We start from the raw sequence: 57,671 nt of genomic DNA, 5'->3' as shown, positions 1-57,671 counted from the left end.
GCATTGCACGGCGCGCTGGCCGAGCTTGCTCGCGCACGCGGTGTGACGCTGTTCATGGTCGTGCACGCCGCGCTCGCCGCCTGGGCGGGGCGGCTGTCCAACAGCACCGACATCGCGATCGGCACGCCGATCGCCGGCCGTGGCGAACGCGCGCTCGACGACGTCGTCGGTATGTTCGTCAACACGCTGGTGCTGCGCAGCGAGGTCGACCCCGCCGCCCCCTTCGGCGCGCTGCTGGAACAGGTGCGTCGCACCGACCTCGCCGCTTTCGCCAACGCCGACGTGCCGTTCGAGCGGCTGGTGGACGTGATCAGCCCGACACGCTCGCAGGCACATCATCCGCTGTTCCAGGTCGCGCTGACCTTCGAGGCCACCTCGGCGTCCGACATCGGCACCGTCGCGATGCCTGGCCTGGACCTCGAAGTCGTCGAATTCGATTCGGGCACAGCCAAGTTCGACGTCCAGCTGACTGTCGGCGAGACCACCGACGGTGGGCTGTCGCTGTCGTGGAACTACGCCACCGAACTGTTCGACGCGGAAACGGTGGGCTGCTTCGCCGACCGTTTCGTGCGGATCCTGCGCGGCGTCGCCGACGATCCGGAGATCGCTATCGGCGACATCGATCTGCTCGGCGAAACCGAGCGCCTGGACGTCTCGCAGCGCTGGGTGTCCTCCGGCGCCGTCGAGGTCGACACGGGTATGTTCGCCGATCGGGACACCACGCTGGTGGCACTGTTCGACGCGGCGGCCGTCTCGTACCCGGACCGTATCGCGGCCCGGTTCGGTGTGGAGGAACTGACCTACGCCGAGTTGGACCAACGCGCGAATGTCCTGGCGCGCAGGCTGATCAAGGACGGTGCCGGACCGGAGTCGCTGGTCGCGGTGATTCTGCCGCGCTCGCTGGACCTGGTGGTCGCGCTGCTGGCCGTGGTGAAGACCGGCGCCGGATACGTGCCGGTCGATCCGACCTACCCGGCCGACCGCATCGCCTATGTGCTCGGGGATTCGCAACCGACCAGCGTGATCCTCGATTCCACGGTCCAGGTGACCGTGACCGTTCCGGCGCACCTGCCTACCGTCGTGCTGGATGGCTTCGCGGTGGAAACCGGCAACGTCGAGGATGCCGAGGACGCGCCGATCACGGACGCCGACCGGCGCGCCGCACTCATGCCGGACCATGTCGCGTACGTGATCTACACCTCCGGCTCGACCGGCCGCCCGAAGGGCGTCGCGGTCGCGCACCGGAACGTGGTGCGGCTGTTCGCGAACACCGACCGCGACTTCGGATTCGGACCCGACGATGTGTGGACGCTGTTCCACAGCTATGCCTTCGACTTCTCGGTGTGGGAGCTGTGGGGTCCACTGCTGTTCGGCGGCACCCTGGTGGTGGTCGACTACTACACTTCGCGCTCGCCTGAGCACTTTTTGGAACTGCTGCGCGTCGAACAGGTCACGGTGCTCAACCAGACCCCATCCGCGTTCTACCAGTTGGCGGAGGCGGACCGGAATGCCGCGCCCGACGCCGCGCCGCTGGCGCTGCGCTACGTGGTGTTCGGCGGCGAGGCCCTGGAGCTGCGCAGGCTGTCGGATTGGGTCGCGCGCCACGGTGCCGGATCCGTCGGCCGCTCCGCAGGCTCCGCGGCTGAGGCGCCGGTGCTGGTCAATATGTACGGCATCACGGAGACCACGGTGCACGTGTCCTATCGTGCGCTGGACGCCGCGACCATCGCGGCCGCCTCGGGCAGCGTGGTCGGCCGCGCCATCGCCGGTCTGCGGGTGTACGTGCTGGACAGCAGGCTGCGGCCGGTCCCGGTCGGCGTCGCGGGCGAAATATACGTGGCTGGACCACAATTGGCCCGCGGCTACCTGGGCCGCCCCGATCTGTCGGCCACCCGCTTCGTGGCTGACCCGTTGACGGCCGTGGCGGGCTCGCGGCTCTACCGCTCCGGCGACCTCGCGCGCTGGAACCGTTTCGGCGAGCTGGAGTACCTGGGTCGGGCCGACGACCAGGTCAAGGTGCGTGGTTTCCGCATCGAGCTCGGCGAGATCGAGTCGGCGATCCTCGCTCAGCCCGGTGTCGCCCAGGCCGCGGTCATCGTGCGTGAGGACCAACCCGGTGTTCAGCGGATCGTGGCCTACGTGGTCGCCGAACCCGGCGTAGAGCCGGTGCTCGACGAAGTCCGCGACGGCGCCGCCGAGGAGCTGCCGTCCTACATGGTGCCCTCGGCCATGGTGCGGCTGGAATGGATCCCGCTGACGGTCAATGGAAAGCTGGACCGCCGTGCGCTGCCCGCGCCCGCGGCACAGACTCGTTCGTTCCGCGCACCGGTCAACCCGGTGCAGGAGACCGTAGCGGAGGTGTTCGCCGAAGTGCTCGGCCTGGAGCGGGTCGGCCTCGATGACTCGTTCTTCGCGCTCGGCGGCGACAGCATCGTCTCCATCCAGCTGGTCTCGCGTGCCAAGGCGCGCGGCGTAGTGTTCACGCCGCGGGATGTCTTCGAGCAGCGCACGGTCGCGGGCCTGGCCGCGGTCGCCGCAACCGCCGAGGCGGCCGAGACTTCGGCCGCGACGCTCGCCGAACTGCCCGGTGGCGGGGTCGGCACGATGCCGTTGACGCCGGTGGTGCGGTTCATGGCGGAGCGGCGCGGTGCGTTCCGTCGGTACAACCAGACCTTCGCGCTGGAATTACCGGCCGGCATCGACCGCGCGGGCATCGCCGCGACGGTCGGCGCGGTCATCGACCGGCACGACATGTTGCGGGCGAGCCTGTACCGCGACGGCGGTGACTGGGTCGTAGAAACCGCCGCACCAGGCACGGTCGAGGTGGACACGCTGATCGACCGTACCGAGTTCGACGCGGGCATCGCGGACACCGAGCTGGTCGAGATCGCCTCGGCCGCACTGGATGCGTCGCTGGACCGGCTCGACCCGGCTGCGGGTGTGGTGATCCGGTTCGTCTGGCTCGACCCCTCCTCCGCCGACCGCGCCGGACGACTGATCGTCGTCGCGCACCATCTCGTGGTGGACGGCGTCTCGTGGCGCATTCTGGTGCCGGACTTCGTCACGGCCTGGGGCCAGCGCACCGCGGGCCAGGCGCCCGAGCTGGTCGCACCGGCCACGTCGATGCGCGCCTGGGCGCACGCGCTGGAACGCGCGGCGCACAGCACCGAGCGGGTGGCCGAACTCGACTACTGGCGTTCGGTGGTCGCCGCGGCAGATCCGCTGCTGACCGAGCGTCCGATGGACCCGGCGGTCGACACCTCCGGCGTCATCGAGAAGCTTCGGGTCGAGGTGTCCGCCGAGGTCACGAAGGCCCTGCTCACCACGGTTCCCGCGCTGTTCCATGGCGGCGTGAACGACGGTCTGCTCACCGCGCTCGCGCTCGCGACCGCGAAGTGGCGGGTGCGCCGGGCGGGTACTCGCGGCGACGATTCGCTGCTGATCCGCCTCGAGGGCCACGGCCGCGAAGAGGACGTCGTGCCCGGTGCAGACCTGTCGCGCACCGTCGGCTGGTTCACCGCGATCTTCCCGGTCCGCTTCGACCTGTCCGGCATCGACATCGATGCCGCTTTGGCGGGCGGCCCCGCGCTCGGCAAGGTGGTCAAGGCGGTCAAGGAGCAGCTGCTCGCGGTGCCGGACAAGGGTCTCGGCTATGGTCTGCTGCGCTACTTGAACGCCGAGACCGCGCCCGAGCTGCCGCGCGAGCTGCCCGGCCAGGTGAGCTTCAACTACCTCGGCCGCGTCTCGGAGGGCGACGTGCCGAAGTCGCTGCGCGGATTCGGCTGGATTCCCGCGCTGGAACTCGGCGAGCTGGGCAACGGCTACGACGCAGACATGCCCGCGATCGCGCCGCTGGACGTGAACGCGATCGTGGTCGGCGACAAGCTGACCGCGCACATCGGCTACCCCTCGACTCTGCTGACCGCCACGGACGTGCGCGAATTCGGTGAGCTGTGGACCACCGCGTTGGAAGCGGTTGCCACACATGCCAATTCGCCTGGTGCAGGTGGGCACACTCCGTCGGACTTCGCGCTCGTACGCAGCGGATCGGGGCGGGGGATAACGCAGCGCGACATCGACGGCTGGGAAGAGCGTTTCCCCGCGCTGGTCGACGTGTGGCCGCTCTCGGCGCTGCAGGCGGGTCTGCTCTTCCATGCCCGTCTCGCCGCGAGCTCGGTGGATGTGTACACCGCCCAGACGGTGCTGACGCTCACCGGAAGAGTAGACGCGGCCCGGTTGCGTTCGGCCGCACAGGCTTTGGTGGACCGCTACGAGAACTTGCGCACCGCGTTCGTCACCGACCAGGACGGCAACCCGGTGCAGATCGTGCTCGACAGCGTCCGCGTCGAGTGGGCCGAGCACGACCGGATCGCCCACGGCGACGGGGACGACCTGATCGCCGCCGACCGCATGCGGCGTTTCGACCTGACCGCGCCACCGCTGATCCGCTTCACGTTGATCCAGGTGGCAGACTCTTCGGCAAAAGAAGGGGCCCGCTGGCAGTTCGTGGTGTCCAACCACCACATCCTGCTCGACGGCTGGTCCATGCCGCTGCTCATGCGGGACCTGCTGGTGCTCTACGCGGTGCACGCGGACACCTCGGGTGGGTTCGGGGGAGTGAACGCGGCTGGGTTCGGGGGAGTGAACGCGGCTGGGTTCGGGGGAGGCAGCTCGCCGCTGCCCGCGGTCCGTTCCTACCGGCACTTCCTGGAATGGACCCGGCAGCAAGATCATTCGGCATCGCTCGCGGCGTGGGCGAACGCGCTGCGCGGTGTCGGTGAGCCGACGCTGCTGGCCCGTCCGGATGCCGTTCGCGAGATCACCTCCTTGTCCGGCGAGTACTTCTTCGACTTGGACGAGAGCGTGACCGCGCGGCTGACCGCGCTGGCCGGGTCGCTCGGCGTCACGCCGAACACCGTGCTGCAGACGGCATGGGGCATTCTGCTCGGCCGGATGACCAGCCGTGACGACGTGCTGTTCGGCGCCACCGTCTCCGGGCGTCCCGCGCAGCTGCCCGGCGTGGAAGCGATGGTCGGTCTGTTCATCAACACCGTGCCGGTGCGGGTGCGTTTCGATCCGTCGGAATCCGTGCGGGAGCTGCTGACCAGGACCCAGGGCGAGCAGGCCGACCTGCTGGACCACCACTACGTCGGCCTCGCGGACATCCAGGCGGGCGCAGGCATCGGCGGCCTGTTCGACACGCTCGTGGTGTTCGAGTCCTACCCGGTCGATGCCGAGGGCCTGCAGGCGCAGGCCGCGGACATCGACGGCATGGCGGTGGTCGGACTGGACGCGGCCGACGCCACGCATTACCCGCTGACGCTGATCGCGCAGCTGGATTCACGCCTGCGGGTACGCGCGGGCTACCTGCGCGATCTGTTCGACGAGCAGACGGTGCGCCGCATCGCCGACCGCCTGATCCGGGTGCTCACCGCGATCACCACCGAACCCGACGTTGCCGTCGGTGACATCGAGCTGCTCGACTCCGCCGAGCGTGAGCTCGTGGTGTCCGGCTGGAACGACACGGGATATGAGGTCGATCCGGCTGAATTGCTGGGCCGTTCCTCGAGCTCCACGGCCCTGACCCTGGCCTCGATGTTCTACGCCCAGGTCGCGCGCACACCCGAAGCGCCCGCGGTCACGTTCGAGGGGACAAGTCTGGCCTATGGCGAATTCGCCGGCCGGGTGAACCAGCTGGCACGCTGGCTGATCGCGCGCGGAGTCGGCGCGGAATCGTATGTGGCGCTGGGTATGCGGCGGTCGATCGATCTGGTCGTCGGCATGTACGCCGTCGCTGTAGCGGGCGGCGCGTACGTACCGCTCGATCCGGATCATCCGGCCGAGCGCACGGAATACATTCTCGGCACGGCCGATCCGGTGTGCGTGCTGACCTCCGGCAGTGATCTGGAGAGCGACACCGCGCAGGTGCGGATCGACCTGCTCGATCTGAGCGGGCTGTCCGAGGCGACGGTCACCGACGCGGAGCGCCGGGCGCCACTGCGTCCGTCGAACACCGCGTACGTGATCTTCACGTCGGGCTCGACCGGTCGACCGAAGGGCGTCGCGGTCTCGCACGCGGCCATCGTCAACCGTCTGGTCTGGATGCAGACCGCCTACCAGCTGTCCGCGGACGACGTGGTGTTGCAGAAGACGCCCGCGACGTTCGACGTGTCGGTGTGGGAGTTCTTCTGGCCCTTGCAGATCGGTGCACGGCTGGTGGTCGCGAAGCCGGACGGGCATCGCGACCCGGCCTACCTCGCCGAGATCATCAGCGCGGAGCGGGTGAGCGTCACGCACTTCGTGCCATCCATGCTCGCCGTGTTCGTGAGTTCGTTGGCGGCGTCCGCCGAACCCTCCGTGGTTACGGAGGCCGCCGCATCCGGGTCCGTCGCTCCCACCGCGTCCGACGCGGCCGCGGCGCGGTATGACGCGCTGCGGCTGGTGTTCGCCTCCGGTGAGGCGTTGGCGCCGAAGCCTGCACATCGTCTGCGCGAGCTGACCGGTGCGGCGTTGCACAACCTGTACGGCCCGACCGAGGCGGCGGTCGACGTCACGTTCCACGAGGTGGTGGACGCGGACGTCGAGACGGTCCCCATCGGAGCTCCGGTGTTCAACACGCAGGTGTACGTGCTGGATTCACGGTTGCGACCGGTGCCGGTGGGTGTCGCGGGTGAGCTGTATCTGGCGGGCGCCCAGCTTGCGCGCGGTTACGTGGCGAGGCCGGACCTGACCGGTGACCGGTTCGTCGCCAACCCCTACGGGGAGCCTGGTGCGCGGATGTACCGTACCGGCGACCTGGTGGCCTGGACCACCGGCGCGAGCGCCGAATCAGGCACAGCCGGTGAACTTGTGTATCTGGGCCGCACCGACTTCCAGGTGAAGCTGCGTGGTCTGCGCATCGAGCTCGGCGAGATCGAGTCGGCGCTGGCCGGACTGGACGAGATCGCGCAGGCGGTCGTGGTGGCACGCTCCGACGCGCACACCGGTGACCAGCTCGTCGCGTACGTCATCGCGGCGCAGGACGCCCCGCTGGACACCGATCTGGTCCGTGAGGACCTGGCGCTGCAGCTGCCCGCGTACATGGTGCCATCACTGGTGATCGTGCTCGACGAATTCCCGCTCAACGCCTCCGGCAAGCTGGACCGTAAGGCGCTGCCCGCTCCGGTGTTCGAGGCGGCGGTGTTCCGCGCCCCGACCACGCCGGTCGAGGAGATCGTCGCCACCACCTTCGCCGACGTGCTCGGCCTGGAACGGGTCGGCCTGGACGACGACTTCTTCGCGCTCGGCGGCAACTCGCTCAGCGCCACCCAGGTCGCGGCTCGGCTCTCCACCGCGCTGGACACCGATCTCGGCGTCCGTGAGCTTTTCGAGGCCTCCACCGTGGTCGCGCTCGCGGCACGCGCGGAGACCAGTGCGGGTACGGGCGCGCGGGTGGCTCTGACGCCGCAGCCGCGGCCCGAGCTGGTCCCGCTGTCGCTGGCCCAGCAGCGCATGTGGTTCCTGAACCGCTTCGACCCCGAGTCGGCCGTCGACAACATCCCGGCCGCGGTGCGGCTGTCCGGTCTACTCGACCGGCAGGCGCTGCAGATCTCGGTCGCCGATGTGCTGGCCAGGCATGAGTCGCTGCGCACGTTCTACCCAGATGTAGACGGCACTGCCCACCAGCAGACCGTACCCACCGGCAAGGTCATTCCCGACCTCACGCCGATCGAGGTCACCGAAGCCGCACTGCCCGAGCGGCTTTCGGAGTTCGTGCTGACCGCGTTCGACGTGACCGTCGAGGTGCCGTTCCGTGCACGGCTGTTCGAGATCAGCCCGACCGAGCATGTGCTCGCGATGGTGGTGCACCACATCTCGGCCGACGGGTTCTCCATGGGCCCGCTCACCCGCGACGTGATGACCGCCTATGGCGCCCGCGTCGAGGGCGGCGAGCCCGCGTGGCGGCCGCTGGAGGTCCAGTACGCGGACTTCGCGCTATGGCAGCGCAAGGTGCTCGGCGCCGAGAACGATCCGAATTCGGTGATCTCCGCGCAGATCGCGTTCTGGTCCGACGCGCTGCGCGGGTTGCCCGAGCAGCTGGACCTGCCTGCTGACCGTCCGCGTCCCGCGGTGGCCTCTGGCCGCGGTGCTACGCACACCTTCGAGATCGACGCCGAAACTCACGGCAGTCTCACCGAACTCGCGCGCACCAGTGGTGTGACGCTGTTCATGGTCGCGCACGCCGCGCTTGCTGTCCTCTTGTCTCGTTTGTCCGGCGAGGACGACATCGCCATCGGTACCCCGGTCGCAGGCCGTGGCGAGCGCGCGCTCGACGACCTGATCGGCATGTTCGTCAACACTCTCGTGCTGCGGACGCCGATCGATGGCGCCGCGACGTTCACCGATCTGCTGCGCGCAGTGCGGGTCAGCGATATCGCGGCGTTCGGGCACGCGGACCTGCCGTTCGAGCGGCTGGTGGAGATTCTCAATCCACCGCGTTCGCAGGCGCGGCATCCGCTGTTCCAGGTGATGCTGTCGTTCCAGAACACTGGCCACAACAGCCTCGAACTGCCCGGTTTGACGGTCAGCGCGGTGGAGCTGCCCATCGACGTCGCCAAGTTCGACCTGCAGCTGGTGCTCTCGGAGCGCGTCGGCGCGACCAACGGCACCGGTGCGGCCCGGACCGGTATCACCGCCGAGCTGATCTACGCCACCGACCTGTTCGATCAGGACACGATGGCGACGTTCGGTCGCCGGTTCAACCGGCTGCTGAAGGCCGTTGCCGCCGAACCGGATCGGGCTGTCGGCGACATCGCGCTGCTGGATGAACGGGAGACCGAGCAGGCGCTGCGCGGATGGAACGACACCACGCAGATCGTGGACACCAGCGCGACGCTCGTGTCGATGTTCGCCGAGCAGGCCGCGAGCACGCCGGAAGCGGCGGCGCTGACGTTCGAGGGGACGAGTCTTGCCCACCCGTCGCCCGACCACCACCCCTCATCGAGTCGCTACGCGACGCTGACGTATTCCGAGTTCGCCGCGCGGGTGCGACGGCTGGCCCGGCACCTGATCGCGCTGGGCGTGGGCCCGGAGACGATGGTCGCGCTGGGTATGCGTCGGTCGATCGATCTGGTGGTCGGCATATATGCGGTGGTGGAGGCGGGCGCTGCCTATGTACCCCTCGATCCCGATCATCCGGCCGAACGCGTGCGGCACGTGCTCGACACCGCTGACCCGGTGTGTGCGCTCACCACCTCGCGCGACGGTTTCGACGTCGACACGGACACCACCGTGATCGAGATAGATCGACTGGATCTGTCCGCGTATTCGGATGATCCGGTGACCGATGTCGAGCGGATCATGCCGCTGCGGCCGTCGAATACCGCGTACGTGATCTTCACGTCGGGTTCGACGGGACGGCCGAAGGGTGTGGCCGTCAGCCATGCCGCGATCGTGAACCGCCTGGTCTGGATGCAAACCGAATACGGTCTCGGCCCCTTCGATGTGGTGCTGCAGAAGACCCCGGCGACGTTCGACGTGTCGGTGTGGGAGTTCTTCTGGCCGATGCAGGTCGGCGCGCGGCTGGTGGTGGCGAAGCCGGACGGGCATCGCGATCCGGCCTACCTCGCGCAGGTGATCGCCGAAGAGCAGGTCACAACGGTGCACTTCGTGCCGTCGATGCTGTCGGTATTCGTAGCAGACGATCGGGTGCGCGAATGCACCAGTCTGCGCAATGTCTTCGCCTCGGGTGAGGCGCTGCCCGCCGTCACCGCCCAGCGGCTGCTGGCCATGACCCCGGCGTGGTTGCACAACCTGTACGGCCCGACCGAGGCGGCGGTCGACGTCACCTATCACGAGGTGACGGAGACCGATACGGTGTCGGTGCCGATCGGTTCTCCGGTGTTCAACACACAGGTGTACGTATTGGATGCGCGGTTGCGTCCGGTTCCGGTGGGTGTCGCGGGTGAGCTGTACCTGGCGGGCGCCCAGTTGGCGCGCGGTTATGTGGCGCGGGCTGATCTGACGGCGGATCGGTTCGTGGCGAACCCGTTCGCGAAGATTGGGTCCGGGGGCGAAGGCGGAGCGCGGATGTATCGCACGGGTGACCTGGTCACCTGGACGGCGAACGGTGAGCTGGAGTACTTGGGGCGCACCGACTTCCAGGTGAAGCTGCGTGGCCTGCGCATCGAGCTCGGGGACATCGAAACCGCACTCACCGCACACGATGCGGTCGCGCAGGCGGTCGCGCTGGTGCGTTCCAATGCGCGCACCGGTGACCAGCTGGTCGGCTACGTGGTGCCGACAGCAGACGCGACAGTGGACGTCGAGCAGTTGCGGGCGTACCTGTCCGCGCAGCTGCCGTCGTACATGGTGCCCGCCGCGATCGTAGTGATCGATGCCATGCCGCTGAGCCCCAACGGCAAGCTGGATCGGCGCGCGCTGCCCGAACATACTTACGAGGCACGGGAATTCCGCGCACCGTCCACGACGATCGAGGAGATTGTCGCGAACACCTTCGCCGAGGTGCTCGGCATGGCGGCCGCCGACGGCGAGCGCGCCGTCGGCCTCGACGACAACTTCTTCGATCTGGGCGGCAACTCGCTGATCGCCACCCGGGTGGTCGCCCGTCTCGGGGCCGCATTGGATACCGCAATCCCGGTGCGGATGCTGTTCGAGGCGCCGACCGTCGCCTCGTTGGCCGCGCGGGTAGCGCCGAACCAGGGCGCCGGACGCCGCCGTGAGCTGGTGGCTGGTCCGCGGCCGTCTCAGATTCCGTTGTCGCTGGCGCAGCAGCGGATGTGGTTCCTGAATCGGTTCGATGCGGCCTCATCGGTCAACAACATCCCGGCGGCGATCAGTTTGTCCGGTGATCTGGATGTTGCCGCGTTGCAGCAGGCTGTTGGTGATGTGGTCGCCAGGCACGAGATCTTGCGTACGGTCTATCCGGAGCAGGGTCGGGCGGCGTATCAGGTGATTCTGCCCGCGGAGCGGGCGGTCCCGGACCTGACACCGGAAATCGTCGCTGCTGAGGATATTCGTCAGCGGATCATCGAGGTGGTTTCCGCTGGATTCGACGTGACCGCTGAGGTTCCGTTGCGGGCCAAGCTGTTCCGCGTCACCGGGGATGCCGCGGCGGGAGCCGACGCTGCCGGTGGAGCGGGAGCCGGCACCGAGTACGTCCTGGTGTTCGTCGCGCATCACATCAGTGCGGATGGTTGGTCGATGGGTCCGTTGACTCGTGATGTGATGGTGGCTTACGCGGCTCGCTCGGCTGGCGTGGAGCCTGGGTGGGCGCCGTTGGCGGTGCAGTACGCGGACTTCAGTCTGTGGCAACGTGACGTGCTCGGCTCCGAAGCCGACCCCGAGAGCCTGTTCTCGCGGCAGGCCGATTATTGGCGTGCCGCGTTGGCGGGGTTGCCCGATGAGCTGAATCTGCCTGCTGATCGGGTGCGTCCGACGACGCAGTCGTTTGCTGGTGGGCGTGTGGTGTTCCCGATCGAGGGCGGGTTGCATCGTGCGTTGACCGAGATCGCCAGACAGCAGAACGCGACGCTGTTCATGGTGGTGCACGCTGCGTTGGCGTTGTTCCTTGCTCGTATGTCCGGTACCGACGATATTGCTATCGGTACGCCGGTGGCTGGTCGTGGTGAGGCTGAGCTCGATGATGTGATCGGCATGTTCGTCAACACGTTGGTGTTGCGTTCACAGGTGGACGGCGATCTGAGCTTCGGCGAGTTCTTGGCCAGAACGAAGGACGCCGATCTGCAGGCGTTCGCGCACGCGGATCTGCCTTTCGAGCGGTTGGTGGAGTTGCTCAATCCCGAGCGTTCCACCGCACGGCATCCGTTGTTCCAGGTGGCGTTGTCGTTCGAGAATCTGCCGGAGAGCAGTTTCGAGCTGCCTGGGTTGCGGGTCGGTGCGGTCGATTTCGATGTCGACACCGCGAAGTTCGATCTCTCACTGACGATGCGGGAGGCAGGACACAACCCCGACGACGCGGGCATGTACGCGGAGTTCTCCTTCGCGCGTGACCTGTTCGACGAAGACACCGTGCGAGTCTTCGCCGAACGGTTCACCAGACTGCTGCACGCGATCACCACCCAACCAGAGCAGCCGGTCGGCGACCTGCAGATCCTGGACACGGCCGAGTACGAACTGCTCACGCACATGCACGGCGAGGACGTGATGGCCACCGGTCTGCTGCCGGACCTGCTCGCGCGTGGCGCGCAGCTGGACCCAGAGCAGATCGCGGTCCGATACCAGGGCAGGTCGATCACCTACCGGGAGCTCGACGAGTACTCCTCGCGCCTGGCGCGGGTGCTCATCGCGCACGGCGTCGGACCGGAACGCATGGTGGCGCTGTCATTCCCGCGCTCCTACGAGATGGTCGCCGCGTTCTGGGCGGTGGCGAAGGCGGGCGGCGCGCATGTGCCGATCGACCCGACCTATCCCGAAGACCGTCAGCGGCACATGGTCAACGACTCCGGCGCGGTCATCGGCATTACCGCGAGCGAGTACGTGGACCGGCTGCCGCGCACCGTCGAGTGGCTACGGATGGACGATCCGGAGTTCGGCGACCTGGTCGAGCGCCAGTCCGCCCAGCCCGTGACGGACGCGGACCGGATTTCCTCGCTGTCCATGCGGCACCCGGTGTATGTCATCTACACCTCGGGTTCGACCGGTATGCCCAAGGGCGTCACCGTGACCCACGCGGGTATGGGCGGTCTGGCCGGCGTAGCGACCGACCTGTACCACCTCGAGTCGCACCACCGCTTCCTGCACATCTGCTCGCCGAGCTTCGACCCCTCGGTGCTCGAATGGCTGTGTGCCGCCTACATCGGTGCCACGCTGGTGATCGTGCCGTCGACCATCATCGGCGGCTCGGAGCTGGCCGAGCTGCTGCGCACCGAGCGGGTGACGCACACGATCATCACCCCCGCGGTGCTCGGCACCGTCGATCCTGAAGGGATGGAGGCGCTCGAGGTCGCTTCCGTCGGCGGCGACGTCACTACGCCGGAACTGTTGGCCAAGTGGGGGCCGGGTCGCAAGTACTTCAACGCCTACGGCCCGACCGAGACGACGATCATCTCGTCGTACGCCAGCCTCATCCCGGGCAGGCACATCACCATCGGACGTCCGGTGCTCGGCATGTCGGCCCTGGTGCTGGACAACCGGCTCAATCCGGTGCCGCCGGGTGTCGCGGGCGAGCTGTACCTGGCCGGTGGCGCGCTGGCGCGCGGCTACCACAACCGCCCCGACCTCACCGCGGAACGGTTCGTCGCCAACCCGTGGAGCAATGAGGGTGCGCGGATGTACCGCACTGGTGACGTGGTGCGCTGGTTCGCCGAACCCGGTGAGCGGGAGGGCAACGCCGCGGTGCCGTCGGTGCAGTGGGAGCTGGACTACGTCGGCCGCTCGGACTTCCAGGTCAAGATCCGCGGCTTCCGCATCGAGCTCGGCGAAATCGATGCCGTGCTCGGCAAGCACGAGGACGTCGAGTACGCGATCACGCTCGGCCGCCAGACCGCTGCGGGCGCGACGATTCTCGTCTCCTACGTGCTGGCGGCAGCCGGCCGCGAGATCGACACCGCGCGGCTGACGGAGTACGCGTCGCGCAGCCTGGCGCCGCACATGGTGCCCACGGCCATCGTGGTGATCGACGAGATCCCGCTGACTCCGGTCGGCAAGCTGGACCGCGAGGCGCTGCCCTCGCCGGTGTTCGAGGCGAAGGTGTTTCGCGCGCCGTCCACGCCGATCGAGCAGATCGTCGCAGGCATCTTCATGGACGTGCTCGGCGTCACCCGGCTCGGCTTGGACGACAACTTCTTCGAACTCGGCGGCAACTCCTTGCTGGCCACCCAGGTGACCTCGCGCCTCAGCGCGGCGCTGGACACCCAGCTGGCGGTCCGCGATCTGTTCGATGCCTCGACGGTGTTCGAACTGGCCGCTCGGGTCGAACACAACGCCGGATCCGGCACGGCTCGGCCGCGGCTCGTCGCGGGCGAACGACCGGAACGGGTTCCGCTTTCGCTGGCCCAGCAGCGGTACTGGTTCCTCAACCAGTTCGACACCAGCACCTCCGCGGTGGACAACATTCCGCTCGCGGTGCGCTTGTCGGGTGCCCTCGATGTGGCCGCGCTCAGCCAGGCGATCGGTGATGTCTTCGCCCGCCATGAGGTGCTGCGCACCACCTACCCGCGTTCGGTCGATGGTCCGCACCAGGTGATTCACCCGGCGGCGGAGACGGTGCCCGTGCTCGTCCCGGTCGAGGTGGCCGAGGCGGATCTGCTGCAGAAGCTGATCGAGTTCGCCCGTGTCTCCTTCGATGTCACCGTCGAGGTGCCGCTGTCGGTGGCGCTGTTCCGCATCATCCCGGATGAGCACGGGACGGAATCCGATACCGTCGAGCATGTGGTCGCCTTCTCCGTGTACCACATAGCCAGCGACGGGGCGTCCACGGGTCCGCTGGCCCGCGATGTGATGGCGGCCTACTTGGCCCGGGTGAACGGCGAGGTCCCGCAATGGGAGCCGCTGCCGGTCCAGTTCGCCGATTTCGCGGTGTGGCAGCGTGCGGTGCTCGGTTCCGAAGAAGACCCGGAGTCGTTGGCCGCCCAGCAGGTTGCCTACTGGAAGACCACACTGGCCGGTCTGCCGGAGCAGCTGGAGCTGCCGACGGACCGCCCGCGTCCGCCCGCGCAGTCGTTCCAGGGCAAGGCGATTCGCTTCGAGATCTCGCCGAACCGGCATAGGCGCCTGCAGGAACTGGCGCGGGCCAACAATGCGTCGTTGTTCATGGTCGTGCACGCGGCGTTGGCGGTGCTGCTTGCCCGGTTGTCCGGGACCGACGACGTTGCGGTGGGTACGCCGATCGCCGGTCGTGGTGAGCGTGAACTCGATGACCTGATCGGTATGTTCGTCAATACCTTGGTGTTCCGCACCGAGGTTGATGGTGGTATGCGATTCAGTGACCTGCTCGCGGGTGTGCGGGAGCGGGATCTGGAGGGCTTCGCGCATGCGGATGTGCCGTTCGAGCGGCTTGTCGAGGTGCTCAATCCGGTGCGCTCCACCGCGCGCAACCCGCTGTTCCAGGTGAGTCTGCTGTTCCAGAACTACGCCGAGACGACGTTGGAACTGCCCGGATTGACCGCCAGCCCAGTCGATTTCGATATGCAACTGGCTAAGACCGATCTGGAGGTGACCCTGTACGACCGGTATGCCGAAGACGGCACACCAGCGGAGATCCTCACCGAGTTCGCCTACGCCATTGATTTGTTCGATGAGGCGACGGTGCAGGGGTTCGCGGACCGCTTCGTCATGGTGCTTGATGCCATCATTGCGGACGCCGCGGTGCCGGTGGGTGATATCGATCTTCTGGCGCCTGCTGAGCGGGGTCGGTTGGTTTCGGGTTGGAACGATACCGATCGTGTGGTGGCGTCGGAGTTGCTGCTGGATGGTTATCGGCGTGCGGTTGCTGCGGATCCGGATGCGGTGGCTGTGGTGTTCGAGGGTGTCGAGCTGACTTATGCCGAGTTCGATACACGGGTGAACAAGCTTGCGCGGTTGTTGATTGCGCAAGGTGTGGGCGCGGAGTCGTTGGTGGGGTTGGCGGTTCGGCGTTCGCTGGACCTGGTCGTCGGCATGTATGCGATCGTGACGGCCGGTGGCGCGTGGGTGCCGCTGGATCCGGATCATCCAGCCGAACGCATCACCCATATCCTCGACACCGCTGCACCTGTTTGTGTGGTGACAACGACGGCGGATGCAGTGCCGGTGCCGGATGGTACGACGGTGCTGCCCATGGATGCGGTGGACCTGGACGGGTTCTCCGGTGCCCCGGTGCGCGGCGAGGAGTTGTTGCATCCGGTAACGCCGGCGAATCCGGCGTACGTCATCTTCACGTCCGGATCGACCGGTCGCCCCAAGGGCGTCGCGGTCTCGCACGCGGCGATCAACAACCAGATCGAGTGGATGCTTGCGGAGTACCCGCTGGGCCCGGCAGATGTGTATCTGCAGAAGACCGCGACGACGTTCGACGTGTCACTGTGGGGCTACTTCATGCCACTGCGGGCAGGCGCGAAGCTGATTGTCGCGACCCATGATGGCCATCGGGATCCGGTATACGTCGCGGAAACCGTTGTCACGCAGCAGGTCACGGTCACCGACTTCGTACCCTCGATGTTGGCGGTGTTCGCCGCGCACGTGACCCCCGGGTCGATTCCGACACTGCGGGATGTCTTTGTGATCGGTGAGGCGCTGCCCCCGGAGACGGTAGCCGCATGGCAGGGCGTGTCGGACGCGTCATTGCACAACCTGTACGGGCCGACCGAAGCCGCGGTATCGGTGACGTACTGGCCCGCAGACGGACGCGACGAACGGACCGTGCCGATCGGACGGCCGCAGTGGAACACCCAAGTGTATGTACTGGACTCACGGCTGCGACCGGTCCCGGCCGGTGTCTCCGGCGAGTTGTATCTCGCCGGTGACCAACTGGCGCGCGGATATGTGGCTCGTCCGGATTTAACGGCGGACCGGTTCGTGGCGAGCCCGTTCACAGTCGGTGAGCGGATGTACCGCACCGGTGACCTCGTGGTGTGGCGTGAGCCGGTCGCGGATCTCCCGCATCGATTGGAGTACATCGGACGTACCGATTTCCAGGTGAAATTCCGGGGCCAACGGATCGAGCTGGGAGAAATCGAAGCGGCATTGTTGGCGCAGCCAGCCATCAGCCAGTCGGTGGCGTTGGTGGCGCCTTCGTCACTGGGTGACCAACTGGTGGCCTACGTCGTCGCTGTTCCAGGGGACCAGATCGATCCAGTGGCGCTGCGGTCGGCGATCAGTGAGGTTCTGCCTGCTTATATGGTTCCGGCGGCGGTCGTCGTGTTGGATGCGTTCCCGCTGAACACCAGTGGCAAGTTGGATCGGAAGGCGTTGCCTGCACCGGAGTTCGAAGCGAAGGTGTTCCGTGCTCCTTCGACACCGGTCGAGGAGATCGTGGCGGGTGTGTTCGCTGACGTGCTCGGAATCGAGCGGGTCGGTGTGGATGATGATTTCTTCGGGTTGGGTGGTAACTCGCTGATCGCCACGCAGGTCACCGCACGCCTTGGTGAGATGTTGAGCACGCGTGTTCCGGTGCGTGTGTTGTTCGAGGCGTCGACGGTCGCGGCGTTGGCGGTTCGGGTTGAACAGCAGGCGGGCACTGTCGGGCGTTTGGCGTTGGCGGCTGGTCGGCGCCCGGAACGGGTTCCGTTGTCGCTGGCGCAGCAGCGGATGTGGTTTTTGAATCAGTTCGATACCCAGTCCACGGCCTACAACCTGCCGATCGCGGTCCGGTTGACCGGCTTGTTGGATGTTTCGGCGCTGCGTGCAGCGATCGCGGATCTGGTGGGCAGGCACGAGGTACTGCGTACGGTGTATCCGGCGGTTGACGGCGACCCGGTACAGCTGATTTTGTTGCCGACTCAGGCGGAGTTGTCGCTGATGGAGCGGTCCGTCGCTGCTGTGGATGTCGAGCCCGCTGTGGTGGAGTTGGTTTCGACGCAGTTCGATGTCACCGGTGAGGTGCCGGTGCGGGTGGCGTTGTTCGAGATCGAAGACGCCACGGCCACCCCGGAGTATGTGATCGCGATGGTGGTGCATCACATCGCCGGTGACGGCTGGTCGGTGGGGCCGCTGGTGCGGGATCTGATGACTGCCTACGTGGCACGGTCTGCGGGCGAGTCACCGAGCTGGGCTCCGCTCGAGGTGCAGTACGCCGATTACAGTGTTTGGCAGCGTGAACTGCTGGGCAGCGAAGACGATCCAGGTTCGATGATGGCGGATCAGGTCGCCTACTGGCGCACAGCACTGGCAGATTTGCCGGAACAATTGGACCTGCCGGTGGACCGGCCGCGCCCGGCGATGCAGTCCTTCGCCGGTAGCACGGTGGAAGTGGGTATCGATGCCGACACCCACCGTGGGCTGATCGAGGTGGCGCAGTCCCAGGGCGCGACACTGTTCATGGTGGTCCACACGGCGCTGGCGGTGTTGATGGCTCGGTTGTCGGGCACCGACGACATCGCGATCGGCACACCGATGGCGGGCCGCGGCGAGACCGCGCTCAACGATCTGATCGGGACATTCATCAACACACTGGTGTTCCGTAGTCGTGTGGATTCCGGTGCGGCATTCACGGACCTGCTTGCACGTCAGCGTGAGACCGATATCCAGGCGTTCGCGCATGCGGACGTGCCGTTCGAGCGGCTCGTCGAGGTACTCAACCCCGCGCGTTCGACGGCGCGGCATCCACTGTTCCAGGTGGGTTTGTCGTTCCAGAACCTGGCCGTGACCACGCTCGAACTGCCCGGCTTGACAGTGTCAGGAGTGGACTTCGACACTGCGATCTCCCAATTCGACCTGCATCTGGTCCTCGCCGATCAGTACGACGAGTCGGGGGCGCCTACCGGCATCGCCGGTGTGTTCACCTACGCCACCGATCTGTTCGACCACAGCACTGTGCAGGGATTCGCCCAGCGGTTCATTCGCTTGTTGGGTGAGATCATCGCTGCGCCACGTAGCGCGGTGGGTGATCTGGAATTACTTGCCGCGACTGAGCGGGGTCGGTTGGTTTCGGGTTGGAACGATACCGATCGTGTGGTGGCGTCGGAGTTGCTGCTGGATGGTTATCGGCGTGCGGTTGCTGCGGATCCGGATGCGGTGGCTGTGGTGTTCGAGGGTGTCGAGCTGACTTATGCCGAGTTCGATACACGGGTGAACAAGCTTGCGCGGTTGTTGATTGCGCAAGGTGTGGGCGCGGAGTCGTTGGTGGGGTTGGCGGTTCGGCGTTCGCTGGACCTGGTCGTCGGCATGTATGCGATCGTGACGGCCGGTGGCGCGTGGGTGCCGCTGGATCCGGATCATCCAGCCGAACGCATCACCCATATCCTCGACACCGCTGCACCTGTTTGTGTGGTGACAACGACGGCGGATGCAGTGCCGGTGCCGGATGGTACGACGGTGCTGCCCATGGATGCGGTGGACCTGGACGGGTTCTCCGGTGCCCCGGTGCGCGGCGAGGAGTTGTTGCATCCGGTAACGCCGGCGAATCCGGCGTACGTCATCTTCACGTCCGGATCGACCGGTCGCCCCAAGGGCGTCGCGGTCTCGCACGCGGCGATCAACAACCAGATCGAGTGGATGCTTGCGGAGTACCCGCTGGGCCCGGCAGATGTGTATCTGCAGAAGACCGCGACGACGTTCGACGTGTCACTGTGGGGCTACTTCATGCCACTGCGGGCAGGCGCGAAGCTGATTGTCGCGACCCATGATGGCCATCGGGATCCGGTATACGTCGCGGAAACCGTTGTCACGCAGCAGGTCACGGTCACCGACTTCGTACCCTCGATGTTGGCGGTGTTCGCCGCGCACGTGACCCCCGGGTCGATTCCGACACTGCGGGATGTCTTTGTGATCGGTGAGGCGCTGCCCCCGGAGACGGTAGCCGCATGGCAGGGCGTGTCGGACGCGTCATTGCACAACCTGTACGGGCCGACCGAAGCCGCGGTATCGGTGACGTACTGGCCCGCAGACGGACGCGACGAACGGACCGTGCCGATCGGACGGCCGCAGTGGAACACCCAAGTGTATGTACTGGACTCACGGCTGCGACCGGTCCCGGCCGGTGTCTCCGGCGAGTTGTATCTCGCCGGTGACCAACTGGCGCGCGGATATGTGGCTCGTCCGGATTTAACGGCGGACCGGTTCGTGGCGAGCCCGTTCACAGTCGGTGAGCGGATGTACCGCACCGGTGACCTCGTGGTGTGGCGTGAGCCGGTCGCGGATCTCCCGCATCGATTGGAGTACATCGGACGTACCGATTTCCAGGTGAAATTCCGGGGCCAACGGATCGAGCTGGGAGAAATCGAAGCGGCATTGTTGGCGCAGCCAGCCATCAGCCAGTCGGTGGCGTTGGTGGCGCCTTCGTCACTGGGTGACCAACTGGTGGCCTACGTCGTCGCTGTTCCAGGGGACCAGATCGATCCAGTGGCGCTGCGGTCGGCGATCAGTGAGGTTCTGCCTGCTTATATGGTTCCGGCGGCGGTCGTCGTGTTGGATGCGTTCCCGCTGAACACCAGTGGCAAGTTGGATCGGAAGGCGTTGCCTGCACCGGAGTTCGAAGCGAAGGTGTTCCGTGCTCCTTCGACACCGGTCGAGGAGATCGTGGCGGGTGTGTTCGCTGACGTGCTCGGAATCGAGCGGGTCGGTGTGGATGATGATTTCTTCGGGTTGGGTGGTAACTCGCTGATCGCCACGCAGGTCGTGGCGCGTATCGGTGCTGCGCTGGATTCGCGGGTTCCGTTGCGGGTGTTGTTCGAAGCATCCACCGTTACCGGACTCGCGGCGAAGGTCGAGCAGCATGCCGGCGCTGGTGGCCGCAAGGTACTGGAGGCTGGTCCGCGGCCGTCCCAGATTCCGTTGTCGCTGGCGCAGCAGCGGATGTGGTTCCTGAATCGGTTCGATGCGGCCTCATCCGTTTACAACATCCCGGCGGCGATCAGTTTGTCCGGTGATCTGGATGTTGCCGCGTTGCAGCAGGCTGTTGGTGATGTGGTCGCCAGGCACGAGATCTTGCGTACGGTCTATCCGGAGCAGGGTCGGGCGGCGTATCAGGTGATTCTGCCCGCGGAGCGGGCGGTCCCGGACCTGACACCGGAAATCGTCGCTGCTGAGGATATTCGTCAGCGGATCATCGAGGTGGTTTCCGCTGGATTCGACGTGACCGCTGAGGTTCCGTTGCGGGCCAAGCTGTTCCGCGTCACCGGGGATGCCGCGGCGGGAGCCGACGCTGCCGGTGGAGCGGGAGCCGGCACCGAGTACGTCCTGGTGTTCGTCGCGCATCACATCAGTGCGGATGGTTGGTCGATGGGTCCGTTGACTCGTGATGTGATGGTGGCTTACGCGGCTCGCTCGGCTGGCGTGGAGCCTGGGTGGGCGCCGTTGGCGGTGCAGTACGCGGACTTCAGTCTGTGGCAACGTGACGTGCTCGGCTCCGAGGCCGACCCCGAGAGCTTGATCTCGCGGCAGGCCGATTATTGGCGTGCCGCGTTGGCGGGGTTGCCCGATGAGCTGAATCTGCCTGCTGATCGGGTGCGTCCGACGACGCAGTCGTTTGCTGGTGGGCGTGTGGTGTTCCCGATCGAGGGCGGGTTGCATCGTGCGTTGACCGAGATCGCCAGACAGCAGAACGCGACGCTGTTCATGGTGGTGCACGCTGCGTTGGCGTTGTTCCTTGCTCGTATGTCCGGTACCGACGATATTGCTATCGGTACGCCGGTGGCTGGTCGTGGTGAGGCTGAGCTCGATGATGTGATCGGCATGTTCGTCAACACGTTGGTGTTGCGTTCACAGGTGGACGGCGATCTGAGCTTCGGCGAGTTCTTGGCCAGAACGAAGGACGCCGATCTGCAGGCGTTCGCGCACGCGGATCTGCCTTTCGAGCGGTTGGTGGAGTTGCTCAATCCCGAGCGTTCCACCGCACGGCATCCGTTGTTCCAGGTGGCGTTGTCGTTCGAGAATCTGCCGGAGAGCAGTTTCGAGCTGCCTGGGTTGCGGGTCGGTGCGGTCGATTTCGATGTCGACACCGCGAAGTTCGATCTCTCACTGACGATGCGGGAGGCAGGACACAACCCCGACGACGCGGGCATGTACGCGGAGTTCTCCTTCGCGCGTGACCTGTTCGACGAAGACACCGTGCGAGTCTTCGCCGAACGGTTCACCAGACTGCTGCACGCGATCACCACCCAACCAGAGCAGCCGGTCGGCGACCTGCAGATCCTGGAGGAGTCAGAGCGTACTGACCTGCTCACTCGGGCTGGTGGCCCAGCAGTGCGGCCGCGCACTCTTCCGGAGCTCATGACGGCCGCGGCGGCTGCGAATCCGCACGGTCCGGCAGTCGTCTTCGAGGGCACCTCGTTGACCTACGCCGAACTCGATGCCGCCTCCACACAATTGGCGCGCGTCCTGATCGATCGTGGCGCGCGTCCGGAGGTGCTGGTGGCCGTGGCGATTCCGCGGTCGATCCGGTCGGTGCTCGCGGTGTGGGCGGTGGCCAAGTCGGGTGCCGCATTCCTGCCGGTCGACCCGGCCTACCCGGCCGACCGCATTGCGCACATGGTCTCCGACTCGGGTGCGCAGCTCGGCCTCACGATCGTCGCGGAAGCCGCTGCCCTGCCGCCGATCACCAGCGGTGCCGGCTGGCTGGCCTTGGACGATCCGCAGTTCGAGGCCGAAGTGCAGGCGCAGTCGGATCTTCCGCTCGCCGATTCCGAGCGGCACGGTGTGATCCGGGCGGAAAACACTGCGTACGTGATCTACACGTCCGGTTCCACCGGTCTCCCCAAGGGCGTCGTGGTCACCCATGCCGGCCTGGCGAACTTCAGCGCCGAGCAGGTGGAGCGGTATCGCCTGGACCGGGATTCGCGGGCCCTGGCGTTCGCATCCCCGTCCTTCGACGCGTCGATGCTGGAGTTGTTGCTCGCGCTCGGCTCGGCGGGCGGGCTCGTGGTCGCGCCGCCGCTGACCTTCGGCGGTGAGGCACTGGCCGACCTGATCCGTGCCGAGGGTGTCACGCACGCCTTCCTCACCCCGTCGGTTCTGGCGTCGCTGGACTCGGACGCGTTGTCGGGTATGCGGGCGATCGTGGCGGGCGGCGAAGCGGTGCCCGCTGATCTGGCGGCCAAGTGGGTCGGGGTGTCCGAGCGGGCGTTCCACAACGGGTACGGGCCCACCGAGACGACGATCATGACCAACATCAGTGACGCGTTGCGGCCTGGCGACCCGGTCACCATCGGCGGTCCGATCCGCGGCATGCGGTCGCTGGTGCTCGACAGCAGGCTGCGTCCGGTGCCTGAAGGTGTTGCGGGCGAACTCTATGTGGGTGGTATCCAGTTGACGCGTGGCTATCACGCGCGACCGAGACTGACGGCGGCGCGGTTCGTCGCCGATCCGTATGGTGCGCCTGGTGATCGTCTCTACCGCACCGGCGACATGGTCCGCTGGGGCAGGGCCGGGGGCGTCCCGGTGGTGGAGTATGTGGGCCGCAACGACTTCCAGGTGAAGGTCCGCGGTTTCCGCATCGAGCTCGGTGAGATCGATGCTGCGCTCGCGGCGCAGCCGGGCGTCGACTTCGCGGTCACGGTCGGCCGCGAAGCCGGTTCCGGCGCGACGATGCTGGTCTCCTACGTGCTGCCGGCCAAGGGGGCGACGCTGGAGCCTGCCGTGCTGACCGAACGGATCGGGCGGACGTTGCCGGAGTACATGGTGCCCGCGGCGATCGTCGTGCTCGACGAGATCCCGCTCACGCCGGTCGGCAAGCTGGACCGCAAAGCACTACCCGAACCAGCCGTGGAGACCCGCGCCTACCGCGCCCCGCAAAACCCCACCGAACAGGTGATCGCCGAGGTGGTCGGCGATGTGCTCGGCATCGACCGGGTTGGCCTGGACGACGACTTCTTCGCGCTCGGTGGTGACAGCATCGTCTCCATCCAGTTGGTGTCGCGGGCCAAGACGCGTGGGGTGACCTTCACCCCGCGCGACGTCTTCGAGCAACGCACCGTGGCCGCGCTGGCCGAGATCGCGACGCTCGGCGGCCCCGAACAGGCGAAGCTGGAGGAACTGCCCGGCGGCGGTGTCGGCGAGATCCCGCTGTCGCCGATCATGACGCAATTTCTTGCGAGCGGCTCGTCCTACCAGCGGTTCTCGCAGACCATGGCGTTGCGACTGCCCGAGGGCATCGATCGGGAGACCCTGGTCGGCACCATCGCGGCCGTGTTCGACCATCACGACGTGCTGCGGTCGCGCCTGCGCCGCACCGGCGCGGACTGGACGTTCGAGGCGCTGCCGCGCGGTGCGGTCGACATCGATGCGCTGGTGCATCGGGTGGAGCTGGCCGTCGACATCGACGAGGCGGAGCTCACCAGGGTCGGCACCGAGGCGCTGGACGCGGCGCTGGGCCGGCTCGATCCGGCGAATGCTGCGATGGCGCAGTTCGTTTGGTTCGCCTTCGACGGTGAGCGGCGCGACGTGTTGCTGATCGCCGCGCACCACTTCGTGATCGACGGCGTGTCGTGGCGCATCCTGATCCCGGACTTCGCGGTCGCCTGGTCGCAACTGGTTGCCGGTCAGCCGGTGGCGCTGCCCGCCAACGGCACCTCGATGCGGCGCTGGGCGCACAGCCTCCTCGACGCGGCGCGTGCGCCGGAACGGGTCGCGGAACTGCCGTTCTGGCAGCAGGTTTCGGCCACCTCGGACCCACTGCTCGGCGTGCGTGCGTTCGACCCCGAAGTCGACACGAACGCGACCGTCGAGCGAGTCGAGGTCACACTGCCCGCCGAGATCACCGATGCGGTGCTCACCGCGATTCCCGGCCTCTACCGCGGCGGCGTGAACGACGGTTTGCTGTCGGCTCTGGCCATGGCCGTCGTCCGCTGGCGCGGCGACCGCTCGGCAGGAGCGACCGGTTCGGAGGCGGCAGCTCGCGTAACCACAGCGGGACCCGCGGACGCTGCCACTGGACACGACTCGGTGCTGATCAAGCTGGAAGGCCACGGTCGCGAAGAGGACGTCGTCGCCGGCGCGGACCTCTCGCGCACCGTCGGCTGGTTCACCACCGCCTACCCGGTCCGGCTGGACCTGGCCGGCGCGGACCTCACAGACGCCTTCGCCGGTGGCGCCGCGCTGGGCGATATCGTGAAGTCGATCAAAGAGCAGTTGCTCGTGGTGCCCGACAAGGGCCTCGGCTATGGCCTGCTGCGGCATCTGAACCCGGAAACCGCCCCGCGCCTCGGTAGCGCGGGTGGGAACAGGGCGGGATCCGACGCAGCCCAGATCAGCTTCAACTACCTGGGCCGGATGTCGGCAGGGGGGGACAACGAGCAGCTAGCCGAGATCGGCTGGGTGCCGGTGGCCGACCTCGGTCAGCTGGATGTCGACATGGACCTCGACATGCCCGCCAACGCGACGATCGACATCAACGCGATCGTCACCGACGGCGCGGACGGCCCGCAGCTGAGTGCGTCGTTCGCCTTCCCGACCGGGCTGCTCGGCCAGGAACAGGTGCAGGAGTTCGCCGACCTCTGGGTCGAGGCGCTGACCGCGCTGGCCACGCATGCCCGGCGGCCGGGCGCGGGTGGCTTCACGCCGTCGGACATGCCGCTGGTCCGGGTCGGCCAGACCGACATCGAGCTGTGGGAACGGAACTACCCGGCGCTGGCCGAGGTATGGCCGCTCTCGCCGCTGCAGTCCGGTCTGCTGTTCCATGCGCTGATGTCCCAGTCCACCGTGGACGTGTACACCGTTCAGGCCGTGGTCGACCTGGGCGGCACGCTGGACGTCGCACGGCTGCGCGCGGCCGCGCAGGGCATCATCGACCGGTACCCGAATCTGCGCAGCGCGTTCGTCACCGACTCCGACGGACAGGCCGTGCAAGTGGTGCTGGATCGGGTCGAGGCGCCGTGGCGCGAGGTGGATCTCACCGGGCTGCCCGCCGAGCAGCGGACCGCGGAACTGCGCAGGCAGGTCACGGCCGAGCAGGCGACGCGCTTCGACATGACCGTCTCGCCGCTGATGCGGTTCACGTTGTTCCGCAGCGACGAGTCGCAGTGGCACCTGGCCATCACTACCCACCACATCCTGGTGGATGGTTGGTCGATGCCGCTGCTCTTGCGGGATCTGCTGGTGCTGTACGCGGTCCGCGGCGACCAGACGTCGCTGCCGCGGGTGGCGTCCTACCGCACCTTCCTCGGTTGGCTGGCGGGGCGCGACCGGGACGCCTCGCTGCGCGTCTGGGCGTCGGCGCTGGACGGACTCACCGAGCCGACGCAGCTCGCGCCGCAGCCGCGTGCCGCGGAGAACTACGAGATCGGCAAGCTGACCACCGAGATCGACGCCGACCGCACCCGCAGGATCACCAAGCACGCAGCCGAACTCGGCGTCACGGTGAACACGCTGGTGCAGGCGGCGTGGGGCATTCTGCTCGGGCGGCTCACCGGTCGCGGCGATGTGGTATTCGGCGCGACAGTGTCCGGCCGTCCGGCGGAGCTGTCCGGCGTCGAGTCCATGGTGGGTCTGTTCATCAACACGCTGCCGGTGCGGCTGCGGATCGATGACCGCGAGTCCGTCGGCAAGCTGCTGGAGCGGTTGCAGCACGATCAGGCCGACCTGCTCGAGCACCACTACGTGGGGCTCACCGACATCCAGCGGGTGGCGGGTACCGGGTCGTTGTTCGACACGCTGGTGGTGTTCGAGTCGTATCCGATCGACAAGGAAGCGATTTCGGCGGCCAGCTCGATCGACGGCATGTCGGTCACTGGTGTCGACCTCAACGACGCGACGCACTATCCGATGACGCTGATGGTGGTCGCGGAGTCCACCATCGAGCTGATCCTGAAGTATCTGGGCAGCCGGTTCACTGCGGAAGAGGTGGAAATCCTCTCCGCGCGCCTGGTCCGGGTGCTGGACGCGCTGGTCGGCGATCCGGATTCCCTGATCGGCGACATCGATATTCTGGATGCGGACGAACGGGCCCAGCTGCTGGTCGAATCCGGTATCACGGCAACAGCTTCCGTGCAGGAGCCGGTCGGCCGGGTTGGTGCGCGCACGGTGGCCAAGGTGCTCGGCGAGGTCGTCGAGGAGGACCCGGAGGCGCCCGCGCTCCTGGCCGACGGCGACGAGGTCGCCTACCACGTGCTGGATCGGCGCTCCTCGCAGCTGGCCAGGGTACTGATCGATCGCGGTGCGGGGCCGGGCGACGTCGTCGCGGTGACCCTGCCGCGCTCGGTGGACGCCGTGGTCGCCGTGTGGGCGGTGCAGAAGGCCGGTGCGGCCTGCCTGTTCGCGGGCGATCTGTCGGCGGCGGAGCTGTCGGCGGCGGGCGCCGGGTTCGGGATCGCCCTGGAACCGGTGGCCGACAGCGACATTCGCTGGTTGGTACCCGCCGACCCGCAGGTGCGGCAAGAGCTCGCCGCGGCGGCGTCGCATCCGGTGTCCTACACGGATCGGGCGCGCCCGCTCGGTGCGGATCACCCGGCGTTCGTCGTTTCCACGGCGGGCGGCGTCGTCGCGGTCACCCAGACCGAGGCGCTCGCCCAGGCCGAACGGGTGCGCGAGGAGTACGAGATCGACTACGAGTCGACCACGTTCACCGTCGCCTCATCCGGCCGGGCGGCTCTGCTGGAATTCCTGGCCGCCACCACCGCGGGCGCCCTCTCGGTCCTCCCGAACGGCGACCTCGGCGGCGATCTCGCCGACGGCGAAGTCACGCACTGGTTCGTCAGCCCGGGCGACGCTACCGACGCGGCCGAGGACGGGGTCAGGATCGTGATCGCGGACTAACAGTGACCGGGATCTGCTGGTGTGGAGCGCCGCCGATCGCTACTGCGCACCAGCAGGCTCGGTCGGACCGGTCGGCTAGACTCGAACGGAACCGGCGGCGACCCTTTCGTTATCGTTCGGCGAGGTTGGAGGTGGTTTCATGGCGATGCCAGTGCCCCGTGCCGATGGTTGGACGGCTGCCGACCTCGAGCACATGCCCGAAGACGGACTGCGTTATGAGGTGTTGAATGGTCAGCTCGTCGTGCATGCCGCGCCGAAGCCCCGGCATCAATTGCTGATCAGATGGCTGGGACGTGCCCTCGATGCGGTGTTGCCGCCGAACTACCTGGTGCTGGAAGGCGTCGGCGTGCTGATCGGTGACGACGAGCCCATTCCCGATCTGATGGTGGTGTCCGACTCGATCGAGTTGGACGCCCGGGGGGTTCCTGCTCAGGAGGTAGAACTCGTGGTCGAGGTGGTATCCAGGTCGACCACGTTGCAAGACCGCATGGTCAAACCTGTGGTCTACGCAGAGGCCGGTATTCCGAACTATTGGCGCTTCGAGCCCAACCCGTTCAAGGGCCAGCTGTCGGGCGAATCCTTACCCGTCCTGTTCGCTCACGAACTCGGTGCCGATTACACCTATCAGCTGACGCACAGGGTGGCGGCTGGTAATGCCGTCACCCTGCACAGTCCTTTCGAATTCACGATCGATCCCGGATCTCTGCTGCCCTGATTCCCACAGGGCGATGCGCTAGCTGGGAACCACGTGTTCTTCAGCGAAGACCTTGCGGCAGACCGGCGCGCAGAAGGCGTAGTCGGTGCCGTCGTGGGTGAGGGTGAACCGGGCGGTCGACAGCTCGACGGTCATGCCGCAGACCGGGTCGACGGTGTAACCCTCGGGGGCTTCGGCGTGGTCGCCGGAGTCCCGGTATTCCTGGGTCATCAGCTTGGTGATCTCGGTGGCGGTGAGCTTTCGGCCGAGGACGCCGAGATTGTGTTCACGCAGGCCGATGATCTGGATCACGCAGTGCGGCTCGCGGGTCAGTCGGTCCTGATCGGTCTCCGACTCGGCGATTGCCTTTGTGATCAGGGGGATTACGTGGTCGCCGAATTCACTATTGTTGCTCCATGATCCGGGAACGGTGAGCCGCACCAGGTAGCGGGGTGCGAGCGCCCCGCCGGTCGCCCATACCTCGGGGGTGCGCACCAGAACATGGGTCAGTTCACGGGCTTTCGTCAGTACCGAGTCCGGTGCGGCGGGTTCGGTGGTCAGCTCGCGCAGGATGTGTTCGGCGAGTGCCCGTTTGCGGTCGGTGGTCAGCGACTCGTCGGAGACGAACAATTCGACGGTAATCACAAGCGTGCCTCTTTCGTGGGGAGCAGGGTGAGCATGACGACCAGCAGGAACGCCCCTACGGCGCACGCGGTGCGTGCGAAGTGGAACGCTTCCCAGCGAGCCAGGATTGTGGCGTAGTCGGCCGGGGGACCGCTGACCGCCCACACTTTGATGTGCTGGTTGATCGGGACGTTGCCGAGCCGGGTGATCACCAACGCCGCGACGGCAAGCACGGCCGCGCCACCCGCGAACCAGCGATACCGAGCGGTGGAGCGCAGGGCGAGGACCAGCGTGGAGAAAATGGTCAGACCCATCAGCGCTTGCATGACAAGGCCGTTCACGCTCATCAGGGCGGTGTGGAAGGTAAAGCGGACGTCCAGTGGCACCCTGCGGAAGGCGTACAGCACGTTGACCGCCCCGTAGCCGAACGCGCCCGCGAGCAATCCGCTGAACAGCAGCGCGAATGTCCTTGCCGGCAACGGCCTTTCGATTGCCATCACGGGCGACGCTCGATGGCCGGTACGAGCGCGAGCAATTCGTCGACCGACCACTGGTCGTAGACGTGTTTACCGTGTTTCGCGGCGAGCACGCGGCCGTCGGGGGCGATCAGGAAATCGGCGGGCAGCCCGAGACTGCCGCCGTCGGGTTTCGCGGGCGGGGCGGCCTGCATTCCGCGCAGCGTGCCGCGCACGTCGTGCGCGACGCCGCGAAGGATGGCGCGCCAGCCACGCGGGTCGAGCAGCGCCCGTGGCGATTTCTCGACGCCGAACTCACGGTAGAGCTTCCGGGTCGGGTCGGCGATGACGTCCAGCGGCAGCTCCGCGGTGTACTTGCGCAATTCCTCCGCGCTGGAATGGAATACGACCACTTCGCGGATGTTCGCCGCGGCGATCTCGTGCCGGCGGGTGACGATCGAGCGCAGGTGCAGATTGCACACCGGGCAGCCGGCGAACCGGCGGAACTGGAGATGGATCAAACAATCCGGGTCCGGCACCTGGATCTGCGCGCCGGAGACGGCGACCAGTGTTCGGTCGGGAACGTCGGTCGGTAAGGACATGGGACTCCTCTCGTAGGAGTACATCGTACGCCTACGAGCAGTATGCGCGTATCTTGTACGCTGTCAACTCGTGCCCCGTCCTCGGTCGCTGACGAACACCGATCTTGTGTCGGCCGCCCTCGCCGTGCTCGACCGCGACGGCCTGTCCGCGCTGACCATGCGCGCCGTGGCCAAGGAGCTGGGGGTGGCCACCATGGCGCTGTACCGCTACATCCGCGACCGCGACGAACTCGAGGTGCTGATCGTGGACCAGATGTTCGCCTCGATCGACACGACGCGGCCTGCCGGGATCGACTGGAAGGCGGGCGCGACGCTGCTGATCGAACACATCCGCGCCGGGGTTTCGGCCCACCCGGCAGCCGTGCCGCTGGTGCTGCGGCATCGCCAGTCCTCGGTGGAATCGCTGCGCGTGATGGAGGCCATGCTCGCCGTGCTCACCGAAGGCGGTTTCACCGGACGCGCACGGGTAATCGCCCAGCGCACGCTGATCGCATTCCTGCTCGGCTTCCTGCAGAACGAGCATTACGCGCCGCTGCTGGGTCGGGGCACGGCTGCGATGGCGCGACTGTCCCCCGAGGACTATCCGCATCTGGCGCAGACGGCCGGCCAAGCCAAGGGCTTGTCGGTCGACGACGAATTCCGGAATGGCGTTCAGATCGTGCTGCGCGGTCTGGAGCGTTAGGGTCACCGGCCCCAGGCGCTATGCCGAGCGATGGTCGGCGTCAGCGCCGTGACACCTACGGTCGGTCGGCACGCTCGGTCAGGTAATCCTCCCAGGTCAGCTTGCCGACATCCGCGCTGTCGAACACCAGGTTCTCGCCCGCGCGGTAGACCCGGCCCGCTTTGCCGGGAACCCGCACCGTCAGCAGCGCGCGGCGCTTGCCGAGCGCCTTCAGATAGTCCCGGACCAGTTCACGCATGCTGATCACGGTCGGCCCGACCAGGTCCGGCACTCGTCCGGTGGGCGCGCCGAGCGCCAACTCCACCAGTCGGGCCGCTACCTCTCGTGCGTCGACCGGCTGGACGCGCACGCCGCCCAGGATCGGCAGCACCGGCGACTTCAGCATCGCATCAACCAGATTCGGCACGAAGTCGTGGAACTGCGCTGCGCGCAGCGTGGTCCACGGGACGCCTGATGTGGCGACCACCTGTTCTGCGGCGAACTTCGCGCGGAAGTAAGTCAGCGGCAGCAGATCGGCGGCGGTCACCGAGATGTACACGACGTGCCGGACTCCAGCGGCGAACGCGGCGCGCATCAGGTTTTCGGTGGCCACCTCGTCGCCCTTGGCGTCGCCCGCCAGGTGCAGGATGGTGTCGACACCCGCAGCAGCGGCATCGATCTCCTTGTCGCGCAAGAGATCTCCAGCTACGAACTCGACGCCGTCGACCGGTTCGCGCGCCCTGCGGCTGAGCACGCGGACATCGGCGCCGGTGTTCCGCAACAGGGGAAGGACCTGGCGGCCCAGTGTGCCGGTGCCGCCGGTGACAAGAATCTTCGTGGCCATGACCGTCTCCGATCCAGGTATCGATGGGTGGTTCCCATCTCCTCACTGGGACGACGACGCAGGAGCGCGGACTGTGACATGGCTCGACTTTGCAATGCGCGGACGAGCCGTCCTACTCGGTCGGCGGGATGAAGGGTTGATTGATCGTGGTGAAGTATTGGACAAGGGCAGCGATGGCGACAGGTGCCGTAACGAAGAGTTGACCGGCGAGGGTGCCGAGAGCGCCCACGGCGATGACACCACCCAGGCAGCCAACGGCAGCGGCTGGGATGAATGGCCCGAACATGCCGATGATGGTCGCAGCGGCGACGGTCGCGCCGGCGATGCCGCCGAGCACACAGCCGACGAGGCCGCCGCCGATACCGCCGACTGTGGTGCCGATCGCCGCCCCTGACGCGATGGTGTCCTTCAACCGAGTGAAGGCCGCGACTTCACGGTCGTACGGCGATTCCCACCGAGCCTGGTCTTCGAAGGGGAGGGCAACCGGACGATAGTCGGCATGCTCGAGGTCGAATCGCGGTACGAGCGTGGCCGTCCGGCCCTTGATATCGGCGGCAATGGGGAAAACGAAATCATCGACGCGGAATTCCAGCGGGGTGCCTGCGAGTACGGAGCCGTTGGCCGCTTTGACTTCGAAAACCCCGTTCTCGACCGTCATCGAGCCCGAATCGATATGGACGACCGCGCTCTCTTCGGATGTGGTCGCGGAGTAGCCGACCGTGCCACTGTCGGTGGCCTGCGGAGCAGCGCTGACATTTCCGGTAGTGATGCCGGCAACCGCGATGGCAAGCGTCGATGCTGTGGCGATCTTGCGCAGAAACATGTTCTCGGAACCTTAACCAGTTGTTTGAATGGTGGGAATAGGTGAGGTGCGGTATTACCGCTGCTGCCAGACCTCCCGGACCACGGTCACCTGGTCGGTGTCGAATTCGGCGCCGACGAGCAGCCAGCGCAGGCCGTCGAGTGCGTGGCGCAAAAGGGCATCCATGGTGAAACCTCCTGGGGGAGCGGTTGTCTCGAAGATGGTCACCACCGTCGCAGAGCGTGCCTGAAGGCAGCCTGAAGCCACCTGAAATCCGCTTCAGGAACGGTCCGACGTCGTCGCGCGATACCGCGGTCGACCCGTCGCGCAGGTGGGAATACTTTCCGGCCTGTTCGTGGTGCAAGTCGGTCACGGCCGAAGCGGTCGAGACAGCGTGGAAGCTGGCCCGTGCCTACTTCCGGCAACCACACCGGATCGGTCCTGCGGCTGCCTGCCAGAATGGCCCTGTGCCAAACCTCGGTCCCGGCCGTCCGCGTGTCGAGCCACGACGACGACACGGGCAGACACCTCGTGCCGAGATCCTGGACGCCGCGGGCGAACTGTTCACCACCCACGGCTACGCCACCACCTCCACCCGTGCGGTCGCCGACGCCGTCGGCATCCGGCAGGCTTCGCTGTACCATCACTTCGCCGCCAAAGACGACATCCTCGACGCGCTGCTCGCCGAGACCATCGCCGCCCCGATCGAGTTGGCCGAGCGGCTGCGTGAGGCAATGGAGCCGATCCAGGTCCGGCTGTACGCGCTCACGCTGTTCGACGTGCGGCAGCTGTGCGCGGCCCGCTGGAACCTCGGCGCGCTGTACCTGCTGCCGGAACTGCGCACCGAGCGGTTCGCCACGTTCCGGCTGCGCCGCGACGAATTGCGCGGGCACTATGAGACATTGGCCGCCGAGGTGCTCGCAGCAGCGGGCGCGGCGGGCACACAAGGGGCAGAGGTGCTGCCGTTTCGCCTGGTGGAGACCGTGATCAGCATTCGCTCCGACGAGGGCGCCGCGCCCGCCTACGCGGAGCAGACCATCCCGGGGGCGGTGTTGCGCACGCTCGGCTGGCTCGGCGATCTCGACGCGATCAGGACCGAGGCGACCCTGCTACTCGATCGGCCTGCGCTGCCGGCCGAATGATGGTATCGGAATCCGACGCACGGCATCCCGCGCGGTTCTACCACAGCGCCGCGCCGGACGATCAGTGGGTCGGCGGTGCGATCTGCCAGTGTTGCTGCAGCGCACCCGCGATCTGCGGCAGCACCGTCACCGGAATCCGCTTGTGGCGCAGGACCGCCCGGATCTCGGTGACCTGGTCGCGCTTGCGCAGGTCGTAGGCGCCCGTGACCGGGCGGACCACCGGCGGTATGGACAGTAGGACCAACTCGCCATGGGGTTCGTCGCCGCCGGACAGGTCCAGCGCCAGCGACCAGCGGGACCGTTCGTCGAGGGTGAACCGGCCGGCCACCACCCGATCCCACGCGATGCTGGACACCGTCCACGGCGTGCGCCGGTAGATGGTGTGGTCGGTGAGCACGACGGCGTCCCTGGTGAACAACGCCGATAACGCGGCGACGCCCGCGACGGCACCGGCCAGCAGGCCGGTGAACACCCGGTTGGCGCCGAACGCGGCCACAAACGCACCGCAGATCGTCACGGTCACCAGGATGCCGAGCACGCTGTAGAGCGCCGCGCGCTGCGTCGGGACGACACCCACCCGCACCGTTGTCATCTCACCTACCTGCCTTTGGTGCATTGCCGGCATTACGGTACCTACTGCTCGCGCGCCGACGCACACCTCGGGAATTCCCAGCCGTGGCCGATCCGTGCGTCGAATCGGCCACAGGCTCATGCCGTCAGCGCGACCGCGGCCTCGGCGGTGTACACCAGGAAGGTCAGGCTCTGCTGGAAATACAGCTGGACGGTCTCGGCGTCGTGCGACAGATAGCCGATGGAGAGGTCTTGGCCGATGCGTAGATCGAAGTCGCCGCCGCGGGTGGTGAGCACGACCGCGCCGCTGATGGCGGGCGCCCAGATGATCTCGCCATCCGGGATCAGGCGTTCGATGTGAGTGCGAATCATGTGCCCGTGGTCGGAGGTCTCGCTGACCTCGGTGTACAGGTCGGCGCTCAGCAGCACCGAGTACGGTCCGTCGACACCGGCCAGTCGCAGGGCGCTCAGCGCCTGCGCGACCGCCTCCGGCACCAGCCGGGTGTCGCTGGGCAGCGTGATCGGCTGGTTGGACGAACTTTCCCGGACACCGGTGATGGTCGCGGCCGGATAACCCTCGAAGATCGCGCGATCCTCGGCGAACGCGATCTTCTTCGCGGCATCCTTCACCGGGTCCAGATCGGTGTCCCGAGCGCCGCGCTCGACGTTGTCGAGTTCCGCACGGGAGAGCGTGAACGGCACCCGCAGTTCCACCAGGGGCGTGACCACGCGCCGGCTGGCCAGCACACCTTCGTCGGGCGCCGCGATCGGCGTGGTGTGGCCGGTGCCGACGGCGGAGTAGTCGGTGCCGTGCGGGCCGGACAGGTCGACGACGCGGCGGCCCGCGATGTGCCGCTTGAAGGTGCGCGTCGCCTCCTCTTCGATGGCCGCCCATGCCTCGGACGTGATCGGCGCCAGTTCGCGATGGAGGTTGTTCATGACCGAGTGCTCCTTTTCAACGTGCCGATACCGAGGGCGCCGTCGCCGGAAACCGTGGCGCTGCCGGACAGACCCGCCCCATCGACGCCGACGGATTCCCCCGATTGCTCCGTTTCCCACGGGGCGGGCGGAAGATCGTCGAGGAAATCGATGGTCGGGGTGAAGAACGAGGTGCCGGTGACGGCGATGGAGAAGTCGAGGATGCGGTCGTAGGCGGCGTCTTCGGTGCCGAGGAACATGCGGGTGAGCATGCGTTCGGTGACGCTCGGGGTGGCCGCGTAGGCGACGTAGTAGGTGCCGAACTCGCCGTCGCGCACGCTGCCGAAGGGCATGTTGCCGCGCACGATCTGGCGTTCGGTGCCGTCCGGATCGACGAGCGTGTTGATCGCGACGTGCGAGTCTGCGGGTTTGTCCTCATCGGAGAGTTCGAAGTCGTCCAGCTTGGTCCGGCCGATCACGCGCTCCTGCTCCTCGACCGACAGTGCGCGCCAGTCCGCGAGCGGGTGTGTGTACTTCTGCACGACGACGTAGCTGCTGCCAGCGAACTCCGGGTCCTCGTCGCCGACCAGCGCGGCGGAGACGGCCGCGCGGCCCTCCGGGTTCTCGGTGCCATCGACGAAGCCGAGTAGGTCGCGCTGCTCGAAGTACCGGAAGCCCACCGTCTCGTCGACGATTGTCGCCGCGCCGGCGAGCCGGTCGCCGATCGCCATGGCCAGCTCGAAGCAGGCGTCCTGGGCCTCGCCTTTGATGTGGAACAGCAGGTCGCCCGGTGTTGCGGGCGCGGTGTGGTGCTCGCCCACGAAGCCGGGGAACTCATGCAGCTCAACGGGTTTCGGGCCCGTGAAGAGCCGGTCCCATGCGGCTGAGCCGATGGAGGTGACGCAGGCGAGCCCGGCGCCCGCCAGCCGGAATCCCACCGAGCGACGCAGGCCGGTGATGTCGGCGAGCAGATCGCGCACCGCGGCTTCGCCGCCGTCGTCGATGGTGGCGACAAGGAAGATCGCGGCCGGTGTGAGTGGTTCGAGGATCGGCTGCGGCTCACCCATGATCGACAGACTAATGCCCGGCCCGTCCGACCGGCGGGCAGGGACGCACGGCGTAACTGTTACTTCGCCACCGTCAGCAGGAAGGCGACGTCGTCGACGGCCTTGACGCTGTGGCGTGCCTTGGGCACCACGAGCAGGTCGCCCGCCGAGCCCTTCCATTCGTCGGTGCCGCTGATCAGGGTCAGCGTGCCGCTGAGCACCAGCAGGGTGGCGTCGCCCGCGTTGTCGTGCTCGGCCAGGCTCTGCCCGGCCGACAGGCCGACCACCGTTTGCCGAAGTGAATGCGTGTGACCGCCATAGATGGTTTGTGAACTACGTCCGCTCGTAGCGGTGGCCGCCAACTTGAGTTGTTGGCGAGCGACCGCAGTCAGCGATTTCTTGTCCATGGACCGCCTTTCGCAGATCACCAGCCGATGCCGGGCTGGTGGCAACGGCTCGAGGCGGGCGGACGGATGAGGGTCCGCCGCCACATATTCAGGAGTATGCCCGAGACCGCCGCCGCGCGGGTCGTGTTTGACCGGCCGGGCCGCTGTCCGGCGTGTTCCGCCATGGTCGACGCCGCCCGCGATGTGACGTCCGATCAGCCGGATCACCTGCGGGTGTAGTGGCGGATCCGGAAGCGAAGGCCGGTCTTCGACGTGCGCCAGGGTTCTGGTTCATCCGGATCCCATTCCGGTCCGATCGGCGGCGCGTAGGCATCGCCCTCGACGGTGGTGTCGACCTCGGTGACGCGCAGATCGGTGGCGAAGTCCATGGCGGCGCGGTAGATCTCGCCGCCACCGGCGACCCACACGGTATCGGGGGCGCATCGCGTCAGCGCCTCGGGCACCGACGCGGCGCGCTCGGCGCCCTCGGCGGCCCAATCGGACTGCCTGGTAACCACGATGTTGCGACGACCGGCCAACGGCCGGAATCTCGGCGGCAGCGAATCCCAGGTCCGCCGGCCCATCACCACGGGATGACCCCAGGTGGCGTCCTTGAAGTTCGCCATGTCCTCGGGCACGCGCCAGGGAATGGTGTTCCGGAAACCGATCACCCCGTCACGGGTCTGCGCCCAGATCAGTCCGATCGTGCGGGTCACACTGCCACCGGCGCCTTGATGGCCGGATGATGCCGGTAACCGACCACTTCCACGTCCTCGTAGCGGTAGTCGAACAGCGTCGGCGCGGGCCGCAGCCGCAGCTTCGGGAACGGGTAGGGGTCGCGGCCGAGCTGCTCGGTGACCTGCTCGACGTGGTTGTCGTAGATGTGGCAGTCGCCGCCGGTCCAGATGAAGTCGCCGGGCTCCAGCTCGGTCTGCTGCGCGACCATGTGGGTGAGCAGCGCGTAGCTGGCGATATTGAACGGGACGCCGAGGAACAGGTCGGCGCTGCGCTGATAGAGCTGGCAGGACAGCTTGCCGTCGGCCACATGGAACTGGAAGAACGCGTGGCAGGGAGCAAGCGCCATCTTGTCCAGATCGGCCACGTTCCACGCGGAGACCAGGATGCGCCGTGATTCCGGGTTGGTGCGCAGGGTGTGCAGCACCTGCGCGATCTGATCGATATGGGTGCCGTCCGGCGTCGGCCACGAGCGCCACTGGACGCCGTAGACCGGGCCGAGTTCGCCGTGAGCGTCGGCCCATTCGTCCCAGATCGTGACGCCATGCTTGTGCAGCCAGCCGACGTTGGAGTCGCCGCGCAGGAACCACAGCAACTCGTAGACGATCGACTTCAGATGGACTTTCTTCGTGGTGATCAGCGGGAACCCCGCAGCGAGGTCGTAGCGCAGCTGGTGGCCGAAGATGCTTCTGGTTCCGGTCCCCGTGCGGTCCGCCTTCTTCGTGCCGGACGCCAGCACCAGCCGGAGCAGGTCCTCGTACTGGCTGTCGGGGGTGGAAGCCGGGTGAAGCGAGTCAGGGGCCACGCCTGGCAACTCTAGTCTTCGGCCGACCTGGCAAGCTCGCCCGCATGCGCAAGCTCTACGTGATCGGCATCGGCGCCGGTGATCCCGACCACGTCACCCTGCAGGCCGTCAAGGCGATGCGGCGGGTCGAGGCGTTCTTCGTCATCGGCAAGGGCGAGGCCAAGCAGGAGCTGATCGCAGTGCGGACCGCGATCCTGGACGAGCACATGGACCGCCCGTACCGGATCGTGCCGATCGACGACCCGCCGCGCGATCGCACACCCATCGACTACCCGGGCGTCGTCGAGGATTGGCACGACCGCAGGTCCGCGCTGCTGGAGTCGGCTTTCGCCGAGGTCGAGGGCGTCGGCGGCATCCTGGTGTGGGGTGATCCGGCCCTCTACGACAGCACGCTGCGGATGGTCGAGCGGGTGCTCGCGCGTGGCGCGGTGACCTTCGACTATGCGGTGATACCCGGAATCACCAGCGCGCAGGCGCTGGCCGCGCGTCATCGCATGGTGCTCCACGGTATCGGTGAGCCGGTGCACATCACCACCGGGCGTCGCCTGCGCGAGGAGGGGCTCGGCGCCGAGGGCGCGCTGGTGATGTTGGACGGAGACTGTTCGTTCACCGCGATACCCGGCGACGACGTGCACATCTGGTGGGGCGCCTACCTCGGCATGCCCGACGAGACGCTGATCGAGGGCTCGCTGTCCGAGGTGCGGGACGAGATCGTCCGCCGCCGCACCGAACTGCGCGACCGCAAGGGCTGGATCATGGACATCTATTTGCTTCGTCGCGGAGGGTAGGACGCCCGCCTTTCGGCCGTGGTCGACAACCGGCAGGTTGTCGGTGGGTCTGGGTAATCTGGACCCGTGCCCGAGCTACCGGAAGTGGAGGCGTTGGCGCAGTTCCTGCGGGAACACGCGGTCGGCGCCGTGGTGGGGCGTGTCGATGTGGCCGCGCTGAGCGCGGTGAAGACGTTCGAGCCTCCCGTGACGGCGCTCTCCGGCCGGGATGTCACCGGGGCAGGCCGGTGGGGCAAGTTTCTCGGCATGGAATGCGGCGGGTTGTGGCTCGTCACGCACCTGTCGCGCGGCGGGTGGCTGCGCTGGATCGACGAACCCAGCCAGACGCCGCCGAAGCCGGGTGGCAAGAGCCCGCTCGCCCTGCGGGTGCACTTCTTCACCCCGGAGGGCGCGACGCCGGCCTTCGACCTGACCGAGGCGGGCACGAAGAAGCGCCTGGCGGTGTATGTCGTCGAGGATCCCAAAATGGTGCCCGGCATAGCCCGGCTCGGCCCCGACGCGCTCGAAGTGACGGAGGCACAGTTCGCCGAGATCCTGCACGGCACCTCGCAGCGGACCAAGACCGCGATCGTCGACCAGTCATTGCTGGCGGGCATCGGCAACGCCTACTCCGACGAGATTTTGCACACCGCGCGGATCTCACCGTTCGCGAACACGAAGACGCTGGGCGCCGACAAAGTCGCCGGACTCTACTCGGCCATGCGTGACGTGCTCACCGACGCGGTGCAGCGGTCGGTCGGCCAGGACGCCGCCCGGCTCAAGGGCGAGAAGCGTTCCGGCATGCGGGTACACGCCCGCACCGGGCAGGCGTGCCCGGTCTGCGGCGACAATGTCCGCGAGGTCTCCTACGCCGAACGGTCGTTCCAGTACTGCCCGACCTGCCAGACCGGCGGCAAGGTGCTCGCCGACCGGCGGATGTCGCGGCTGCTGAAGTAAGCCCGCGTGAGGCCTGCCGAAGAGACGAGTCGACGTCCGCGGGTGCGCGACCCAGCACCGCCGTGGCTAGCGCGGAGACGGGACGCCATCCACGGCCGAAAAGCGGCCGCGTACAGGTCCGAGCAAGGCCCCTGCCGTCGGATACCGGACGCGTGGACAGCGGGTGACAGGGCTTGGCCGGCGAGTGTCCCCGTCAGCGAGAAGATGTGGACGCCGTGGCGGCCGAAAATGGAATGCCCAGGCATAGGGAGAACATGTGGGCGACCAGTTTTCGGCCGATCTGGATCGGCTGCGGGCCCTCGCGCCTGGGTTCGATCGGATCGGCACGGATGTGGCGGCGGCGGTGCGGCGGCTGCTCGCCACCATGACCACAGACCGCGCACCATGGGGTAACGACGACGCCGGGCGTGCGTTCGGCGAGTTCTTTCTTCCGGAAGAGCAGCAGACCATGTCCGACTTGGACAGCCTGGTCCAGGTGCTGCAGCAGGCCGGCCCCGACCTACGCCAACTCGCGAACACCTTCGAGAACCAAGACGTGGCCCTTGCGCAGCAAATCGACAACGCGAGTCTCGGGATCCAGAACGGCTCGACACTGTTTTCGGTCGGCGAGGGCGCTGCCACGAGACAGCCCGGACCGTACGTCACGGCCACTCCCGCCGCCGCGCACCGATCGCCCGCGGCGACCACGCCCGCTCCCGCCAGTACACGCGCCTCAGGCAGCGCGCCGGCGGCTGTGCAGCGGCCCGAACGGCTAGAGGCACATTCGCCCGACCGCAACCAAGCCGGCCCCGGTCGCGAGGGCGTGCCCGGCGCGAGCGTGAACCCGGCTCGTCGGACAGACGCCCCACGTGCCCCGTCGGTGCGGGGGAACATCCCGACCTTGGTGCCGTCGGCCGGTACGCCCACCACGGGGAATGGGTCAGCGGCCGCTGCTACGAGCACGCCATGGTCCAAGGCCGCCGCAGGGCGTCCGGCGCCGGTCTTCGCCCCCGGCTCGGGCGCAGCCCCCGGCTCGGGCACCGGCGATTCTCCGCCGCGCGCGCCCGGAAGCCCCGCGGCACGGCCGCGCGAAAAGGCCGAGAAGCCGGACCGGAAACCCGGGACACCGATGGTGAACGGCTCCGGCGATTCTGTCGCGGCTCGCCTCGCTCGAAAACTGGCCGAGCGATACGGCGTCCGGGCATTCGGCTTCGATACCCCCGACGTGCCCGAGGACGTCCTGATCGAGATTGTCGCCGCGGTGGACGACGTACTGCCGCGGTACCCGCACATCGACCTGCGTGCCATCGGCATCGACGAACTCCCGGACGGCGAACCGACCCGGCTGGAGTGGGATTCGGAGATGAGACCGGCATCATCGACAGATCCATCCGACGCCGGAGACACATCCGACGAGCCGGTGCGACCGCCGCCGAGCCCGATCGAACCGGTGCTGTTCACCGCACGCGTTGTGCTCGCCGTACCCGCGGCGACCGATCCAAAGCATCTGGAGCAGATCGTCGCAGCGGCCGATAGCTCGGGTCTGCTGGCGCCGGGATGTGTACGGCGACCGGTGTATTCGTCGATCGTGCGTGAACTCGGGGGAGCGCTGGACGTAGCCGGCGGCTTCCGCGCCCGCGCCGCAGCTCGGCGCGCATTGCTCACCGCGTACCTGCCTCAGCTGGGTCCGGAGGACAGGGGTTCGCTGAGCCGCACGGTGGCCGGCTTCCGGGAGTGGCGGTCGCAGTTGGCCGGCCACAGCTTCCGCAGCGGGCGATTCGAGCCCGCCGCGGCGTTGGCCGAGGCATTCACGGGGGTGGTGTTGAATGCCGGGCAGGCCGCACCGCCCACGCAGGTGCTGCACCGTCTGCTGGTGGACAACGCCCGATCGTCTCCGTCGGCCGGGCGCAACCAGGCAGCTTCAGCCTCGACATGACCGTCCGGCCGTTCCGCTACGTCCTGATTCCGGAGCGCACACCTGCTTGCTATCGAGTCGCGAAACGGTAGCGTCGGCCACCCGCACTCAGCGGTCCGCCTGCCGTGGATGCGGATCGGCGGAATGCGTTACCTGTCCTCGAGGCTGCTTCCATCGAGGCCGGCGTCGCGGAGGATGCGAGCCAGAGTGTCAGGGTCCACCGGACGTTCCACCGGCTCTTCCGGTTCGACCGGGTTTTTCCGAGCGACCGGTAGCAGGTCGTCGTAGCCCGGATCGCCGGGGTGGAGTTCCTCGAAGCCGTTATAGTAAACACCGTCCTCGGTCCGGCCACGCAGTCGCAGCAGAATCGTCACGCCGTCCTCGGCGAGCATGGGCGGGCTGGTGTCATCCGAATACGCGGTCAAAGTAATCCTTCAATCGGTAGGCAAGTAATTGGTTTCCGAGGGCGAATTTGCGAAGATTCGCGGTGCCACCGTGCATCCAGGCAGTAAACGCCTCGGCGAACGCCTCGGCGGGTTTGTTGTAGTAATCATTCCACCTACTGTCCTTTCCGATTTCGTCGAGCATATGCGCGTGCAGATTCCACCACTCCGGCCCCTCGCTCAGCGATAATCCGTCAGTGCCGTACGCCGCGTCGGCGGCATGCCCGAACTCGTGCCAGGCCACGTTTTCGCTGAGCCCGCGGCCGCCGGAGTTGATGGCGATCCGCCGCGGACCGGGCATATACACGCCTCGAACGGCGTTCCAACTCGTAGCCCCGCCGGGGGGTTCTGCGGCCAGCAGACTCTCGGTGCCGGGCAGGTCGAGCATCGCCCTGTCGCCGATGACGATTCCGCCACCGGGCACGGCGTTCATGTAATCGCTGACCCGCTGGTAGATGCGATCGGGTACCCGGGCCAGGTCCTGCCACCTCTGCCGGGTTTGCGGCGTCTGGTCGATGATGTCGACGAAAGCGCCGCCCTCGGGAGGTGGGAAGGCGATCGTGAACTCGTAGGCATCTGCCAGCCGCACTTGATCGCCTGGATGCACGGCGACCTTCGTCCCGGGCATGATCGCGGTGCCGTTGACATAGGTATGGTTCGATCCTTCGTCGCGGATCCAGACCCGGCCGGAGGGGTGGGCGCCGATACTGGCGTGCCGACGGGATAGCTCGTCCATGCGGGAAAGGCCGCTGGGCAGCTCCGAACTGTCCCGCCCGAGCATGACCGGTTTGCTACCGCGCACCAGATCGAGCGACACGTCACCGTCCTGGCTGTTGAGTCGCACCGGCAGCCGAGGGCTGCCACCGCCGACATCGCCTGCGAATTGGACCGCGCCAACCCATTCGCCGAGGCGAAGCCTGTCGCCCGGGATGAGCCACACCGGCCCCTCGTCCGGGTCCACTCTGATGTTGTTGACCCAGGTTCCGGCGAAGGAGCGCTCGTCGCGCAGCCACACGTCCCCGTACTCGTCGCGGTAGATGGTGGCGTGACGCCAGGACACCGAGCGGTCATGGGCGAGTTGATCGGCCATCGGGGTGTCGGACTCGCGGCCGATCTTCACCTCCTCGCCACGTCGGAGGGTCAGCGGCGGGGCGTCCGGATCGTCGGACAACCGCAGTAGCAGCGGCCGTACCTTCCCCACCTCGAGCGTCGTGGAAACTCGGTCGAAAGTTACCTTGTCGTCGGCGGCCAGGTACCGCTTCTCACCCGCTGGGACGGTCTGATCGTTGACCTTCAATTCGGTCCGGCTGTGCGGATTCGGGTCACGCACCCATACCCGGCCGTCGAAGTCGCGTCCAACGGTGACTTCTCGCCCTGGGGCGACCGAAGCCTCCTGGCCCGGCTCCAAGCGAATCGGCGGCATCCGCCGGTCCGGCGCGAAGTGCAACGCGACCGGCGGGAGTTCTGTCAGCCGGCTGGATCCGATGCGGGCTGAGCCGACGAACTCGGGACCGAGTCGAACGCTGTCGCCATCGGTCAGGGTGATCTTCAGGTTCCCCGCGATCCTCTCCCCGTTGACCCATACCCCCTTCGAACCGCGGTGATCGCGAATCCACAGCCGACCGTCATGGTCCAGACCGAGCGTGGCGTGCCGCTTGCCCACCCCGGAGACTTCGCGCAACTGTGTCGCGAAGGGCGAGTTTTCATCGGTGCCGATGGGGACTGACTGCCGTGGCTCGAGTCGCACCGGCGTCACGTTCGGGCCGCTGCCGAGACGCACGCGGACCGGTTTCGTGTCGATCGACACGTTCGGTGAGACAAACTGCGCCTCACCGCGAAACGCACCGAGCTGCACGGAGTCGCCCGGGTCCAGGATGCGGCGGTCACCTTCGGCGAGCCGATCGCCATTCACCCGGCTGCCATTGGTGGAGTTGGTGTCTTGGATCCACACCCGGCCGTTCTCGTCCAGGCCGACACGTGCATGGCTCGCCGATACTGTCGAGCGGCCCGTCGCGTCCGGGTGCAGGATGGAGCGGCCGATATCGACGCTGTAACCGCGATAGAGCTGTAACGTCGGCCCGTCGTCCCCGAGCAGCCGCACATCCGCCATCTGACGCTGGAAACTGACACCGACCTCGAAGCTGTGGCCCAGCCGCAGGTTTTGGCCGTCATCGATGCGTACCCAGTTTTCGCCGACCAGCTGTTTGCCGTCGACAAAGCTGCCGTTCGGCGAGTTGTTGTCGCGGATGAGCACGTGGCCTTGCTCGTCCACTTTGATGGCGGTGTGGCGGGGCGCGACCCTGTCGGTGGCCGCATTCGCCAGCAGTGTGTCGGCGTCGCGCCCGAGGACATACTCTCGGCCGGGAACCAGTCGCAGCGGGACCCCGACCCTGTCCGGGCCGGTGAACATCACCTCCACATAGCCGTCGGGGTGGCGGTAGACCTTGTTTTGTCTGGGTAGCGTCGGTTCCGCCGCCAATTGGGAGTCGTCGTCGCGCGCCGGTCTGTGGTCGGGTTCCACATGCGGCTGCGGTCGTGTAGGTGTGCCGTCGTCGATCGTTTCGTCGGAGGAGAGAGGGTTGTCGTCGCTTCGTTCGTCGAGCGGGGCTGGGCGCATTTGCGGCTGCTCGTCCGGTGTCGCCGGTGCGTTGGCCACCTCTTCGGGGGCCGGCAGTGGGTTGGCTCCGTCACTTCGAGGACGGCCTGGCGGGCCGTCGTCCCCGACCCGGCTCCACTGGTCGAAGTAATCCTTCACTCGGTTGGCGAGTTGTTCGTTTCCGAGGGTGAATTCGCGAAGCTGTGTGGTGCCACCGTGCATCCAGGCACTAAACGCCTCGGCGAACGCCTCCTGGCGTTTGTTGTAGTAAGTCCACGGACTTTCGTCTCCGATCAACTCGAGCATATCGTTGTGCAGATTCCACCACTTCGGCTGATTGCTCAGCCGAAACCAGCCGATACCGTACGCCCTGTCGACGGCATGTCCGAATTCGTGCCAGACCACGTTGCTGCTGCCGCTGCGGCCGCCGGAGTTGATGACGATCCGCCGCAGATCCGAAATATACAAGCCTTGAACGGTGTTCCAATTCGTTCCCTTGCTGCGGCCGAAGAGGGGGTTGCGCAGCAGACTCTCGACGCCGGGCAGCTCCAGCATCGGCCTGTTACCGATGAGGATTCCGCCACCGCGTCTGGCGTTCAGGTAATCGCTGACCCGCTGGTAGATGTGATCGGGTATCCGGGACAGATCCTGCACCATCTTCAGGGTTTGCGGCGTCTGGTCGACGATGTCGAGGTAGGCGCCGCCTTCCGGAATCGTGAATTCGCTGGGAGGGAGGACGTCCATCGTGAATTCACTGTCGCCCAGCGTCAGGTTCTGACCGTCGTAGATGCGTACCCAGTTCTCGCCGACCAGCTGCTTGTCGTCGACAAAGCTGCCGTTCGGCGAGTTGTTGTCGCGGATGAGCACGTGGCCTTGCTCGTCCACTTTGATGGCGGTGTGGCGGGGCGCGACCCCGTCGGTGGCCGCATTCGCCAGCAGTGTGTCGGCGTCGCGCCCGAGGACATACTCTTGGCCGGGAACCAGTCGCAGCGGTACCCCGACCCTGTCCGGGCCGGTGAACATCACCTCCACATAGCCGTCGGGGTGGTGGTTTTGTCTGGGTAGCGGCGGTTCCGCCGCCAATTGGCGCGCCGGACTGTGGTCGGGTTCCACACCCGGCTGCGGTCGAGTAGGTGTGCCGTCGTCAATCGTTTCGTCGGATGAGAGAGGACCGTCGTCGCTTGGTTCGTCGAGCGGGGCAGGCCGCCTTTGCGGCTGCTCGTCCGGTGTCGCCAGTACGTAGGCCACCTCTTCGGTGACCGGCAGTGACTCGGCTCCGCGACTTCGAGGACGGCCCACCGGGGCGTCGTCTCCCACACGGCTCAACCCGTCAAAGTAATCCTTCACTCGGTTGGCGAGTTCTTCGTTTCCGAGGGTGAATTTGCGAAGCTCTGTGGTGCCACCGTGCATCCAGGCAGTAAACGCCTCGGCGAACGCCTCGTCGGGTTTGGTGTAGTAAGTCCACTCACTGTCGGTTCCGATCAACTCGAGCATATCGTTGTGCAGATTCGACCACTTCGGCCGATCGCTCAGCAGAAACCAGCCGGAACTGTACGCTTCCTCGAGGGCATGCCCGAACTCGTGCCAGACCACGTTGCTGCTGCCGCCGCTGCCGCCGGAGTTGATGACGATCCGCCGCAGACCAGGCATATACACGCCCTGAACGGTGTTCCAACTCGTTCCCTCGCTCCGGCCGTAGGGGGTGCCGCTCCACAGCAGACTCTCGGTGCCGGGCAGGTCCAGCATCGGCCTGTTGCCGATGACGATTCCGCCACCGGGCATGGCGTTCAGGTAGTCGCTGACCCGCTGGTAGATGTGATCGGGTATCCGGGACAGATCCTGCACCATCTTCAGGGTTTGCGGCGTCTGGTCGACGATGTCGAGGTAGGCGCCGCTTTCCGGAATTGTGAACTCGCTGGGAGGTGGGACGGCGATCGTGAATTCGCTGTGGCCCAGCGTCAGGTTCTGACCGTCGTAGATGCGCATCCAGTTCTCGCCGACCAGCTGCTTGCCGTCGATAAAGCTGCCGTACAGCGACTTGTTGTCGCGGATGAACACGTGGCCTTGCTCGTCCACTCTGATGGCCGCGTGGCGGCGCGCGACCCCGTCGGTGGCCACATTTCCCAGCAGGGTGTCTGCGCCGCGCCCGAGGACATACTCTTGGCCGGGAACCAGTCGAAGCGGTACCCCGACCCTACCCAAGCCGGTGAATATCACATCCACATGGCCGGTGTCGGTGGGGCGGTAACCCATGGTTTGTGTGGGTGGTGCCGCAGCCAATCGGTAGTCGTCGCGTGCCGGACTGTGGTCGGGTTCCACACCCGGCTGCGGTCGAGTAGGTGTGCCGTCGTCAATCGTTTCGTCGGATGAGAGAGGTCCCTCGTCGCTTGGTTCGTCGAGCGGGGCAGGCCACCTTTGCGGCTGCTCGTCTCCCACCCTGCTCCACGGTCTTCGGAATCGGCCATGGTTCTCGTCCAGCGGAGGTCTGTCGTTACCCCGCGAAACGGATACTCGTGGGCTCCCGCTGTCGGTCCGTCGATTGTTGGATTCCGGCGCGCGGGCGGGCAATTCACCGACGGGATGCGGTGGCGACACGGGTGGTGGAGTGCCCCCAATGGGAGCGCTGACTCCGACTGCGTGCTCCTCCAGCGCGCCCAGCTGGTGCTGCATGCCCTCATGCCAGTCTTGGCGGCCGAAGGCGGAGAATGCCGGGCGCAACTCTTCGACCCGTTGCCGAATCGCCTGCACGTCGGATCGCGTGAGGCTGTGGTCTTTCCACCGGATTTCACCGCCGGACCTGTGTTCCTGGAATTGCTTCACGAAGGGACCGATCACCTCGGTGTTCACGAATGCGCGGCTGCTGCCGGTTCCCCACCCGTCTCCCATACGGTGGACCATCGCTCCCGCGTTCGAGTCCAGCGGGTACGCGTCCTTGCCGGGCACCACCTCCGTGTAAACGTGCTCGCCGATGACGTGCACCGCGGGCGTCCCTGCCCCGACCGCGGCGTCGCCGACCAGTGAGGTCAGGAATTCCGCGTGCCGCGAATCGGGCACCACCTCGTGGATAACCTGAGTGCCGTCCTGGAAGGTGAGTCGCTGCACCAGTTCCGCCGGTTCTCCGGCAGCGCTGGTGCGCGCGATCGTTTCGACTCGGGGTGATTCGCCGGAACGAAACAACTCGTCGATGCGGGCGGCGAAGTCGCCCTGGCGTGCCGCCGCCGGGAAAGTTTCGCTGCTCCCGCGCATCGCATCGCGGCCCGCCTGATGGACCCGCAACGAGCTGCCCGCCGCGCCGACGAAGCCGCTACCGAACCCGGTGATGACACTCTCGCGCACCATTGTGAACATGTCGCCGAGGCTGTGAATGTCTTCGTGGTGGATGATCAGCGAGGGCACCACCCCGGCCACGCCACCCGCGATACCGCCCACGCCGCCGATCAGCATCGTGCCGCCCATATGCGCGGTCAGTCGGCCCAGGTTGGTGGTGGCTCTGCCGCCCAACTGCCCGAGCACGCGCGGAGTGAGCCGGCGACCGACCTCCGCGCCCGCCACGCCACCGAGTACCCCGCCGATGACCAGTTCCAGGAACGAGCCCACGTCGAACTCGTCGCGGACTCCGTCCATCATGTCCCATGTCTGTGCAGCGACACTGATTGCCGCACTGCTCAGGGCACCGATTCCGGCCGCGTGGACGGCCCCGTGCAGCGCGGCCCGCCGCGTGCTGCCGGCGACCGCGGTTTCGGCCACCTCGGTGGCGAGCTTCACCACCGCCGCGCGCATAGCCTGCTCGGCCCCCAGTCGGTCGGCCACGGCCTTGAACCCCCCGCCATGGAAGAACAGCAACGCGTCGTAGACCAGTTGCGCTGCCAGGGCGATTCCCATGGCGACCAGCAGATGCTGCGTTTGCAAGGTGGTGTCGGCGACGTCGTGGCACTGTTTACCCATGTCCGCGCACACTGCGGCCTTATTGCGCGTAGCCGCGGCGATGGCGCTGTGTCGCTTGGACAATCCTTCCCGGGTGGCGCCACCGAGCGCGTCCTCGGCCCGACTCGCTTCGGCCTCGTACTGATCGGCGGAGTCGTTCAGAACCTCAGAGGCCTTTATATACGCGTCCCCGCGACGGCGCATGCCGTCCACGCTCATCTCGGGCCAATGCCCGATGACGAGGTCCCGTACGGCGGACGGCACCTCAGCCAGGAGGCCGCTCGCGTCCACAGCAGCCTGCCTCACGTCTGGCCGGAATCTCAACCATCCTGGAGTTCAATGCGCCACGGCGCCATTGACCACAGAGTCGAATACTATTGCAGCACAGGCCATTCAATAACAAAGAGCATCGCAGGGCACCCTTCCACTTCGGCATCTGACGTTCGACCTCGATCACTGTCCATTCGTTATGATGCAAGACGTTAGCCAGCGGGCCGGAGGTCGGAAACGGCTCCGGAGGACACACTTTGTGTTGTTTGCTGTGAACTATGCACAAACAGCCCGGAACTGCGGATCCGACCGTGCCGCGAAAATCCATGCCACCATTCGGCCAGCGACCCAGGCGGCGTATGGTGCCATCACCGCAGATCACACCGGAGAGGGCTGGAGAACTAGAACTGCTCCTCCGCGTATTCGCCTGACCGTTGGCATCCGTCGCCCTGGGGCCACAGTGCGAGCAGATCAGGATTGAATACTTCGCGGGCAAGTACTCGCTGGAGCGAGGGGAACGCTAGTTCATTGTAGCGAGACTTGTCGGTTGCACATCGCAATTGAAATCCTCACCACTGAGCTCATTTATAAGCCTTGAAATTGTTGTGACGCTGTATTTTGCTGTCAGCGGGGCCGGTGTCTGATGAGATCGCAGACTGATCGGCGTGCCATATCGGAAGGCAAAGGCCCCCAAACTATTTATTTGACGGAACGCGAATCTTCGTTGTCGGCGCGCCGCGAAAGTCAAAAGTCGGGCCAGGTCTGAGTGGGTACTCGAACCCCTTGCCAGGCGAGTCGTTTCGCCTTGTCCGGGTCCAGTTCTACGCGGGCGGGGTGATCGATGATCAGGGTGGATCTGCGGGTCTCGGTATAGGCGGGCCAGGAGGACAGCGGTGCGCCGGTGTGGGCGAACGTCAGCCAGTTGTCCTGAAACTGGTCGGTGACAGCGAGCAGCCCGCGCCTACCGCCCGCGGCGGTGAGGGCGCGGACGAAGGGGGAGTCGCCGCCGAAGATCGGTATGAGTTCGGTCGCGTGGGTGGCGCCGAGCCCGGCGAGATGTAGTGCACGCGGCGCGAAGTCGTAGCGGTAAGCGTAGGTCGGGGCATATCGGCTATGGCCCTCCATCACGGTCACCGAAGGACGCCAGAAGGTGAAGTCGCCACCGGCGCGCACCACCGTCTTCGATCGGGGATAGCCGGAATATGCTGCGGCGATACGGGATTCGACGTCGTCGCCGGAGCGGGCGAGCGCCGCGCGCAGCCGATCAGGTGTGGTCGGCAGCTCGTCGATGAATCTCGCGAAAAGGGTGCCTTCGTCCCGGTTCGTCCCGATGATCAGCGGCACACGGTGGGCGGTGCCCTCGGTGATCGCGTCGATCGGCGCACGTGGAAGGAGGTCGCCGTCCACTACCGGACAGACGGGGAACAGGCCGGGCTGTTCCCGTAACGCACGGTTGAGGGTGCGGTCGACGGCGCGGCGGATGTCGTTGGCGCTCGCGGTGCGCAGCGCCGTGGTCGCGTTGTCCGGCGTAACGCCGAGCGCCTCGACGCAGCGTCGGGCGAAGGCGCGGGCTTCGGCGACGGTCATCGCCCAGTCTGCCGGCGGGCTCTGCGAGACGGCCTGATGGAACAGACCTTTCGCCGTCGGTGCGGCGAGGAGGCTGAGTACGGCGTGCGCACCCGCCGACTCGCCGAAGATCGTCACGTTGTCCGGGTCGCCGCCGAAGGCCGCGATGTTGGTCTGCACCCATTTCAGCGCGGCGATCTGGTCGCGCAGCCCGAGATTGGCGTCGAACGGGTGTTCCGGCGTGCCGAATTCACCGAAGTCGACGTAGCCGAACGCGCCGAGCCGGTAGTTCAGCGACACCACGACCACGTCGCCGCGCACCGCCAGCCGCGCCCCGGAGTACAGCGTCAGCGCGGAGGTACCGGTGAGATAGCCGCCGCCGTGGATGAAGACCAGCACCGCGCGCGGGGTCGCGGCGGGGGTCGCGGGCGCGGTGACATTCAGTGTCAGCGCGTCCTCGCTGGTCGGCTGGTAGGTGCGCGGTCCGATCCGCGACCCGGAGCGGTGCTGCATCGCGGCGAAGGTGAACTCGGTGGCCTGGCGAACGCCGGACCACGGTTCGACTGGCTGCGGAGCTCGAAACCGCAGGTCCCCCACCGGAGGTGTCGCGTAGGGAATGGACCGCCAGCGCGATACGTGGCGGCCACGGCGACCTCGGAGGACTCCGTCGGCGGTCGTGATGTCTGTCATCCACCGATGGTAGCTATCCGCGCCGCGCCTCCAACAGGCGCAACCAGAACTCGCTCACGGCGGGGAAGGCGGGCACCGCGTGCCAGAGCGTCGCCAGTGGTACCCGGCCCACCACCGCAATGGTCGCCGCGTGCAGCTGCTCGCCGACGTCGGGGCCGACGAACGTGGCGCCGAGCAAGGTATCGGTGGCGCTGTCGAGCACCAGCTTCGCGTGGCCCGCGTAGTCATCGCGCGCCAGGGACGATCCGGCCACCGCGATGTCGAGGTCCACCGTCTCCACCGCATGGCCCGCGTCCCTGGCCGCGGCCTCGGTCAGCCCGACGGAGGCGACCTCGGGTGCGGTGAACACCACCTGCGGCACTCGGCCGTGGTCGGAACTCGCGACGAACCTCGCGTCGTCCAGGGGTTTGCCGTCGGCCCGCGCCCCGATCACGTCCCCGCACACCCTGGCCTGGTACTTGCCCATATGCGTGAGTGCCGCGCGATGGTTCACGTCGCCGATCGCATACAGCCAGTCGCCCTCGACGCCACGCACGGTGAGATGGTCGTCCACCGTCACGTAACCGTCGGGCAGGCCGACCGCCGCAAGGCCCAGCTGTTCGGTCGAGGGTGCGCGTCCTGCCGCCACCACGATCTCGTCCACGTCGATCTCCGACTCGCCCTGCGGGCCGCGCAACCGCACCGTGGCCGGACCGCCGTGTATCCACCCCTCGCCGGTGTCCTTGGCCGCGGGGCGCTCGACGGCGCTCGGCTCGGTCCCGAACCGCACCCACACGCCCGCCTCGGTCAGTGCCGCCGCCACCCGTTCGCCCGCGAACGGTTCGGCCGAGGCCAGCAGGGCCGAGCCGCGCACGAGCAGCGTGACCTCGGCGCCGAGCGCGGCCAGCCAGGTCGCCGCCTCGGAGGCCACAACGCCGCCGCCGACGACGGCGACCCGGCGCGGGACCTCGTGCAGGTTGGTGACGTCGCGGGAAATCCACGGTAGCGCGTCGCGCAGGCCGGGCACGGTGGGGATATTGGCGGTGGTGCCGGTGGCCAGCACCACGGCATGCCTGGCGCGCAGCTGCTGCCCGTCGACCTCGACGAGGCGCTCCCCGGTCAGGCGGCCGGTGCCGCGCAGAACCTCGATGCGGTTGTGCTCGGCCCAGTCGACCTGGGCGGAATCGTCGTGGTCGTGGACGAACGCGTCGCGTCGGCGCAGCACGGCGTCGACATCGAGTCCGGCGGCGGAGACACCCGGCATCGACCGTGCGCTCGCCAGCACGTGGCCCGGCCGCAGCAGCGCCTTGCTCGGAATGCATGCCCAATAGGAACATTCGCCGCCGACGAGTTCGCGCTCGACGATGGCCGCCGTGCGGTCGCTTCCCGCGATGGCGTACGCGGCGGCGTTCTCGCCCGCGGGCCCGCCACCGATCACGATGACGTCGTATTCGATAGGTGCGCTCGACATGGCGGCCGCTACTGCAGGTAGCCCTCGACTTGCGACACGGAATTGGCTTGCACGCCGTCCGCGGACTCACCCGAGTCGATCCGGGCCCTGCGATGCCGCAGCAGGTCCCATGCCTGATCCAGCATCACCTCGAGTTCGGCGAGACGCTGCCGTTCGGTCTTCGGATCCAGTTGACCGCGGGTGGCCTGCGAGCGCAGCCGGTGCTCCTGGTCGACCAGTTCCTTGATGCGCGCCAAGATGTCCTGTTCGCTCATGCGGACCATGCTACGGGCCGAGCGAGACACTCGGCGGCGATCGGAACGGCGGCGACCAGGTCCGACCAGGACAGTGCGGTGTAGCCGAGCGCGACGCCGAAGTGGTCGCGGCGTGTCCCCAGGTGATGTCTTGCCAAGCCGTCGAGCGCGATGCCGCGCGCCTGTCCCGCCGCGACAGCGCGCTCCTCGGTTTCCGCTGAATTCACTGGGACGACGACATGGGAACCGGCGTCGTCCCCGACGACGCCGAGCCCGCGGCGGCGCAGCTCGGTCACGATCAGTGCGCGGCGCGGCGGTAGCGCGCGGCGCAATCTGCGCAGGTGCCTGGCCAGATCGCCATGCGCGGCGAAGGCCGCGAGCACGCGCTGGCCCGCAGGGCTCGGGCCGGTGCCGGTGCGCTCCCGATAGGCGAGCACCGCCGCCGCGATCTCCGGTGCGGCCAGTAGCCACCCGACGCCCAGGCTTGGCGACAGGATCTTGCTCGTCGTGCCGAGGTGGACGACGACATCCGGAGCTATGGTGGCGAGCAGCGGCAGCGGTGCGGTGTCGTAGCGTAATTCGCCGTCGTAGTCGTCTTCGATGACGAAGATCCCTGATCGTCTGGCGTGCTCGACCAGATCGACCCTGCGAGCCGCGGGCATCCGCGCGCCGAGCGGAAACTGGTGTGCCGGTGTGCAATACACGGCGTTCGCTTCCGCGGGCAGCAAGTCGACCCGTAGGCCGTGCGCATCAACCGGAACCGGAAGGACGCGAACTCCTGCCGCGGCGAACGCCCCCGCTGCCCGCTGGTAGCCGGGGTCCTCCATGGCGACGGAAGTACCCGGACGCAGCAGGGCGGCGGCCAATTCGCCGACGGCGGAACTGGTTCCGGCGGTGGCGAGCAGCACGGTATCGCTGCCCGCGCCGAGACCACGGTGGCGCAGCAGGTGTTCGGTGACCGCCGTGCGGAATTCCGGTTCGCCCGCGCGATCCTTGCGCACCAGCGCGGAATGGTCAGCGGCGGCGCGCCAGGCACGGCGCCACGCGGCCGGATCGATGGTTTCGATGCACGGGGCGCCGGGGCCCAGGTCGAACAGATGCCGCTCGGCGTCCGTGCCGCCGGGTTCGGCGGCGCGCACGGGCACGGCGGCCGGTGCGGTGGTCAGGTAGGTGCCGGAGCCGCGCTTGCCGCTGAGCCAGCCCTCCGCGTGCAGTTGGTCGTAGGCGGCGGCCACTACGGTGCGGCTCACGCCGAGCCGGCGGGCCAGCGCGCGGGACGACGGCAGCCGGTCGCCACTGTGTAGCAGGCCGGTGGTCGCCGCATGCCGCAGCCCGTCGGCGACCTGCACGGACAGTGGTTCCGGCCGATCGCGATCCAGGTCGAGGGGCAGTTCGTCCAGCACCGTGCACCTCCGCGAAGTGGACTCTTGCAATTTCGCCGGATTGGCACTGTGATAATGCCACTTGCGAACCGATGCTGGGCATATGACCGAACCAGCCAGCTCCCGGACTCCGCTCTCCCCGACACCGCGCAGCACACCGACCCGGTTGACCGATCGCGCACGGACCGATCGGGCCGACCTGGACGCCGTGCTCGACGCCGGGCTGATCTGCCACCTCGGTGTGTTGCTCGGTGGCACGCCGGTGGTGCTGCCGACCGTCTATGGACGCGAAGGCGACACGCTCTACCTGCACGGCTCGACCGGCGCCGGGAACCTGCGCGCGGCGGTCGCGAATGACATCTCGGTGGCGGTGACCCTGGTCGACGGCGTGATCTACGCGCGTTCGGCCATGCACTTCTCGATGAACTACCGCTCCGCGGTGGTGCTCGGCCGCGCCGTCGAGGTGACCGATCCCGAAGAGCGGCTGCACGGGCTGCGGATGGTTGTCGAACACGCCGCGCCCGGCGCGTGGTCGCGGGTCCGGCCACCGAACAAGAAGGAACTCGCCGCGACCATCGTGCTCGCCCTCGATCTCACCGAGGCGTCGGTGAAGATCCGCACGGGCGGCCCCAAGGACGACGCGGCCGATATCGAGGTGGGCGGGGTCTGGGCCGGTGTGCTTCCGGTGCGCCAGGTGTGGGACTCGCCGATCGACTCCGACGATCTCGCGTCCGACGTCGCCGTCCCGGACGACGTTCGCCAGCGCGCCGAGCTGGGCTTGGTTCCGGTGCGCTGACCGGCGGCTCCAGCGCGGCGGTCGAGCCTCGGCCTGTCCTGCCAGCTGCGCGGTCTTCGTGGTGTCGGACGTACACGCTTCAGAACCAGAATGACGCCCCGTAGCCCGTCGTTTGCACGGTGCTGTTGGTGCTGTCGGCGTGGACGGTGACGAATGGCATGGCCGAGGCCGGTGAAAGGCATCCACTGATATTCAGAGGCGTATTGGTGTGCGCGAAGGTGTACGGGAACGTCGCGTCCCGATCCAGCTCCGCTTCGCCGATCACCGCGGCGGCCACCGAGCCCGGAGCCAGATTCACCGCGAGCTCACCGGTGATGGCCGCTTCGACACCGACGGAGGGCTGCACCGCGGCGCCGACGCCGATGCTGATGCTGGGTGGAGCGTCGATCGCCAGATTGATGGCGCCTTCGACGCCGAAGCTGGGCGATATCGAGGCGTTGACGCCGAAGCTCGGGGCGATACCTATGGCGATGCCGTTGGCGATGTCCACCGCGCAGCCGATCAGGTATCCGGCGACGATCTCCCCGCTGCGTACCGCTGAGACTCCGTCGAGGGCGACCGAGAAGTCTCCGGACACCTTCACCGCATGCACGAACGGGATTCCGGGTGCGATATCACCACCTGCGGGTACGACATTGTTGGAATCCACCGACGCGATCAGATGCAGTCCACCGGAGCTGACCTCACCCGGCGCGGCTCCGGCCACAGTGTCGGCCACAGCGCCGGTCGCGGCCATCATCACCGCGGTGATCGCGGCCAGAGTACGCGAATGCTTGCGGTTCATCATGCTCCAGTCGAGTAGCGATCGAAACCGAACTTCATACGCAAACGGACGCGCACACCAGCGATCGTCGAGGATTCTTTTCGGCGTGTGCGGCTCCGAACTCTACCGTCCGGCGCAGCTCAGGGCGGTGATCGTGCGGGCGCGGCGCGTCGGCCGACGCAACCGGCATGCGGTCGTCGTAGGCGTCGCATCGATTTTTCGAGACCGGCGGGCAAACCGTCTGACTTCATACCAGATCGCAGTCGACGAACTCACCACGCACGTGTCCGCAGCCCGGCCGACGCCGCCGTCCGAAGAGCCAGCTCGCCCAGCGCGGCGGCGGATTCGATACGTGCCGGGTCGAGGCTCACCAGGCTCAGCACGTAGTCGTCGCCGGTGCGGCACAGGTAACCCGAGAGACGGGTGCGCGGCAGCTGCGTGGCGGTCAGGCGGGGGTGGATGGCGCGGGCGGCGACCCCGGTGCAGCGGTGCGCGCCGAGCCGGCGCAAGGAGGCGGGCAGCGTTCCGATGTTCGAGCACAGGATGTCTCGTTCGCCCGCGCCCTTGGACAGTGCGTAGGCCCAGCGGTCGGGGAGCAGCTGGAGCAGTTCCTCGGGCATGCCGCCCGGCGCGGACATGCGGCGCTCGTAGGCCGAACGAGCCAGTGTGCGGATCCTCGCGGGCGGGTCGGCTCGTCCGATCGCGATCTGCGTCATGGCGAGGTCGTTGTCGACGCTGGGTTCGTCGCGGGTGTCGACGGGCAGGCTGGCTTCGATCGTCTCGTTCGGAAACCCGCTGTCCCACAGCATGGTCGCGACAAGATGGATGAACAGGCTGTTGGCCGTGCCGCCGCTCGTCGTGGCGGCGCGATCCCACTCGGCGGCGGAGCATTGCAGGATCGCACTGTGCGTCGTCGCCCCGCCGATAGTGCACGGCTCCTCGTCCCGGGTCTCGGCGGCGGGCCTGCCCGGTATCCCGTGACGCAGCGCCGAGGCGGTGCCGCGCAGAACGATCGACCACTGGCGTTGTGCGTCGGACCAATCCGAATCCGGCACAGCGGGATGCGGGCGTTGAACACGGGCGCCGCCCAGCGCGTCGTCCACGGCGAGCGCGAGTGCCCGTCCATCGGCCAGCGCATGGGAGCACGCCAGGGAGACGATCGAACCGCCGTCGTCCAACGTGGCCGTCGAAAGCCGCCATCCGGGACCGTATTCCGGATCGAGCTCGGCTCCCTGCGAGTCGGCCCAGTCGAGTAGATTCGCGACCGAAAGGACGCCATCGGCGCGAGCGATCGGATGCGCGCGGACGTTCGGTCGCCAGGAGCGTCGAGCTCCCGCGACGCGCGGCCGGATCACCCTGCGTCCCAGCGGTCCCGAGCGCAAGGCGTCGTGGACCCGTGCCAGCAGTGCCGGATCCACCCGGTCGGCCGTGCGCCACAGGCCCTGCAGGGCGACCGGGGTGCCCAGCCCGCGGTGGGTGCGGAGAAATATCTCGTCGACGACGCTCAGGCGGCCCATCGGGCTCAGGCGCGACCGCCGTGCCGGCCCGCACCGTCCGCGAACCGCTGTGCACCCTCCAGCGCGCCGTCGGCCAGCGCTGTCAGGCCGTGCCGGAACTCGTTGCGCAGCGCTGTCTCCTCGCCCATCCCGTCCTGCTCGAGCAGCGACAAGCGATCCGAACGCAGGCAGGCCTGCGGCAGCGCGGCCAGTTCGGCGGCGAGTTCTTCCGCGGCACCGCGGGCTTCGCCGCTGGGCACCACACGGTTCACCAATCCCATCTGCAGCGCCTCGTCGGCCCCGACCGGACGTCCGGTGAGCACCATGTCCATGGCGCGGCCGGTGCCCACGATGCGCGGCAGCCGGACGGTGCCACCGTCGATCAGCGGGACGCCCCACCGGCGGCAGAACACGCCGAAGGTGCTGTCCTGCTCGGCGACGCGCAGATCGCACCACAGCGCGAGCTCGAGCCCGCCCGCGACCGCGAACCCGGAGACCGCTGCGATCACCGGTTTGGACAGTCGCATGCGGGTCGGTCCCATCGGGCCGTCACCGTCCTGGGTGACCTGGTTGGAGCGCTCGGTGCCCAGTCCCTTCAAGTCGGCACCCGCGCAGAAGGTACCGCCGTCGCCCCATAGCACGGCGACGGCCGCGTCGGGGTCGGTGTCGAACGTACGGAAGGCGTCGGCCAGTGCGGCGGCGGTCGGTCCGTCGACCGCGTTGCGCGCCTCGGGACGATGCAGGATCACGGTGGTCACGGGCCCGTTGCGCTGAATCAGTACGGTCACGTGTTCGACCATACGTCGTAAAAGCCC

The 57,671-nt window shown here is 67.3% G+C and carries 28 protein-coding genes (1 of these 28 only partly in view); 8 read left to right on the top strand and 20 right to left on the bottom strand.

The window, feature by feature from the left end:
• Together OH799_RS20515 and OH799_RS20510 are read left to right on the top strand one after the other, a co-directional pair.
• Nucleotides 1-27,345, top strand: partial view of a non-ribosomal peptide synthase/polyketide synthase gene (locus OH799_RS20515; RefSeq protein ID WP_406266500.1) — the 3' portion only. Its footprint begins 10,380 nt before the window's first position; 27,345 of the gene's 37,725 nt are visible here — the last part of the coding sequence; its start codon lies off the left edge, out of view; the stop codon is at nucleotides 27,343-27,345.
• 139 nt (nucleotides 27,346-27,484) lie between these two features.
• Nucleotides 27,485-28,060 (top strand): Uma2 family endonuclease, encoded by a 576-nt coding sequence (locus OH799_RS20510; protein WP_406266497.1) that lies wholly within the window; start codon nucleotides 27,485-27,487, stop codon nucleotides 28,058-28,060.
• Between the two features lie 18 nt (nucleotides 28,061-28,078).
• On the opposite strand, the gene OH799_RS20505 is transcribed toward OH799_RS20510, so the two are convergent.
• From OH799_RS20505 to OH799_RS20495, 3 genes are read right to left on the bottom strand one after another with little or no spacing between them, the layout of a single operon-like run.
• Entirely contained in the window at nucleotides 28,079-28,684 is a 606-nt protein-coding gene (locus OH799_RS20505) for an ATPase (protein ID WP_406266494.1), read from the bottom strand.
• Entirely contained in the window at nucleotides 28,681-29,160 is a 480-nt protein-coding gene (locus tag OH799_RS20500) for an anthrone oxygenase family protein (RefSeq protein ID WP_406266491.1), read from the bottom strand. The genes OH799_RS20505 and OH799_RS20500 overlap by 4 nt, the downstream gene beginning before the upstream one ends.
• Entirely contained in the window at nucleotides 29,160-29,720 is a 561-nt protein-coding gene (locus OH799_RS20495; protein WP_406266488.1) for a peroxiredoxin-like family protein, read from the bottom strand. The genes OH799_RS20500 and OH799_RS20495 overlap by 1 nt, the downstream gene beginning before the upstream one ends.
• A gap of 70 nt (nucleotides 29,721-29,790) precedes the next feature.
• Between OH799_RS20495 and OH799_RS20490 the strand changes: the two genes are divergently transcribed.
• The gene (locus OH799_RS20490) at nucleotides 29,791-30,402 is read left to right on the top strand and encodes a TetR/AcrR family transcriptional regulator (RefSeq protein WP_406266486.1); all 612 of its coding nucleotides are present in this window, start codon (nucleotides 29,791-29,793) and stop codon (nucleotides 30,400-30,402) included.
• 55 nt (nucleotides 30,403-30,457) lie between these two features.
• Here OH799_RS20490 and OH799_RS20485 read toward each other — a convergent pair whose 3' ends face one another.
• Nucleotides 30,458-31,225 carry an SDR family oxidoreductase gene (locus tag OH799_RS20485; protein WP_406266483.1) on the bottom strand — a complete coding sequence of 256 codons (768 nt, stop codon included), beginning with the start codon at nucleotides 31,223-31,225 and terminating at the stop codon, nucleotides 30,458-30,460.
• Nucleotides 31,226-31,337: 112 nt separating this feature from the next.
• The gene (locus tag OH799_RS20480; protein WP_406266480.1) at nucleotides 31,338-32,048 is read right to left on the bottom strand and encodes a hypothetical protein; all 711 of its coding nucleotides are present in this window, start codon (nucleotides 32,046-32,048) and stop codon (nucleotides 31,338-31,340) included.
• A 446-nt stretch (nucleotides 32,049-32,494) separates the two neighbouring features.
• Between OH799_RS20480 and OH799_RS20475 the strand changes: the two genes are divergently transcribed.
• Entirely contained in the window at nucleotides 32,495-33,169 is a 675-nt protein-coding gene (locus tag OH799_RS20475) for a TetR/AcrR family transcriptional regulator (RefSeq protein WP_406266477.1), read from the top strand.
• Nucleotides 33,170-33,230: 61 nt separating this feature from the next.
• On the opposite strand, the gene OH799_RS20470 is transcribed toward OH799_RS20475, so the two are convergent.
• From OH799_RS20470 to OH799_RS20445, 6 genes are all read right to left on the bottom strand, one after another.
• Entirely contained in the window at nucleotides 33,231-33,761 is a 531-nt protein-coding gene (locus OH799_RS20470; RefSeq protein WP_406266474.1) for a hypothetical protein, read from the bottom strand.
• A gap of 116 nt (nucleotides 33,762-33,877) precedes the next feature.
• Entirely contained in the window at nucleotides 33,878-34,678 is an 801-nt protein-coding gene (locus OH799_RS20465) for a family 1 encapsulin nanocompartment shell protein (protein ID WP_406266471.1), read from the bottom strand.
• A complete protein-coding gene (locus tag OH799_RS20460; RefSeq protein ID WP_406266469.1) occupies nucleotides 34,675-35,724 on the bottom strand; it encodes a Dyp-type peroxidase in 1,050 nt (349 codons plus the stop codon). The genes OH799_RS20465 and OH799_RS20460 overlap by 4 nt, the downstream gene beginning before the upstream one ends.
• 59 nt (nucleotides 35,725-35,783) lie before the next feature.
• Complete coding sequence (locus OH799_RS20455; protein ID WP_327110265.1) at nucleotides 35,784-36,110, bottom strand: cupin domain-containing protein; 327 nt, start codon at nucleotides 36,108-36,110, stop codon at nucleotides 35,784-35,786.
• A 203-nt stretch (nucleotides 36,111-36,313) separates the two neighbouring features.
• Nucleotides 36,314-36,805, bottom strand: a complete 492-nt coding sequence (locus OH799_RS20450; protein ID WP_357270665.1) for a dihydrofolate reductase — start codon at nucleotides 36,803-36,805, stop codon at nucleotides 36,314-36,316.
• Nucleotides 36,802-37,629 carry a thymidylate synthase gene (locus OH799_RS20445; protein ID WP_406266465.1) on the bottom strand — a complete coding sequence of 276 codons (828 nt, stop codon included), beginning with the start codon at nucleotides 37,627-37,629 and terminating at the stop codon, nucleotides 36,802-36,804. The genes OH799_RS20450 and OH799_RS20445 overlap by 4 nt, the downstream gene beginning before the upstream one ends.
• A 44-nt stretch (nucleotides 37,630-37,673) precedes the next feature.
• Here OH799_RS20445 and cobF point away from each other — a divergent pair, with 44 nt between their 5' ends.
• From cobF to OH799_RS20430, 3 genes are all read left to right on the top strand, one after another.
• Nucleotides 37,674-38,417: a precorrin-6A synthase (deacetylating) gene (gene cobF / locus OH799_RS20440; RefSeq protein WP_406266462.1), complete on the top strand. Its 744-nt coding sequence runs from the start codon at nucleotides 37,674-37,676 to the stop codon at nucleotides 38,415-38,417.
• A 66-nt stretch (nucleotides 38,418-38,483) separates the two neighbouring features.
• Complete coding sequence (locus OH799_RS20435) at nucleotides 38,484-39,353, top strand: Fpg/Nei family DNA glycosylase (protein ID WP_406266460.1); 870 nt, start codon at nucleotides 38,484-38,486, stop codon at nucleotides 39,351-39,353.
• Nucleotides 39,354-39,609: 256 nt separating this feature from the next.
• The gene (locus OH799_RS20430) at nucleotides 39,610-41,268 is read left to right on the top strand and encodes a hypothetical protein (protein WP_406266457.1); all 1,659 of its coding nucleotides are present in this window, start codon (nucleotides 39,610-39,612) and stop codon (nucleotides 41,266-41,268) included.
• 128 nt (nucleotides 41,269-41,396) lie between these two features.
• Here OH799_RS20430 and OH799_RS20425 read toward each other — a convergent pair whose 3' ends face one another.
• From OH799_RS20425 to OH799_RS20400, 6 genes are all read right to left on the bottom strand, one after another.
• A complete protein-coding gene (locus OH799_RS20425; protein ID WP_406266454.1) occupies nucleotides 41,397-41,672 on the bottom strand; it encodes a hypothetical protein in 276 nt (91 codons plus the stop codon).
• The gene (locus OH799_RS20420) at nucleotides 41,653-48,501 is read right to left on the bottom strand and encodes an FHA domain-containing protein (protein ID WP_406266451.1); all 6,849 of its coding nucleotides are present in this window, start codon (nucleotides 48,499-48,501) and stop codon (nucleotides 41,653-41,655) included. The genes OH799_RS20425 and OH799_RS20420 overlap by 20 nt, the downstream gene beginning before the upstream one ends.
• A 723-nt stretch (nucleotides 48,502-49,224) precedes the next feature.
• Nucleotides 49,225-50,736, bottom strand: coding sequence for a carboxylesterase/lipase family protein (locus OH799_RS20415; RefSeq protein WP_406266448.1), 1,512 nt, complete (start codon nucleotides 50,734-50,736; stop codon nucleotides 49,225-49,227).
• Nucleotides 50,737-50,749: 13 nt separating this feature from the next.
• The gene (locus OH799_RS20410) at nucleotides 50,750-52,186 is read right to left on the bottom strand and encodes a dihydrolipoyl dehydrogenase family protein (RefSeq protein ID WP_406266445.1); all 1,437 of its coding nucleotides are present in this window, start codon (nucleotides 52,184-52,186) and stop codon (nucleotides 50,750-50,752) included.
• Nucleotides 52,187-52,194: 8 nt separating this feature from the next.
• Nucleotides 52,195-52,440, bottom strand: coding sequence for a DUF2630 family protein (locus OH799_RS20405; protein WP_357270684.1), 246 nt, complete (start codon nucleotides 52,438-52,440; stop codon nucleotides 52,195-52,197).
• Complete coding sequence (locus tag OH799_RS20400) at nucleotides 52,437-53,822, bottom strand: PLP-dependent aminotransferase family protein (protein ID WP_406266441.1); 1,386 nt, start codon at nucleotides 53,820-53,822, stop codon at nucleotides 52,437-52,439. The genes OH799_RS20405 and OH799_RS20400 overlap by 4 nt, the downstream gene beginning before the upstream one ends.
• Before the next feature lie 82 nt (nucleotides 53,823-53,904).
• Here OH799_RS20400 and OH799_RS20395 point away from each other — a divergent pair, with 82 nt between their 5' ends.
• Entirely contained in the window at nucleotides 53,905-54,597 is a 693-nt protein-coding gene (locus tag OH799_RS20395; RefSeq protein WP_406266438.1) for a pyridoxamine 5'-phosphate oxidase family protein, read from the top strand.
• Nucleotides 54,598-54,676: 79 nt separating this feature from the next.
• On the opposite strand, the gene OH799_RS20390 is transcribed toward OH799_RS20395, so the two are convergent.
• The 3 genes from OH799_RS20390 to OH799_RS20380 form a co-directional block, all read right to left on the bottom strand.
• Nucleotides 54,677-55,384, bottom strand: a complete 708-nt coding sequence (locus tag OH799_RS20390; protein ID WP_406266434.1) for an MspA family porin — start codon at nucleotides 55,382-55,384, stop codon at nucleotides 54,677-54,679.
• A gap of 248 nt (nucleotides 55,385-55,632) precedes the next feature.
• Nucleotides 55,633-56,877, bottom strand: a complete 1,245-nt coding sequence (locus OH799_RS20385) for a hypothetical protein (protein ID WP_406266431.1) — start codon at nucleotides 56,875-56,877, stop codon at nucleotides 55,633-55,635.
• Between the two features lie 5 nt (nucleotides 56,878-56,882).
• Nucleotides 56,883-57,656, bottom strand: a complete 774-nt coding sequence (locus OH799_RS20380) for a crotonase/enoyl-CoA hydratase family protein (protein WP_406266428.1) — start codon at nucleotides 57,654-57,656, stop codon at nucleotides 56,883-56,885.
• Nucleotides 57,657-57,671: the final 15 nt, after the last annotated feature.

The sequence above is a fragment of the Nocardia sp. NBC_00881 genome (assembly GCF_045207455.1).
In the GTDB taxonomy this organism is placed as follows: Bacteria; Actinomycetota; Actinomycetes; order Mycobacteriales; family Mycobacteriaceae; genus Nocardia.
Note: the sequence above shows the minus strand (reverse complement) of the source record. Positions and strands in the feature narration are given on the sequence as shown.

Bases quoted from the DNA above. Each gene is read 5' to 3' on its own strand.
- OH799_RS20415 (WP_406266448.1), bottom strand. From the start codon at position 50,736: ATGACAGACATCACGACCGCCGACGGAGTCCTCCGAGGTCGCCGTGGC.
- OH799_RS20380 (WP_406266428.1), bottom strand. From the start codon at position 57,656: ATGGTCGAACACGTGACCGTACTGATTCAGCGCAACGGGCCCGTGACC.
- OH799_RS20395 (WP_406266438.1), top strand. From the start codon at position 53,905: ATGACCGAACCAGCCAGCTCCCGGACTCCGCTCTCCCCGACACCGCGC.
- OH799_RS20510 (WP_406266497.1), top strand. From the start codon at position 27,485: ATGGCGATGCCAGTGCCCCGTGCCGATGGTTGGACGGCTGCCGACCTC.
- cobF (WP_406266462.1), top strand. From the start codon at position 37,674: ATGCGCAAGCTCTACGTGATCGGCATCGGCGCCGGTGATCCCGACCAC.
- OH799_RS20470 (WP_406266474.1), bottom strand. From the start codon at position 33,761: ATGACAACGGTGCGGGTGGGTGTCGTCCCGACGCAGCGCGCGGCGCTC.
- OH799_RS20460 (WP_406266469.1), bottom strand. From the start codon at position 35,724: ATGGGTGAGCCGCAGCCGATCCTCGAACCACTCACACCGGCCGCGATC.
- OH799_RS20410 (WP_406266445.1), bottom strand. From the start codon at position 52,186: ATGTCGAGCGCACCTATCGAATACGACGTCATCGTGATCGGTGGCGGG.
- OH799_RS20385 (WP_406266431.1), bottom strand. From the start codon at position 56,877: ATGGGCCGCCTGAGCGTCGTCGACGAGATATTTCTCCGCACCCACCGC.
- OH799_RS20405 (WP_357270684.1), bottom strand. From the start codon at position 52,440: ATGAGCGAACAGGACATCTTGGCGCGCATCAAGGAACTGGTCGACCAG.
- OH799_RS20485 (WP_406266483.1), bottom strand. From the start codon at position 31,225: ATGGCCACGAAGATTCTTGTCACCGGCGGCACCGGCACACTGGGCCGC.
- OH799_RS20500 (WP_406266491.1), bottom strand. From the start codon at position 29,160: ATGGCAATCGAAAGGCCGTTGCCGGCAAGGACATTCGCGCTGCTGTTC.
- OH799_RS20480 (WP_406266480.1), bottom strand. From the start codon at position 32,048: ATGTTTCTGCGCAAGATCGCCACAGCATCGACGCTTGCCATCGCGGTT.
- OH799_RS20455 (WP_327110265.1), bottom strand. From the start codon at position 36,110: ATGGACAAGAAATCGCTGACTGCGGTCGCTCGCCAACAACTCAAGTTG.
- OH799_RS20390 (WP_406266434.1), bottom strand. From the start codon at position 55,384: ATGATGAACCGCAAGCATTCGCGTACTCTGGCCGCGATCACCGCGGTG.
- OH799_RS20465 (WP_406266471.1), bottom strand. From the start codon at position 34,678: ATGAACAACCTCCATCGCGAACTGGCGCCGATCACGTCCGAGGCATGG.
- OH799_RS20495 (WP_406266488.1), bottom strand. From the start codon at position 29,720: ATGTCCTTACCGACCGACGTTCCCGACCGAACACTGGTCGCCGTCTCC.